Origin of the sequence: Allobosea sp. TWI1241 (genome assembly GCF_039673065.1) — a bacterium.
GTDB lineage: Bacteria > Pseudomonadota > Alphaproteobacteria > Rhizobiales > Beijerinckiaceae > Allobosea.
The window spans coordinates 1-55292 of the sequence record NZ_JBDJKW010000010.1 but is presented as its reverse complement, the minus strand read 5'-3'; the positions used below and the strand labels follow the sequence as shown (position 1 = coordinate 55292).

The window sequence follows — 55292 nt, the reverse complement described above, 5'->3', positions numbered from 1 at the left end:
CGTAGCCCTCGCGCCCGGCGTCGCGCGGGCCGGCCGGCGCCAGCACACGGCCATAGGGCGCGAAGCTCTCGGGTTCGAGCGGCAGGACGGGCAGGCGGACGGCGCGGCTCATGCGGTCGCTCCTCGCAGGCTGTCGGACAAGACAATGCCGGCGGACCGCGAGGTCCGCCGGCACGGTGAGGCAGGCGGTCGAGCCGGCCTTACTTCTTCACGGCCTGCGACAGCACAGGGGTGAGCTTGTCGGCGTCGCGCTTGATCAGCGCGGCGAAGCCGGCCGGCGTGCGCTCCTCGGCGCTCGGGATCACGGCGCCCAGCCCGAGCAGGCGGGTCTTCACCGTCTCATCCTTCAGCGCCTTGTCGAGGGCGTCGACCAGCTTGTCGACGATCTCCTTCGGCGTGCCCTTCGGCGCAGCGAGCCCGTTCCAGGCCTCGATCTGGTACTCAGGCAGGCCGGCCTCCTTGGTCGTCGGCACGTCGGGCAGGGCCGGCGAGCGCTCGGCCGAGGCGACGGCATAGGCCTTGATCGTGCCGGCCTTGACCTGCTCGGAGACGCTGACGATCTGGTCGCACATGAAGTCGATCTGGCCGGAGACCAGGTCGTTCAGCGCCGGGCCGGTGCCGCGATAGGCGACCGAGTTCAGCTTCGGCACACCGAGCTGGCCCTTGAGCAGGGTGCAGGTCGTCCAGGAGACCGAGCCGACGCCGGCATGGGCTTCCGTCACCTTGTCGGTGTTGCCCTTCACATAGGCGACGAACTCCTTGAGGTCCTTCGGCGCGAAGTCCTTCTTGGCGACGATCAGGATCGGCGTGCCGCCGGCCAGGCCGATCGCCTGCATGCCGTCGATGGGATCGTATTTCAGGTTCGGATAGGTCGAGGGCGCGGCCGAGAAGGTGCCGAGATGGCCCATGGCGATGGTGTAGCCATCGGGCGCCGCGGTCAGCGCCCGAGTGATGCCGGTGGTGCCGCCGGCGCCGGCGACGTTCTCGACCACGACCTGCGTGCCCAGGGTCTTCGACATGCTCTCGCTGACGAGGCGGGCGATGACGTCGGTCGGGCCGCCGGCGGCGAAGGGCACGATCATCGTGATCGGCCGCTCGGGATATTTGGTCTGGGCCTGCGCGGGCAGCGCGAGCGCGAGCGCCGCGATGGCGCCGAGTGCGAGCTTCTTCATAGATGTCCTCCCTGGGAACGATGGCGACAGGATGGGGGCTGCGGCCGGGGCCGCAACCCCGTCATTCGGTGAAGACCTCGTCGCGTTTCTTCGACATGGACGGCAGCAGCGCGATCACCAGAACCGCCACCGCGACGACCAGCAGCAGCAGCGAGATCGGGCGCTCGACGAAGGTCATGAACGAACCGCGCGAGATGATCAGTGCCTGCCGCAGCTTCTCCTCCATCAGCTTGCCGAGCACGAAGCCGAGCAGCAGCGGCGCCGGCTCGAAGCCGAGCTTGATCAGCAGGTAGCCGAACAGGCCGAACAGCGCCGTGAAGGCGACGTCCATCGGCTGGTTGTTCACCGAGTAGATGCCGATCGAGCAGAAGATCAGGATCGCCGGGAACATCAGCCGGTAGGGCACCTGCAGCAGTTTCACCCACAGGCCGACCAGCGGCAGGTTGATGATCAGCAGCATCAGGTTGCCGATCCACATCGAGGCGATCATGCCCCAGAACAGGTCCGGGTTGCGGGTCATCACCTGCGGGCCGGGGATGATGCCGTGAATGGTCATCGCGCCGACCATCAGCGCCATCACCGCGTTCGGCGGGATGCCGAGGGTGAGCAGCGGGATGAAGGCGGTCTGCGCGCCGGCATTATTGGCCGATTCCGGCCCGGCGACGCCCTCGATCGCGCCCTTGCCGAAGCGCGACGGATCCTTGGCCATCTTCTTCTCGACCGAGTAGCTGGCGAAGGGCCCCAGCACCGCGCCGTTGCCGGGCAGGATGCCGAGCACGCCGCCGATCAGCGTGCCGCGCACCGCCGGCATCGCCGATTGCTTGAGGTCGTCGAGATTCGGCAGCAGACGCCCGATCTTGGCGCGGACGACGTCGCGCGCCTCCGGGGTCTCCAGATTGCGCAGCACCTCGGCGAAGCCGAAGATGCCCATGGCGAGCACGGCGAAGTCGATGCCGTCCGCCAGCGGCGGGAAGCCCAGCGTCATGCGCTCCTGGCCGGTCTCCAGGTCGGTGCCGACGGTGGAGAGCAGCAGGCCGAGCATGATCATGCAGAAGGCCTTGAGGATCGAGCCGCGCGCCAGCACGACGGCGAAGCACAGGCCCATCACCATCAGCGAGAAGTATTCGGCCGGGCCGAACAGCAGGGCGAGCTTGGTCAGCGGCGCGCCGAGCGCGGCGATGATGACGGTGGCGAAGCAGCCGGCAAAGAAGGAGCCGATCGCCGCGGTGCCGAGCGCGATGCCGGCGCGGCCCTGCTTGGCCATCTGGTGGCCGTCCAGCGTGGTGACGACGGCGGTCGCCTCACCGGGGATGTTGACCAGGATCGCGGTGGTCGAGCCGCCATACTGGGCACCGTAATAGATGCCGGCCAGCATGATCAGCGCGCCGACGGGGTCGAGCCCGAAGGTGATCGGCAGCAGCATCGCGATGGTCGCGACCGGGCCGACGCCGGGCAGCACGCCGACCAGCGTGCCGACCATGCAGCCGATGAAGCACAGGCCGATATTCTTGAGGGTGAGGGCGACGCCGAAGCCGAGCCCGAGATTGGCGAAGATATCCATGCCTCAGATCCCCAGCAGCCAGGGCGCCAGCGGAATCGGCAGGTTCAGCCCGTATTTGAACAGCGCGATGCAGGCCGCGCTCATGGCGATGGTGAAGAGCAGCAGCTCCTTCGGCCGGCGGTCGTCGGCGGCGATGCCGGCGATCAGCATCACCAGCGGGCCGGAGACCAGCAGGCCGAGCGCCGGCACGCTGATCGGGCCGATGCTGAAGCCGCGGATGGTCATCGCGAAGACGCAGACGCCACCGAGCACGAAGAAAATGCCCTTGAAGGAGAGCGGCGAGAGCTTCTCGCCATTATAGCGGAAGGCGTTGATCACCACGAGCGCGCCGAGCGCCGCGCAGATCCAGGCGAAGGCCCTGGGCAGCATGCCCGGGCCGAGCTGGCGCAGCGTGCCGCTCGGCAGGTCGTTCGACAGGAGCAGCGCCAGCGCCGCGAGGGCGATCATGAAGATCCCGGCCGCGAGATCCTGTGTGGATCGGACGCGCAGTCCCCGCGCCGATTCGATGCTGTTCAGACTCATCAGGCTCCTCCGGCCGGCGTGGAAGCACGCACCGTCTTTTTCGATCTTGTGCGTGGCAGGGTGAAAGGCAGGACATTGTCCTCGTCGACCAGCGTGACGCTCTCGCGCAGGATCGCGAGGAAGTCGTCGCGGGCGGCAAGCTTCTGGTGGGGCCGCCAGGCCACGCCGACCAGCGCGCCGTCCGGCGGCGGGTCTAGCAGGGCTCCGCGCAGCTTGCGCATCGTCACGCGCGGGAAGCTCAGGCGCGACACCCAGTCGGGCGCCAGCGCCATGCCGAGCCCGGCCGCCACCGCCGACATCATCGCCGGCTTCTCGGTCGCCTCGATCGTGACGTTGGGCACCGAGCCGACGCTCTCGAAATAGGTCATGACCAGGTCGTAGGCGAAGGGCCGTATGCGCTTGGACGGCACCACGAAGGGCTGGCCGATCAGGTCGTGCATGGTCAGGTGCTCGCGCGCCGCCAGCGGGTGCGCCTCGTTCAGCACCACGATCGGCCGCTCGACGCGCAGCACCTCGAAGGCGCAATCGGTCGGCTTGCGCGGCGGCCGCGTCAGGGCGATGTCGAGCCGTCCCGCCTCCAGCATCTGGATCAGCGGCGTGGTCATCGCCTCGACGAACTTGATCTCGACGCCGGGATGGCGGGCGCGGAAGGTCACCAGCGCCTCGGGCACGAAGCTCGACGAGGCGGCGTCGATCGCGCCGACGCGCAGCACCTTGCCGGAGGCGAGCGAGGCCTCGCGCACCGCCCGCGAGGCGCGCTCCATGCCGGCCAGGATGCCCTTGGCCTCCTCGAGCATGATCAGCCCGGCGCGCGTCAGCGCAACCTGCCGGGTGGTGCGGGTGAGCAGGGCGACGCCGAGCTCGTCCTCGAGCGTGCTGATCTGGCGCGAGAGGGCAGGCGGAGCCAGCCCGAGCCGTTCCGCGGCGCGGCCGAAATGAAGCTCCTCCGCTACCGCGATGAAGCATCGCAGCTGCCTCAGATCCATTGCTGTCGCGCCTCCCCTCGGGCCGAGCGCAGGGCGTGCCATGGGCCGGTTGTCCCGGCTCTACCGCCCGCGCCGATCGTTCATCGGCAGAGCGTAGAGCAATTCATAATTTTTTGGCAATGAAACCTCCGGCCTAGACGGAGGCTTTCGTCAGCCGCCTGACCAGCCGCCCGTCGATCAGGGCCAGCCCCGCGAAGATCGCCGCCATGCCGCCGATATGGCGCGGCAGCAGCGCCTCCCCGAGCACGAAGGTACCGAGCAGGATCGCGCTGACCGGAATCAGGAAGGTGACGAGCGCGACATTGGTCGGCCCCGCCGCCCGCATGATCCGGAAGAAGATCGCATAGGCCAGCGCGGTCGAGGCCAGGGCCAGCCCCGCCATGGCGCCGAGCGCGGTCGGCGAGGGCAGGGGCAGCGTCCAGGGCGGATGCACCACCAGCAGGATCGGGATCGCCATCGCCGTGGTGGCGCTGAGCTGGCCGGCGGCGCTGACGAGCGGCGGCAGCTGCCGGAAGCGGCGCGCCACCAGTCCGGAGAAGGCATAGGAGAGCGTGGCGCCGACGCAGGCGAGCTGCGCCGCGAGATGCCCGCCCAGCCCGCCGAGCGCGTCGGGCCCCATCAGGATCGCGACGCCGGCGAGCCCGGCGAACACGCCGGCCATCTTGCGGCCCGAGGCCGGCTCGCCGCCGAACAGGTGCATCACGACCACGGTGAAGATCGGCGTGGTGGCGTTGATGATCGAGGCCAGCCCGCTGGCGATCTGCGTCTGGCCCCAGAGGATCAGCGTGAAGGGCACCAGATTGTTGAGGATGCCCATCAGCAGGAAGGAGGGCCAGAGCGGCCAGGCCGCAGCCGTCGGCGCGCCGGTGAGGCGCACGATGGCGAGCAGCGCCATCGCGGCCAGCCCGACCCGGACCAGCACCACCGCGAAGGGCGGCCATTCCGCCACAGCCAGCGCGTTGAAGAAGAAGGAGCCGCCCCACAGGACGGAGAGCAGGCAGAGCAGCGCCCATTCGCGGGCGCCCATCTGCTGCGCGGGGGAAGATGGCATAGCCGCCTCGTCGATGCGGGTTGGGGCGTCGGGATACGCCCCTCCCGCGGCCGGATCGGTCAGGAGGCGAGGCTGCGCAGCGGCCTTCGTCCGCCGCGTCCGCCGGTCGCTCCCGGTGTCGGGCGAGGCTCTACCGCGCCGGGCACCGGGCCGACACCCGGAAACAGCGGCTCAGGCCGGCTCGGCGTCGCGCGCCGCCCACATGGCGACGAAGGCGGGCCGGGCGTGCAGCCGCTGCAGCCATTCGCGCACATGCGGCACGGGCTCGAACAGCTCCGGCGCGAGCATGGCGTAGCGGATCGCCTCGGCGACGTTGATGTCGGCCACGGTGAAGCGCTTGCCGATCAGGTAGCCGCCGCCGTCGGCCAGCGTGCGATCGAGCACGGCGAAGGGCTTGGGCAGGGCGGCGAGCGAGGCCGCGACCACGGCCGGGTCGCGCTTCTCCGGCGGGTTCACCGCGCGGTGGACCATCAGGTTGAGGGCGTACTGCTCGCACTCCGTCACGGCCCAGAGCGACCACATCGCGGCGAGGCCCTCCTCCTGCACCGTCTCCGGTGCGACCGGCCCGCCATGCTTGCGGGCGAGGTAGAGGTTGATTGCCAGCGATTCGTGCAGGACGAAGCCGTCATCGTCGATCGAGGGGATGTGCCCGTTCGGGTTGATCTTCAGGAAGGCGGGGCTGCGGGTGTTGAGCGGCGCGTCGGCCGCCAGCGGGTCGGCGAGGCGATAGGCCTGCACCACCGGCACATGGTCGAAGGGGATGCCGAGCTCGTTGGCGAGCCAGACGGTGCGGCTCGCGCGCGAGCGGTAGCAGCCATAGATGGTCAGGGTCATGCGGGTGTCCTGGCGGTTAGAGCGCGCGCTCAGCCGAGCTGGCGCAGGGTTTCGCGGGCGATGATCAGGCGCTGGATCTCCGAGGTGCCCTCGTAGATGCGCGTGATCCGGGCGTCGCGCGCATAGCGCTCGACGGGGTAGTCGCGGCAATAGCCGGCGCCGCCATGCATCTGCAGGGCGGTGTCGGTGCAGCGATGCGCGGCCTCCGAAGCGAAGAGCTTGGCCATCGAGGCTTCCCGGGCGAAGGGGTCGCCACGGTCCTTGCGCGCCGCCGCGTCGAGGATCAGCAGCCGCGCGGCGTGCAGATCGACCTCGCGGTCGGCGATCATCCATTGCAGGCCCTGGAAGCTGGCCAGCGGCTGCCCGAACTGCCGGCGCTCGCGGATATAGGCCTTGGCGGCGTCCATCGCCGCGCGCGCGATGCCGAGCGAGACCGCCGCCACGCCGATGCGCCCGCCGGCGAGTTCGCCGACCGCGACGCGGAATCCGTCGTTCTCCCGCCCCATCAGGGCTTCGGCCGGGATGCGGGCGCCGTCGAAGCGCACGATATTGGTGGCCGAGCCGGTCTGGCCCATCTTGCTCTCGGCCTTGCCGATGCTCACGCCGGGCGTGCCGGCCGGCACGAGGAAGACCGAAATGCCCTTGCCCTTCGGCGCGTCGGGGTCGGTCACCGCCCAGACCACGAAGATGCCGGCATATTCGCCGCTGGTGATGTAGAGCTTCTCGCCGTCGAGGACGTAGGAATCGCCGTCGCGCCGTGCCCGCAGCGCCATGCCGGCAGGGTCGGAGCCCGCGCCGGATTCCGTCAGGCAGAAGGCGCCGGCGGGATAGCTGCCGTCGGCGAGCTTCGGCAGATGCTCTTCCTTCTGCGCCGCGGTGCCGACCGCCTGGATCACCTCGCCGACCATGTTGGTCACCGAGGTGGTCACCGCCGTCGCGGCGCAGGCGGCTGCGAACTCCTCCAGCGCCAGCGCGAAGGCGACCGTGCCGGCTTCGCTGCCGCCATAGGCGGCCGCGACATTCAGCGCCATGAAGCCGTTCTCGGCCATGAGCTTGAGATTGGCGAGGAAGCCGTCCCGGCCCTCGCCGTGGTCGAGCGCCTCGGCCAATGGCGCGAGCCTGTCGGCGGCGAGCCGGCGCGCGCTCTCGCGGATCAGCTCTTCTTCCTCGGAGAATGCGAACTGCATGGGACCGTCCGGGCTGTTGCGTGCCCAACTCTAGGACGGCGCCGGCTCCGCGCCAACGCGCAAGCGTCGCGGCTCCGGCTTGGCGTGGATGCGCGACGGCACCTGTGCAGGGCGCTTGACGAAGGCGCGCAACAGGCGCATCTGGCGCCCGTCCGGTCGGCGCGCCAACGCCCGTCGCCCGGTCTCACCAAGGAACCCCGATCCCCATGCCAAGCGACAGTCCCAGTCGACCGTCCTTGCCGTCGCCGGCCGTCCGTCCGCGCGCCTGATCCCTCGTGACAGGCTCGCCTGCGTTCGGCCATCGACGGCCGAACCGGAAGGAAGCGAGCCATGAACGCCGCTGTCACCCCATTCGCGAGCCGCGCCCCGGGCGGGCTCGATCTCGCCGGCACCACGCTGCACGGCGTCCATGTCGCCGATATCGCCGAGCGGCTGAACGCGGTCGAGCCTGCCGAGGCCGCGGCCATCCTGCTCGCCATGCCGGCGGGACGGGCGGTCGACGTGCTCGACCAGCCCGAACTCGTCGCGCCTGGCGCGATCCTCAAGGCGCTGCCGCTCGAGCGCGCGGTCGCCTTCATCCAGGCGATGTCGTCCGACCGTGTCGCCGAGATCTTCCGCAACGACCTTTCCGAGCCGGACCGGCACCGCTTCGTCGCGCGGCTCGACGGCGAGACCCGCGCCGCGCTGGCGGCGCTGCTGGCGTGGCCGGAGCACAGCGCCGGCGCGATCATGACGACCGAGTTCGTCAGCGTGCCGGCCGACTGGACGATCGCCCGCACGCTCGACCATGTCCGCACCGTCGAGCGCAGCCGCGAGACCGTCTATGCGATCTACGTGGTCGAGCCGGAGGGCGGTCGCCTTGTCCAGGCGGTGGCGCTGCGCCGGCTGATCTCGGGCGATCCGGCCGCGCCGATCGTCAGCGCCGGCGGCGTGCGCCCGCCGGTCAGCGTCGCGCCGGGGACGGATCGCGAGGAGGTGGCGCGGCTGATCGCCAAGTACAACCTCCTCGCCGTGCCGGTGGTCGACGCCCGGGAGCGCATGCTCGGCATCGTCACCGTCGACGACGTCATCGACGCGATGATCGACGAGACCACCGAGGACGTGCAGAAGCTCGGCGGCATGGAGGCGCTGGGCGCGCCCTATCCGCGCATCGGCTTCCTCGAGATGATCCGCAAGCGTGCCGGCTGGCTCAGCGTACTGCTGATCGGCGAGATGCTGACGGCCTCGGTCATGCAGCATTACGAGGGCGAGCTGGAGAAGGCGCTGGTGCTGACGCTCTTCATCCCGCTGATCATGAGCTCCGGCGGCAATTCCGGCTCGCAGGCGACCTCGCTGATCATCCGGTCGCTGGCGCTGCGCGAACTCGGCCTCGGCGACTGGTGGCGGGTGGCGCTGCGCGAATTGCCGACCGGCATGACGCTCGGCGCCATCCTCGGCGCGATCGGCATGGTGCGCGTCGTCGTCTGGCAGAAGACCGGCCTCTACGATTACGGCGAGCACTGGGGCCTGGTTGCCGTCACCATCGGCGCGGCCCTGATCGGCATCGTCACCTTCGGCTCTCTGGCCGGCTCGATGCTGCCCTTTATCCTGACCCGGCTGGGCTTCGACCCGGCCAGCGCCTCGGCGCCCTTCGTGGCGACGCTGGTCGATGTCTCCGGGCTGGTGATCTATTTCAGCATCGCCGCCCTGATCCTGCGCGGCACCTTGCTCTAGCCGGGCGCGCCGCGGCCGGCACCGGCGACGAAGTCGCGGAGCGCCGGCGCCACCGCGTCCGGATCGTCCTGCAGCACGGTGTGCGTCGCGAAGGGCAGGTTGAGCAGCCGGGCTCCGGGCACGCGCTCGGCCAGCCCGGCCGCCTGGGCGCGGGAGACGAGTGCGTCCTCGTCCCCGTGTACCACCAGGAGAGGTGCGCGGATGGCGCGCACCGTCTCGCCCGGATAGGCGTCCGGCCCGTTGCCGAGCCACATGGCGCGGGTGGCTTCGAACAGCCGGGCGAAGTCAGGCGCGGGATTCTCCGCTTCGTAGCGGGCGACCCCGGCTGGAAACATTTCGCGCCACTGCGCCTCGCTGATCTTGCGATAGAGATCGCGCGTCGGATCGTCCTCCGCCAGCTGCCAGTGTGCCCCGACCGTGACGAGGAAACGCGGTTGCGTTTCTGCCGTCGCGAGCCGCAACGCGACGATGCCGCCATCGCTGTGGCCGATGATCCCGGCCTGCGTGAGGCCGAGCGCCGCCAGCACGGCCGCGACGTCCTGCGCCAGACGACGATAGCTCAGCCTTTCACCGCCCAGCGCGGAGCGGCCATGGCCGCGGCTGTCGATGGCGACGAGGCGATGGTCGCAGCCGAGCCGCGCGGCCAGCGCAGCGAAGTCGGTGCGGCTGCCGAGGCCGCCATGCAGCAGCACGATGGGCTCGCCTTCCGGCACGCCGGTCTCGGCGACGAACAGCGCCGCATCGCCGGCCGTGATCGTTCTGCCCGTATCGAACATTGGCTGTCGTCTCCGCATCGTGCCGCCGGCAGGGCGCTTGCGCGGACGATAGGGCCGGGGCGGCGCGGCGACATTGATCCGTCACAAGGACCGGCGCGCCTCGCGGGGCGCGTGTCGCAGCGGAGGGAATCCGTGGCGCCGCCGCTGCGTCAGCCGGCCAGCACGCGCTGCGGCGGGAAGGTCACCTCGACCAGCGTGCCTTCCTTCTTGACGCTGGTGATCGAGAGCGCGGCGCGGTTGGCCTCGACCAGCGCCTTGGTCAGCGGCAGGCCGAGCCCGGTGCCGCCGGCCTTGCGCGTCGTCGGCACGCGGCGGAACGGCTCCAGCGCCAGCGCGATCTCGCTGTCGTCCATGCCGACGCCGGTGTCGCGCACCCGCAGGATCGCCTCGCCCTGGTCGCCGAGCGCCGTCGAGACGATGACCTGGCCGCCGGCATCGGTAAATTTCACCGCGTTGGAGAGCAGGTTCAGCACGATCTGGCGCAGCGAGCGCTCGTCGGCGACCACCGGCGGCAGCTTGGGTGCCAGCCCCGAGCGCAGCACGACGCGGCCGCGCTGGGCCTCCGGCTGCAGCAGGTTCACCGCCGAGAGCGCGATGTCGTTAAGGCTGACGCTGACGAAGTCGAGCTCCAGCTTGCCGGCCTCGATCTTGGCGAGGTCGAGCAGGTCGTTGACCAGGCTGATGACATAACCGCCCGACTGGTGGATATCGTGCAGGTATTCCTTGTAGCGCTCGTTCTCGATCGGCCCGAAGCGCTCCTCCGACATCACCTCGGCGAAGCCGATGATGGCGTTGAGCGGCGTGCGGATCTCGTGGCTGATCTTCGCCAGCACGTCCGACTTCTGTGCGCTGGCCTTCTCGGCGATCTTGCGCGCCTCGATCAGCTCGCCCTCGGTCTTCTTCCAGGCGGTGATGTCGCGCAGCACCGCGCAGAACTTGCTGTCGGGCGCCTCGGCGATCCGGCCCATGGTCATGAACAGCGGGATGCGGCCGCCCTGGCGCACGCGACCGACGATCTCGCGCCCGTCGTTCATCAGCGAGGCGACGCCGCCGCCGATCAGACCGTCGAGATAGTCGAGCGCCGGCGAATGGCTTTCGGGCGCGAAGAGCAGGGTGAAGAGCTCGCCGGTGACCTCGCGCTGGTCGTAGCCGAACAGCGCCTCGGCGCTCTTGTTGAGAGAGAGGATGCGCCCGCGCCCGTCGACGGTGACGACGCCGTCGGTCGCGGTGTCGAGCATCGCGCTCATCTCGGCGATGCGGGCCTGGAAGCCCTCGCCCTCGAGCCGCAGCGAGCGCACCCGCTGCGCCGCCTCTTCCTCTTCCGCCGCGAACTCGGCCGCGAGTTCGCGCTCCTCGGCCTCCTCCGCCGTCAGCTCCTCGAGCTCGCCGCCCGGCAGCCGGTTGCGGAAGGCCATCAGCGTGGCCGGCTCGCCCTGCCACGAGACGGTCGAGAGCCGGCCCTCGACGGCGATGACGCCGCCCTTGCGGTCGACCAGCATCATCGTGCTCTCGTCCGCGCCGACCGGGCCGCGGAAGAGCTGGCCGACGCCGCCACAGGCGGCAAGGTCGTCGACATCCGCATAGTCGAGGAGATCGAGCAGGGTGCGGTTGGCGTAGAGCGGCACGTCGTCCCGGTTGACCAGCACCGCGACCGGCAGCCGGTCGAGGATCTCGGCATGGGCGTTCGGCATGCGGGCGCGCGGCTCGGCCGGCTCCATGGCCGGTTCCGCGACTTGCGCCGGGTCGGTGACTTGCGAGGCCGGGGCGGCGGGCTGCTCTGCGGCGGGCTGCGCCGTCTCGCGCTCGTCCTGCAGCGTCAGCGGCGTCGCGGGCGGCAGGCGCGGCGCGGCCTCGTCCTCGCCGGCAATGCGGGCGCCAAGCGCCTTGGCGATCTCGCGGAAGGCGTTGCGCTCGGCCTTGGACAGATTGGCCTTGGAGGGTTCCAGCACCGGCCGGATCGCCGCGAACTGGCCGTTGCGCAGCTGCACGACATTGGTATCGGGCAGCCCGGCTTCGGCGGCGTCGTCGCTCTGGGCCGTGTGGGCGCTCTGGGCCGTGGCGTCGTTCCTGGCCGCGCGGACCTGCTCGGCGGTGTCCTCGTCCGGCTGCGGTTCGCTCGTTGTCCCGGCGACAGGTGCCGGGGTGGCCCGCTGCTCCGCGACCGGCGCTTCGGCGACCGGCTCCTCGGCCTCGCGCGCCGGCATCGTCGCTGCGGCAATGGATTCGCCGTCAGCCTCGTCCGCGCCGTCCTCGGCGATATCGGTCGCTTCGTCCACGGCAGCCGCTTCGGGGGCGGTGACGGTCTCCGTCGCCGTTTCCGTCTCGGCCTCAGGTTCGTCGGCGACGGGCGCCTCCGGCTGCCCGGGGGCGGTCTCGACCGGTGCCGTGGCCAGATCCGGCGCAGTGGCGTCTGCGCTGTCGGCAAGTGCTGCGGCGTCGTCGGTCGCGACCGGGGCAGCCTCGTGCGACGGCGCGAGTGCCGCGATCACAGGCGCTGCCGGGACAGCTGCGACGGCAGCGGTTTGCGAGCCACGGGCAAGGTCGGCGATGGCGGCTGCGGCGAGCGCGGGCTGGGCGGCGTTCGCCGCCTCATCCAGATCCGCCGCGGCGGCGGGCGCTTCGGCTGCGGGCAGGGGCTCGTTCTCCGGGCGGCGGACCAGGCCGAAGCCGCGGAAGCCGTTCGGCGCGCGCTCTGCGTCGAAGAGCGGGAAGCCGGAGAGTTCGACGCGCGCGGCCTCCTGCGGGCCGACACGCCAGAGCACGGGGTAGCCGCTCCAGGTCGCGTCGCCGGCGAGCCGGGCCGAAAGCTGGCCGTCGCCGTCGATGACCTCCTGGCCGATCAGTTCGCTCCAGCTGCGGCCGGGCAGGGCCTGGGCCGGCTCGGTGCCGGCGAGGCGGGCGAAATCGGGCGAGACGCTGGTGAAGCGACCGCTGCGGTCGCTCTGCCAGAGGAAGCGCAGATTGGCCGGGCGCGCCTGCTGCGCCGGCGGCTCCTCCGCGACCGCAAGCGCGGGCAGCGGCAGCGCGGCCTGCTGCTCGGTCGCCGGGGCGGGAGCGTCCTGGACTGGCAGGCGCACGCCGGCGCGGCGCAGTTCGGCTGCGTTGATGGCGAGGGCGATCGCGCGGCCGGCCGGCCCTTCGACCAGCTTGCAGGCGCAGGTGGTCAGCCCCTGCAGGGCGGAGCCGAAGCGCAGGCGTTCGAGGCGCAGCGTGCCCGGCGTCGCGGCGCCGGCGGCGAGCACGCGAAGGCGCTGGGCGACCATGGCGGGCAGGGCCGGTTCGCTCTCGCCGCGCAGCAGCGCCTTGCCTGCCGCATCGGCATGGAGGAGGGTGCCGTCCTCGGCGCAGAGCAGCAGCGCGCCGCCCGCGACGAACGGAGCGAGCGCGGCGTCTTTCGCCGCGGCCTGCCACAATTCCGTCCAGTGCTGTTCGGATCCGCTCATCTCGTCCCGCTTCTCAGGCCTGTCCCAACCCGGGGCGATTATGCCTAACAAAGCTTTAATAGCCTCCAAACGACCGGGAATCCATGCGCGGAACTCGCGCCGTCCCCGGACGTTTCCAAACAGCGTTAATGGCGTCGCCTAGGGCACGCTCGCGCGGCGTTGTCATTGCGGCGCAATAATGATATTGCAGTGCACAATGACGGTGATCGCGTTGCGCGGCACCGCCGCGGCGGCGAATCAGGAGGACGAGACATGGACGGCAAGAACCCCTACGAAGTTCCGACCGAAATGCGCGAATTCGCGGAGAAGAGCGTCGAGCAGGCCCGCAAGGCCTTCGACGGCTTCATCGGCGCCGCCCACAAGGCCGTCGACACCGCGCACGGCTCGGCCGAGTCGGCCCGCGCCAACGCCCAGGATGCCGCCCGCAAGGCCATCGGCTATGCCGAGAACAACATCGCCGCGGCGTTCGAGCTGGCGCAGAAGCTGGTGCGCTCGCGCGATGTCAGCGAAGTCCTCCAGCATCAGTCCGAGTATCTGAAGACCCAGGTCTCCGCCTTCCAGGCGCAGATGAAGGATCTCGGCGTGGCGGTGCAGGAAGCGGCCGCCAAGACGGCCGAGACCGCCGCCAAGGCGACCAAGGCCAAGTGACGACCAAGGGCGAGTGAGGCGCTTCGCGTCCCATATCGCGGGGCGCGCCGCCTGACGACGGCCGGGCCGTCCGCCCGGCCTTTTCCGTGATGGCAGGCTTGGAGCCTGCCCCCGACGCGAAGGGCGTGAGATATGGCGAAACGGCCGAACCCCGGAAAACCCCCGATCAGCCTGGCGCCGGTGACGGCGCTGGGAAACACCCGGCCCGTGCCGAGCGCCGGCCCGCTGGCCAATCCCGCTCCGGCGGCGCCGGTCTTCGCGCCGAAGCCGGCACAGCCGCCCGTCGCTGTGGCCAAGCCCGCGGCTCCGTCACCGGGCAAGCCGACAGCGCCCGCGGCCCAGCCCGCGCCGAAGCAGGCGGCTGCCCCGGCCCCGGCCAAGGTCGAGGCATCGAAGGCCGATGCGCCCAAGGCCGACGTCTCCAAATCTGAGCCTCCCAAGGCCGAGCTTCCAAAGTCTGACGGCGTGAAGCCCGCGGTCGCCGAGGCCGCGCCGGTCAAGGCGCCAGCGAAGGCCGAGCCTGCCAAGGCCGAGGCGACGGCCAAGTCGCAGCCTGTGCCGGCGAGCGCGCCTGCGCCGGTCCGGACGAAGGCTCGGGCCGCGAAGGCTGCGGTGAAGGCGCCCGTTGCCAGCAAGTCCGCCGAGCAGTCCAAGCCAGCTGCGCAGACCAAGCCTGCTGCGAAACCGGTTGTCGCTCCTGTACAGCCTGGTGTCGCTGCCAAGCCGGTGGCCACGCCCGTGCCGGTGCAGCCCGCTCCGGCGAAGCCTGCGGTCGCTGCCGCCGCCGCGTCGCCGCCGATGGCTGCGGTGAAACCCGTCGCCCAGCCCGTGGCCGCGGCGAAGCAGGGGCCGGAAGCGGTCACCGCGCTCTGGCTGTCGCAGGGGCTCGCGCTGACGCGTGCCTTCGGGGCGATCCAGGCCAGGATCCTAGACCATGCCCGCGACGAGCTCGCCACCACGCTCGGCGAGATCGAGACGCTGGCGCGCACCCGCAGCGCCGCCGATGCGGTTGCGCTGCAGGCCAAGGCCTTCCGCCGCGGCTGCGAATCCATGTCGGAGCGCCTGCACGACATTGTCGCGACCGCGCGCAAGGAGCTTCCGCGCCTGTGAAAATCCGGCGGACGCGACTCTTCTGTGTCCGCTGCAATTTCGCCGTTGCAATCGCTGCGGCGCGGCACTAGGTTCCGCGCCGTTCCGCCCCCGCCAGCCGGGCGTCGCGGAGCGTGCGAAGCGTGCAGCCATAGCTCAGTTGGTTAGAGCACCAGATTGTGGATCTGGGGGTCCCCCGTTCGAGCCGGGGTGGCTGTACCACCGCTTCCTGTCCCTCTCCTGATGACAGCGCTGATGGATGCCGGCCGCGCGTCGCGTCGCCCTCCATGCCTTGAAGCCGGGAAACGCCGTCGCCATATTCGATCTGCGCGGACGGGTTCGCCTTTCGCGTGCGGGGTGCTGCGGCAGCGGGCCCCGGTGATTGCAGAGGCGCCTTTCGAGGGCTTCGGGAATGTCGCGTCCGCCTAGCCTGTCCCATCCGTTTCTCCTCGGCTTCGACGAGATCGAACGAGCGCTCGACCGGGTCGCCAAGGGCGCCGGCGAGGGCTATCCGCCCTATAATATCGAGCGCCTGCCGCGCACCGAGGACGAGCCCGACAAGCTCAGGATCACGCTTGCCGTCGCCGGCTTCTCGCGCGATCAGCTCGAAATCACGCTGGAGGAGAACCAGCTCACCATTCGCGGCCGCCAGGTCGACGACAAGACCCGTCACTTCCTGCATCGCGGCATCGCCGCGCGGCAGTTCCAGCGCTCCTATCTGCTCGCCGACGGCATGCAGGTGATGGGCGCGGACCTCTCCAACGGGCTGCTCGCCATCGATCTCGTGCGCCCGGAACCGGAGCGCCTCGTCAGGCGTATCGATATCGTGAGCCGGGATTGACGGTGCGCGTTTGAAGGACGGTCGCCGGGTCGGCGTCCCGTCAGGATCGGAACAAGGGGTCGGCGGTTTTGCCTCGCGTTCCCGATCGGGAGACCAGTTTTTTCCATGGACCGCCTCGCACTGCTCGGAAGGAGGGCGCGATGACCCAGACCAGGAACACCCCCCTGACCACGGCCGAATTCGCCTCGCTCGGCGCCGGCCAGGTGGCCTATCTCAAGCCGATGACCTCCGAGGAGCTGGCGCGGATCTTCCCGCAGGCGCCGGAGATCGAACCCGGCCTGCAGCTCTTCGCCCTTCTCGCCGCCGACGGCGCGCCGATCCTGGTGACCGATTCGCGCGAGGCGGCGACCGCCAACGCCTGGGAGCATGATCTCAAGATGGTGAGCCTGCACTGACGGGCGCGCCCGGCCCGGGCCACCGGGCCGGGCCTTCCCGCTCAGGCGGAGCCTTGCCGCTCAGGCGGAGGGGACGATCCCCTCCACCGCCGCGACCAGCCGGGCGATGTCGTCAGGCGTTGACAGGCGGTGGTCGCCATCCTTGACCAGCGTCAGCACCACCGGATCGTGGGGCAGGTGCTCGACCAGCCTCAAAGCCTGTGCATGGGGCACGTCCGGATCCTTCATGCCCTGCAGGATGTGCACGGGGCAGCCGGTCTCGATCGGCGCGCCGAACATCAGCAGGCGCCGGCCGTCCTCGATCAGGGCGCGGGTGATCGGTGTCGGCTCCGGCGCGTATTCGGAGGGGCGGTTCCAGACGCCGTCCTCGAGGATGGCGCGGCGGATCGCGTCGGGCATCTGCGCCCACATCAGCTCTTCGGTGAAGTCCACCGCCGGCGCGATCAGCACCAGCCCTGCCGGCGCCTTCTCCGGCATCTGCTCGCGCAGCCGGCGCGTCGCCAGCAGAGCGAGCCAGCCGCCCATGGAGGAGCCGACCAGAACGGCCGGGCCGTTGGCATGCGCGGCGATCGCCGCCAGCGCATCCTCCAGCCAGTGCGACAGCGTCCAGCGGGCGAAGTCGCCGCTCGATTCGCCATGGCCGGCATAGTCGAAGCGCACGAAGGCGCGTCCGCTGCGCGACGCCCAGTCGGCGATCGCCTCGGCCTTGGTGGCGCGCATGTCGGAGCGGAAGCCGCCGAGCCAGACCACTGCCGGGCCACGGCCCGGCTGGGTGAGGACCGCGATGTCGCGCTGTTCGGGACCGGTGCCCACGCTGAGGAATTGCGGCTCCGGCCGCGTCGCCTCTTGCCTCGTCACCTGAACTCTCCTGTGGTGAACCGTGGCGCGCCGGCGAAGCCTGCTGCATTCGCGCCCGATTTGGTGATCATCTCGTTTCCGATAGCATCGGCGAGTCGGTAGGCAGAAGGTTCTTTGAAGCGGTGATCAGAATGTTGCGCTCGGGCGGGACGATATCCCTGCCGTCCACGGACACTCATCCGCTCGCCGGACGCACGCTGCTGCAGATCATTCCGGAGCTGGAAGCCGGTGGCGCCGAGCGGACCGCCGTCGACATCGCAGCCGGCCTGACCGAGGTCGGCGCGCGGGCGCTGGTCGCGACCGAGGGCGGCCGGCTCGTCGCCGAGCTCCAGGCCAAGGGCGGCGTCTGGCTGCCCTTCCCGGCGGCGGCGAAGAACCCCATCGCCATGGCGTTGAACGTGCGCAAGCTCGTGGCGCTGTGCCGGCGCGAGGGCGTCGAGCTGGTGCATGCGCGCTCGCGGGCCCCCGCCTGGGTGGCGCTGGCGGCCTCGCGCGCGCTCAAGCTGCCTTTCGTCACCACCTATCACGGCTCATACAACGCCCGCTCCGTGGTGAAGAACCACTATAATTCGGTGATGGCGCGCGGCGACGTGGTGATCGCCAACTCGCACTACACCGCGGACCTGATCCGGGCGCGTCATCCTTTCGCCCGCGATCGCATCCGCGTCGTCAATCGCGGCACGGATTTCTCGGCCTTCGCGCCATCGGTGGTCGGGCCCGAGCGGGTGAGCACGCTGCGCCGCTCCTGGGGCGTCGAGCCGCATCAGCGCATCGTGCTGCTGCCCGGCCGGCTCACCGGCTGGAAGGGGCAGAAGGTGCTGATCGAGGCGGCGCGCCTGATGCGCGACGGCGGCGACGCCGATACCGCCTTCATCCTGGCCGGCGACGCCCAGGGCCGCGACGGCTATGTCCGCGAGCTCGACGAGGCGATCGCCCGCGCCGGGCTCGAGGGCCGCGTGAGACGCGTCGGGCACTGCACGGACATGCCGGCCGCGCTGCTCTCGGCGGCTGTGGTCGCTGTGCCGTCGACCGATCCGGAGGCTTTCGGCCGCGTTGCCGTCGAGGCGCAGGCCATGGGCGTGCCGGTGGTGGTGTCGGATCTCGGCGCCGTGCCGGAAACCGTGCTGGCGCCGCCGCAGGTCGCCCCGCAGGAGCGCACCGGCTGGCGCGTGCCGCCCGGCGATGCTCCGGCGCTGGCGAAGGCGCTCGGCGAGGCGCTCTCGCTGCGTCCGTCGGCGCGCGACATGCTGGCGAGTCGCGCCCGGCTGCATGTCGAGCGGCATTTTTCGCTGCCGGCGATGGTGAACGATACGCTCGATGTCTACTGCGCCCTGCTCGGGCGCTGACGGAACGGGCAGACCCGTGGCGCGTTTCGGGATCGGCGCGGATTTCTGCCGCTATTCGCGGCCGGTCGCGCGTTGATCCATTGACATCGCTTCGCGTTGTGCAATGTGTCTGCTCAGCGGCGCCAAGCGCCAATCACAGGAGAATACAGCCATTCGTCGTCCTTTCCGTGCTCCCCCGGCCCCCGTCAAGGACGGGCCTCGCGCCAACCGCGACATCCGTGGTGTCCGCGACGTCCAGCTCATCGATGATACGGGCGCCAACCGTGGCGTTGTCTCGTTCTTCGAGGCCCTGAAGATCGCCGAAGAGGCAGGTCTCGATCTGGTCGAGATCGCTCCGAACTCGCAGCCGCCTGTCTGCAAGATTCTCGATTACGGCCGCTTCCGCTTCCTGGAGCAGAAGAAGGCCTCGGAGGCGCGCAAGAAGCAGCGCACCATCGAGATCAAGGAGATCAAGCTGCGTCCCGGCATCGACAAGCACGATTACGACGTGAAGATGAAGGCGATGCAGGGCTTCTTCGAGGAAGGCGACAAGGTGAAGGTCACCCTGCGCTTCCGCGGACGCGAGATGGCCCATCAGGATCTCGGCGTGAAGGTGCTCGAGCGCGTCAAGGCCGATACGCTCGAGATCGCCAAGGTCGAGAGCGACTGGCAGCTCGAAGGTCGCCAGATGGTGATGGTGCTGGCTCCGCGCTGAGCCGCCCTCACGGCATTCCAGCCATTGAAAAGGCCCGGCCGTCGCGCCGGGCCTTTCTCGTTTTTCGGAGCGGGGCGGGGCTGGTTCTCGCCCGCCTCAGCCGACGATCTCGCCGCGGAAGGCCCAGCGGGTCATGCGCCGCTCGACCAGTGCGCAGGCGGCATACATGCCGACGCCCATGATCGCGATGGCGAAGAGGCCGGCGAAGGTCGTGGCCGAGTCGTTGCGCGCGCCCGCCGACAGCATCAGGAAGCCGATGCCGCGATTGCCGCCGACCGTCTCGGAGATCACCGAGCCGATGAAGGCCAGCGTCACCGCCACCTTCAGGCTGGCGAAGAGATAGGGCATGGCGCGCGGCACGCCGACCTTGGTCAGGATTTCCCACTGGCTGGCGCCGAGCGAGCGCATCACGTCGCGCATCTCCGGCTCGATCGTGGCGAGGCCGGTGGCGACGTTGACCACGATCGGGAAGAACGAGATCACGAAGGCGGTGATGATCGCCGGCAGGGCGCCGACGCCGAGCCAGATCATCAGGATCGGCACGATCGCGACCTTCGGCACCGCGTTGAAGGCGATCAGCAGCGGATAGAGCCCGGAATAGACGAAGGGCGAGGCGCCGATCGCCAGTCCGAGCAGCACGCCGAAGCCGATCGCCAGCACGAAGCCGATCGCGGTCGTCCACAGCGTCTCCAGGCAGAAGCGCAGCAGGATGTCCCAGCGCTGCACCATCACCTCGAAGATCCGCGTCGGTCGCGGGGCGAGGATCTCGGGCACGTCGAAGACGATGCAGGCGAGCTCCCAAAGCAGCAGCAGCCCGCCCATGGCGAGCCAGGGCATGGCGACGAGCAGGAGGCGGCGCTGGGTGTCGCTCATCGGGAACCCGTCGATCTGTACGAGATGCACGCCGTCTTTCCGGGGCGTGCCGACGGCACGAGCCCGGAGCCCATGACCACGGATTCGGCCGGAAAGAGCTCTGATCGTTGCCGCGCCCTTATCGGGAACGTCGTGGTCATGGGTTCCGGGCTCGCCGCTGGCGCGGCGCCCCGGAATGACGGCGCGGTTCCATGAGAGTGAAGCATGGCTAGGCATGCTCCATGTGGATGCGCTCGCGAAGCTCGTGCACGATGTCGACGAATTCGGGGGTGAAGGTTGTTTCCAGCGTGCGCGGCCGCGGCAGGTCGATGCTGCGGACCTTGACGATCCGCCCCGGCCGCCGGCTCATCACATAGACCGTGTCGGCGAGGTAGACTGCCTCGCGCAGATCGTGCGTCACCAGCACGGCGGTGAAGCGCCGCTCCAGCCAGAGCGCCTGCATCACGCCCCAGAGCTCTTCGCGCGTGAAGGCGTCGAGCGCACCGAAGGGCTCGTCGAGCATCAGGATTTCGGGCTCGTGGACCAGCGCCCGGCACAGGCTGGAGCGCTGCTGCATGCCGCCGGAGAGCTGCCAGGGATATTTGTCGCCGAAGCCGCCGAGACCGACCGAGGCGAGCAGCGCCTCGATGCGCGCGACATACTCCGCCTTGTTGGCGCGGAAGCGCCGCTTGTGCGGCTCCACCACCTCCAGCGGCAGCAGGATATTGTCGCGCGTGGTGCGCCAGGGCATCAGCGTCGGCGCCTGGAAGGCCATGCCGACGCCGCGGATCGGGCCCTTCACGGGCTGGCCGTGCACGCGGATCTCGCCGCCGCTCGGCGGCAGCAGCCCGGTGACCAGCTTCATCAGCGTGGACTTGCCGCAGCCGGACGGGCCGACCACGGCGATGAACTCGCCCTTGGCGATGTCGAGCGTCGCATCCTCGAGCGCCAGCATGCGCGCGGCCCCGCTGCCATAGGCGAGGCTGACCTGCTTCAGCGAGACGAGGGGGGAACCGGAATCCGGCAAGGGGGGCGTCATTCTCGGGCTCGCATGAAGGCTGTCGGAAGCGGCCCGTCGCGTCCTTCTCCCTTCGCAGGAAAAGGTCGCTCGACGGGCCGGCTCATGGGACGCGTGGGTCTATCCGTCATGCTCGCCCCTGCGGCGAGCATCCATGTCTTGACCGCACTGCATCGCTGCAGGCGCGTATGGCCGGGACGAGCCCGACCATACGCGGAAAAGGTCGCGAGATCCTTCGCCCTGTCCCTCTTCCGGAAAGGCGGGAGTGGGCAGGTCGCGGCCGCGTCTCACGGCGCGACCATGCGCTCGGCCTTGGGCGGCAGGTACTTGCTGGTGAAGACCTTGTCCGGGGCCGGCGCCGAGGGCAGGCCGAAGGCTTCCGCGACATCGACGACCGAGCGGGCGAAGCGCGCCGGATCGACGTCGCCCATGCCGTTCTCCTTCACATAGGGAGTCAGCACGTTCATCGACAGCGATAGCGACAGGCGTTCGGTCTCGAGCTTCTCGTCGATCAGCGGGTCGCGCTTCTTCACCGCCGCGATGCCGACCGCCGGGTTGGCCGCGACTTCCTTCCACGCCTTGGCCGTGGCGCGCAGGAAGGCGGTGACCACCTCGGGCTTCGCCGCCAGCGGCGGCGAGACGATTATGCCGTTGCCGTACACGTCCATCTTGTAGTCGCTGTAGTTGAAGGAGACGATGTCCTCCTGCTTCACGCCGCGCGCCTTCAGGTCGAGGATCGACGAGAAATAGTGCCCGGAGATCACGTCGACGGTGCCCTGCACCAGCGACTGCTCGCGCAGCTGCGGCGTCAGGTTGACGTGCTCGACGCTCTTGGCATCGACGCCGACCTTCTTGGCGAAGGCCGGGAACAGCCGGAAGGAGGCGTCGAAGACCGGGGCGCCGAGCTTCTTGCCGGCGAGGTCGGCCGGCTTGGCGATGCCGCTCTTCTTCAGCGCGTGCACACCGAAGGGCGGGAAGTCATAGGCCATGAAGACGCAGACGATCTCCTTGCCCGCATTCTTGACGTTGTATTCGATCAGCGAGTTCACGTCGGCGAAGCCGATGTCGTAGGCGCCGGTGGCGACGCGCTGGACCGCGCCGGCCGAGCCCTGGCCGGGATCCATGGTCACGTCGAGCCCCTCGGCCTTGTAGTAGCCCTTCTCGAGCGCCACGAGGAACGGCGAGGTCGGGCCCTGGAAGACCCAGTCGAGCGTGAACTTGATCGGCGTCTGCGCCATGGCGCCGAACGGTGCCGCCAGCGCCATCAGGCCGCCGAGGGCCCAGCCGGCGATCTGGCGGCGCGAACTGCGGATTCCGGACGCGGCGCGCCCCGTGCTGGCGGTCATCGTCGTCGTTCCCCTTATGATTATCCAAGGAACGCTAGCGGTGGCCTCCAGCAGGGTCAATCGAGCCCATGGCGCTGTCTGCCGCTTTTTCGGGCAGGGCGCGCCGTCCCGTGCGGCTACCGCTCAGGCGACCGCCTCCGGTGCCCGCGCAGCCAGCGCCGCGAACAGCGCGGCGTCCGCGCCGAGGCCGGCATTGGGCGTGGTCAGCAGCGTCTCGCCGTAGAACACCGAGTTCGCGCCGGCGAGCAGGCAGAGGATCTGCGCCTCGCGGCTGAAGTCGCTGCGCCCGGCCGAGAGGCGCACCGTCGCGCCCGGCATGGCGAGCCGCGCGGTCGCGACCATGCGCACCATCTCCAGCGGGGCGATCGGCGTTCGCCCGGCGAGCGGGGTGCCGGCCACGGGCACGAGCGCGTTGATCGGCACGCTTTCCGGATGCGGCGTCATCGTCGCCAGCACCTGCAGCATCGCGGCACGGTCGCGCATCGTCTCGCCCATGCCGATGATGCCGCCGCAGCACAGCGCGATCCCGAAGGCACGGACCGTCGCCAGCGTCTCGAGCCGGTCGCCATAGGTCCGTGTCGAGACGATCTGCTCGTAGAACTCCGGGCTGGTGTCGAGATTGTGGTTGTAGGCGGTGAGGCCGGCTTCGGCGAGGCGCTGCGCCTGGTGCGGCTTCAGCATGCCGAGCGTGACGCAGGCCTCCATGCCGAGCGCCCGCACGCCGGCCACCATTGCCAGAACCGCGTCGAATTCGCGCCCGTCGCGCACCTGCCGCCAGGCCGCGCCCATGCAGAAGCGCTCGGCCCCCGCCGCCTGGGCGCGGGCTGCCATGGCGACGACGCGGGCTGGATCCATCAGCCTGTCGCGGGTGAGGTCGACCTCGCGATGATGCGCCGATTGGGGGCAATAGGCGCAATCCTCCGGGCAGCCGCCGGTCTTGATCGAGAGCAGGCTCGCCTTCTGCACCCGGTCCGGGTCGTGGTGCCGCCGGTGCACCGCATTGGCGCGGCCGACGAGATCGAGCAGCGGCAGGTCGTGCAGCGCCAGGATTTCGTCCACCGACCAGTCGTGCCGCGGGGCGTCGCAGGGGCCGCTCACGAGCGCGCGCTCCGCAGTCGGGCGAGCGCGGCCGAACCGGCGGCGACGAGGGCGAGCTTGACGAGATCGCCGGCGATGAAGGGCAGGAGCCCGGTCGCGACCAGCGCACTGGCCGGGACGAAGGCGGCCAGCCAGGCGAGGCCGCAGGCGTAGATCGTCGCCAGCCCTGCGAGCATGGCGCCGACCCGGCCCGCCAGGCCGCGCCCGCGTGCCAGCATGCCGACCAGCCAGGAGGCTGCGAGATAGCCGAGCAGGTAGCCGCCGGTCGGCCCGGCCATGTAGGCGAGGCCGATCCCGCGCTGCGGCGTGCCGGAGAACACCGGCAGGCCGGCCGCGCCGGCGGCGAGATAGGCCAGGAAGGCGGCCGTCGCCAATCGCGGGCCGCCGAAGACGGCGAGCCCGAGCACGGCGAGCGTGTGCAGCGTCATCGGCACGGGCCAGAATGGGATCTGCACCTTCGCCGCGACGGTCAGCAGGGCCGCGCCGGCGAGGACGAGGCCGGCCCTTTGCAGAGCGGGATAGGGTGCCAGCGAGGGCAGGGGGCTTCGGGCTTGGCGCATGGCGATCTCCATTATTTATAGATAATTATGATTCTCTATCGCTAATTGACTCCACGGCTGGCGTGGGAGCGCAAGGGGAAAGCTGCGCTCCGCGAAATTTATGTCTCGCCCTCATGTCGACCCTGATCGCTTGAGCGTTATTATAGATAATTATGCGATTGCCAGAGGGGGCTGCCGATTTGCGCCGCCTGCCGCACGCGCGAGGCCGTGTTCGGAGCGCGTAGCCGAAGGGCGGTGGCCGCGATTGCGCCGCTGGCGCATATCTGCGACATCCTCGCCTCTTCCTGCCCGCAATCTCAGAGACAGCCTGCAAAATGCCCGTTTTCGACCCCGCGCTGATCGAAGCCGCCCGCGTCTCGGCCTCATGGCCGTTCGAGGAAGCCAAGAAGCTCGTGGCGCGTCTGGAGAAATCGGGGAAGAAGGAGGCGCTGTTCGAGACCGGCTACGGTCCCTCGGGCCTGCCGCATATCGGCACCTTCGGCGAGGTCGCTCGCACCTCGATGGTGCGCCACGCTTTTCGCGTGCTGACCGACGATGCGGTGCCGACGCGGCTGATCGCCTTTTCCGACGACATGGACGGGCTGCGCAAGGTGCCCGACAACGTGCCGAACCGCGCGCTGCTGGCGCAGCATCTCGGCAAGCCGCTGACCGAGGTGCCGGACCCGTTCGGCACGCACGACTCCTTCGGCCGGCACAACAATGCCCGGCTCTGCGCCTTCCTCGACCAGTTCGGCTTCGACTACGAGTTCAAGTCCTCGACCGACGCCTATCGCGCCGGCGAGTTCGACGCGACGCTGCTGAAGATGCTCGCCCGCTTCGACAAGGTGATGTCGATCATGCTGGCGACGCTGCGCGAGGAGCGCGCCGCCACCTATTCGCCCTTCCTGCCGATCCATCCGAGGACCCGGGTGGTGATGCAGGTGCCGATCGAGGCCCGCGACGTCGAGGCCGGCACCATCACCTGGACCGACCCCGCCAGCGGCGAGCGCTTCACCACGACGGTGACCGGCGGCCATGCCAAGCTGCAGTGGAAGCCGGACTGGGCGATGCGCTGGGTCGCGCTCGGCGTCGACTACGAGATGGCCGGCAAGGACCTGATCGACTCGGTCAAGGTCTCCTCGCAGATCGCCCGCGCCCTCGACGGCACGCCGCCGGAAGGCTTCAACTACGAGCTCTTCCTCGACGAGCAGGGCCAGAAGATCTCGAAGTCGAAGGGCAACGGCCTGACCATCGAGGACTGGCTGAGCTACGGTTCGCCCGAGAGCCTGGCGCTCTTCATGTATGCGCGCCCGCGCGAGGCGAAGAAGCTGCATTTCGACGTCATCCCGCGCGCGGTCGACGACTATCTGCAGTTCCTCGGCGGCTATGAGCGGCAGGACTGGAAGAACCGGCTCGGCAATCCGGCCTGGCACATCCATGCCGGCGAGCCGCCGCAGCCGGAGCTGGTCGCGGCGGGGCAGGGCGACAACGCCGCCCGAGCCCAGATCTCGTTCTCGCTGCTGATGAACCTGGTCTCGGTCGCCAATTCCGAGGACAAGGCGGTGCTCTGGGGCTTCCTGCAGCGCTATGCGCCCGGCATCTCGCCGCAGAGCCATCCGCGCCTCGATGCGCTGGTCGGCTATGCGCTCGCCTATTTCCGCGACTTCGTGAAGCCGGCCAAGAGCTATCGCCCGGCCGACGAGGTCGAGCACGCGGCCTTCGCCCGGCTTGCCGAGGTGCTTGCGGCGCTGCCGGCGGATGCCGACGCCGAGACGATCCAGGACGCCGCGCTCGACGTGGCCCGCGCGGTGCCGCGCTACCAGAATCTCACCGCCAAGGGCGCCACGCCCGAGCGGCCCGGCGTCTCCGGCGACTGGTGGAAGGCGATCTACCAGGTGATGTTCGGCGAGGATCGCGGCCCGCGCTTCGGCTCCTTCGCCGCGATCTACGGGCTCGACAACACCCGCGCGCTGATCGCCAAGGCGCTCGACGGCGGGCTGATCCGCGAGCACGAGGCCTTCCTGGCCTCCCGCGCCGCGGGCTGATCCGCGGCGTCCACAGCGCCTCAATGCGCCCGGCCTTGCCAGGTCTCGCGATTTCTGGCATAGGCCCCACCTTCGATCGCCCGGCTGATAAGGGCTGCCGTGGCGATCGTTTCTTTGCTTCCCGAAGCAAGATCGATAGCGGGCGCCGATCGTGCGCTCGCGACCTATGAGGAGCCGAAATGCCCAAGATGAAGACCAAATCGGCCGCCAAGAAGCGGTTCAAGATCACCGGAACCGGCAAGGTCGTTTACGCCCAGGCTGGCAAGCGTCACGGCATGATCAAGCGGACCACCAAGCAGATCCGCAATCTTCGCGGCACCACCACCCTCTTCGAGGGCGATGCTGCCAACGTGAAGAAGTACTTCCTGCCCAACGGCTGACGCTGACAACCTTTCCGGAGATCTGACATGGCTCGCGTGAAACGGGGCGTTACGTCCCACGCCAAGCACAAGAAGACGCTGAAGGCCGCCAAGGGCTTCTACGGCCGTCGCAAGAATACGATCCGCGCCGCCAAGGCGGCCGTCGATCGCTCGATGCAGTATGCCTACCGTGACCGCAAGAACCGGAAGCGCACCTTCCGCGCCCTCTGGATCCAGCGCCTCAACGCCGCTGTCCGCGAGCACGGCCTGACCTATTCGGTCTTCATCGGCGGTCTCGCCAAGGCGGGCCTCGAGCTCGACCGCAAGACCCTGTCGGCGCTGGCCATCGACGACGCCGCTGCCTTCGCCGCGGTGGTCGAGACGGTCAAGGGCGCCCTGGGCGCCGAGGCCGCCGCCGCCTGAGCGGACGCCTCACCGACGGAATACGGAAAAGGCCGGCGGTGACGCCGGCCTTTTTCATTGTCGTCTTGTCTGAAATCCAGTCGTTGCGCTGCCGGTGTCCCGGCCGCGCGGAGGCATGGTCAGGACTGCACAGGCTCGGCCTGCGGGTGCCAGCCATTGCCGGCGCGGGCCACCACGGTCTCGTAGGCCTCCTCCGGCGTGTCGGCATAGCTGAACAGCGAGAGGTCCTCGGGGTTGATGAAGCCGGCCTCCTGCATGCGCTCCAGGTTGATCAGGCCCTTCCAGTAGGCGCTGTCGTAGAGCACGATCGGCACCGGCGGCATCTTGCGGGTCTGCACCAGCGTCAGGATTTCGAAGAGCTCGTCGAGCGTGCCGAAGCCGCCGGGGAAGGCGACGAGAGCGGCGGCGCGCATCGCCAGATGCATCTTCCGCATCGCGAAATAGTGGAAGAGGAAGGTCAGGTCCGGCGTCGACCAGCCGTTCGGCTCCTGCTCGTGCGGCAGGGTGATGTTGAAGCCGATCGAGAGCGCACCGGCCTCCGTCGCCCCGCGATTGGCCGCTTCCATGATGCCCGGCCCGCCGCCGGTGGCGATGACGTGGTCGCGGCCTTCCTGGCCCGAGGCGAGGGCGCCGCCACGCTCCGAGGCGATGCGGCCGAAGCTGCGCGCCTCCTCGTAGAGCTTTTCGCCAGGCCGGACGCGGGCCGAGCCGAAGACGACGATGGTCGAGACAATGCCGCGGGCGCGCAGATGGTCCTCCGCCTTCTGGTATTCCAGCATGAAGCGGGCGCCGCGGGTGGTGTCGCCGAGGATGAAGTCCTGGTCGAGCGCAGCCAGCCGGTAGGAGGGCGAGGTCTTCTGGGCGCTGTTGTCGTGCATGTCGGCATCTCCTTGTCGCGCCCCTGCATAGCCTCCACCGGCGGGCCATGTCGCCCCCGGGCGCCGGCGTCTGCCACGGGACTGTCATGAAGCCGTCCCGCGACCGGCGAAAACCCGGCCAAAGCGGTGCTTTGCCAGCGCGATTCGGGCTGGCATCCCGGTGCCGGACCCCCTAGAAGATGGCTCGCGAGCGCCGCCCCGGCTCAGGGCCGAGGCGCGCGCCCCGGCACATTTGGCGGACCTGATCGGGCATGAACGAGATCGACACCCTTCGCGATTCGCTGGTCGGCGAGATCGAGGCGGCGCAGGACGAGGCGTCGCTGGAGCAGTTGCGCGTCGCCGCGCTCGGCAAGTCGGGCTCGGTCTCGGCGCTGCTGAAGACGCTCGGCGCCATGACGCCCGACGAGCGCAAGGAGAAGGGCCCGCGGATCAACGGCCTGCGCGACGCGGTCCAGCAGGCGATCGCCGCCCGCAAGGAGGCGCTGGGCGAGGCGGCTCTGGAAGCCCGTCTCGCGGCCGAGCGCGTCGACGTCTCGCTGCCGGTGCGCGAGGGGCCGGAGGCGCGCGGGCGCATCCATCCGATTAGCCAGGTCATCGACGAGATCACCGCGATCTTCGGCGATATGGGCTTCTCGATCGCCGAGGGGCCGGACGTCGAGACCGACGACCTGAACTTCACCAGGCTGAACTTCCCCGTCGGCCATCCGGCGCGGGAGATGCACGACACCTTCTTCTTCGCGCCCGACGAGACCGGAGAGCGCAAGCTGCTGCGGACCCACACCTCGCCCGTGCAGGTGCGCACCATGCTGAGCCAGGAGCCGCCGATCCGCGTGGTCTGCCCAGGCCGGACCTATCGCATGGATTCCGACCAGACCCACACGCCGATGTTCCATCAGGTCGAGGGCCTCGTCATCGACAAGAAGGCCCATTTCGGCCAGATGAAATGGGTGCTGGAGGAGTTCTGCAAGGCATTCTTCGAGGTCGAGAGCGTCAAGATGCGCTTCCGCCCCTCCTTCTTCCCCTTCACTGAGCCGTCGGCCGAGGTCGACATCCAGTGCTCGCGCAAGGGCGGCGAGATCCGCTTCGGCGAGGGCGAGGACTGGCTCGAGATCCTCGGCTGCGGGATGGTGCATCCCAACGTGCTGCGCAATTGCGGGCTCGATCCCGACGTCTACCAGGGCTTCGCCTGGGGCATGGGCATCGATCGCATCGCCATGCTGAAATATGGCATGCCCGACCTGCGGCCCTTCTTCGAGGCCGATGTGCGCTGGCTGTCGCATTACGGCTTCCGCCCGCTCGACATGCCGTCGCTGACCGGCGGCCTGTCCTCCTGACCGCCGCCTCCTGACGGGGAACGCAAGCATGAACGGCGCGCACTGGGCCGGGGCGATCGCGGGGCTGATGGTCGCGGCGAACCTGCTGTGCCTGGGGATCGCCTATCGGCGCCTGACGTGCCGGACGGCCGTCTCGCGCCTGCAGCGCGAGGCGCCGCCGGTGACGATCGTGCGCCCGGTGCGCGGGCTCGAGCCGTTCAGCCGCGAGACCCTGTCGTCGGGGCTGGTGCTCGACTATCCCGATTACGAGACGCTGTTCTGCGTCGCCGACGCCCACGATCCGATCGTGCCGCTGGTCGAGGAGCTGATCGCGGCGCATCCCGCCGCCAAGGCGCGCCTGATCGTCGGCGACGTTGCGGTCAGCGCCAATCCCAAGCTGAACAATTGCGTGCGCGGCTGGGACGAGGCGCGGCACGACTGGGTCGTCCTCGCCGATTCCAACGTGCTGATGCCGAAGGACTACGTCCAGCGGCTGATGGCGTCCTGGCGCGACGATACCGGGCTGGTCTGCTCGACGCCGGCCGGCTCGCGGCCCGCCGGCTTCGCCGCCGAGGTCGAGTGCGCCTTCCTCAATACCTTCCAGGCGCGCTGGCAATATGCCGGCGAGGCGCTGGGCTTCGGCTTCGCGCAGGGCAAGTCGATGCTCTGGCACAAGCCGTTCCTCGATGCGCAGGGCGGCATCGCGGCGCTGGGCGCCGAGATCGCCGAGGATGCGGCGGCGACCAAGCTGGTGCGCGCCGCGGGCCGGAACGTCCATCTCGTCGACCAGCCCTTCGAGCAGCCGCTCGGCCCGCGCTCCTTCGCCGAAATCGTGCAGCGCCAGTTCCGCTGGGCCCGCCTGCGCCGCGTCACCTTCCTGCCCTTCTTTGCGCCGGAAATCCTGGCCGGGCCGCTCGTGCCCGCCATCCTGGCCGCGATCGCCGCTCCCGCCTTCGGCCTGCCGGCCTGGCTCGGCGCCCTGGCGGTCGTCGCGCTCTCCTATGCGGGGGAGATCGCGCTGGCGCGCGGCACCGGCTGGTTCCTCAGCCTGCGCACCCCGCTTGCCCTGCTGGTCCGCGACCTCGTCTTTCCGGGGATATGGGCCTATGCCTTCGTCGCCGGCGAAGTAAGCTGGCGCGGCAATGCGATGACCATCAAGACCGACGGCGCGGACGAGCTGAACGCGGCGATTCCAGCCTTGTCCCCCGCCTCCCTGCGTAGTGACGGAAGATCATGAAGTTCACGCTTTCCTGGCTTAAAGAGCACCTCGACACCTCCGAACCGCTCGACAGCATCGTCGAGGCGCTGACCCGCGTCGGCCTCGAGGTCGAGGGCGTCGAGGACAAGGCCAAGGCGCTGGCGGCCTTCACCGTCGCCTATGTCATCGAGGCCAAGCAGCATCCCAATGCCGATCGGCTGCGCGTCTGCATGGTCGATACGGGCGCGGGCGAGCCGGTCCAGGTCGTCTGCGGTGCGCCCAATGCCCGCACCGGCATGAAGAGCGTGTTCTCGCCGCCCGGCACCTACATCCCCGGCAAGGACATCACCCTCGGCAAGGGGGTCATCCGCGGCGTCGAGTCGAACGGCATGCTCTGCTCGGCCGCCGAGCTGCAGCTGTCGGAGGATCATGACGGCATCATCGACCTGCCGGCCGACGCCCCGGTCGGCGAATCCTACGCGACCTATGCCGGGCTCGGCGACGCGGTGATCGAGGTGGCGGTGACGCCGAACCGCGCCGACGCGCTCGGCGTCGCCGGCATCGCCCGTGACCTCGCCGCCGCCGGCCTCGGCACGCTGAAGACGCCGCCGATCGCGCCGGTGAAGGGCGCCTTCCCGTGCCCGGTCGCCGTGCGGCTGGAGCTGGCGGAGGCGGATCGCGCACTCTGCCCGGCCTTCGCGCTGCGGCTGGTGCGCGGCGTCCGCAACGGTCCTTCGCCGGACTGGCTGCAGGCCCGCCTGCGCGCCATCGGCCTCAGGCCGATCAACGCGCTGGTCGACATCACCAACCTGATGACCTTCGACCGCAACCGCCCGCTGCACGTCTTCGACGCGGCCAAGGTCAAGGGCGACCTCGTGGTGCGCCGGGCCAAGCCGGGCGAGGAGATCCTGGCGCTCGACGGCAAGACCTACGCGCTGAGCGACGAGCAGGTGGTGATCGCCGACGAGAGCGGCGTCGAGTCGCTCGCCGGCATCATGGGCGGCGAGGCTTCGGGCTGCGACGAGGGCACGGTCGACGTGCTGGTCGAGAGCGCGCTGTGGAGCCCGCTCAACATCGCCCGCTCCGGCCGTGCGCTCGGCATCGTCTCGGATGCGCGCTACCGCTTCGAGCGCGGCGTCGATCCCGACTTCACCGGGCCCGGCCTCGATCTCGCGACCAGCCTGATCCTCGAGCTGTGCGGTGGCGAGGCCTCCGAGATGGTCTTCGCCGGCGCGCTGCCGCAGGGCGGCGAGCCGATCGACTTCCCCTGGTCCGAGGTCAAGCGCCTGACCGGGCTCGAACTCCCGCAGGACGAGATGCGGCGGGCGCTGACCGCGCTCGGCTTCGAGGTCTCGGGCGAAGGCGAGCGGGCCACAGTCGTCGCGCCGTCCTGGCGTGCCGATGTCGAGGGCAAGGCCGATCTCGTCGAGGAGATCCTGCGCATCGCCGGGCTCGACCGCGTCGCCTCGGCGCCGCTGCCGCGCATCGCCGCCGAAGTCGCCAAGCCGGTGCTGACCGTCCTGCAGAAGCGCACGCGCCTGGCCAAGCGCCTGCTCGCCAGCCGCGGCCTCGTCGAGGCCGTCACCTGGTCGTTCATCTCGCAGTCGGCGGCGACGCTGTTCGGCGGCGGCTCGCCCAGGCTCGCGCTCGCCAACCCGATCGCGGCCGATCTCTCCGACATGCGGCCCTCGCTGCTGCCCGGCCTGATCCGCTCCGCCCAGGCCAATGCCGATCGCGGCTTCGGCGACGTCGCCCTGTTCGAGGTCGGCCAGGTCTTCCTGAGCGACGAGCCGGAGGGTCAGCTCATCGCCGCCGCGGGTCTGCGCCGTGGCACCGCCGGGCTGACGGGCGCCGGTCGCAACTGGGACGGCGCCGCGCCCCCGGTCGACGCCTTCGACGCCAAGGCCGACGTGATGGCGCTGCTTACCGGGCTCGGCGTGCCGGTCGGTGGCTTGCAGGTCGTTGCCGGCGGGCCGGACTGGGCCCATCCCGGCCGCTCGGCCACGCTGCGCTTCGGCCCGAAGAGCGTGATCGGCGCCTTCGGCGAGGTGCACCCGCGCATCCTCAAGGCGCTCGACGTCAAGGGGCCGCTGGTCGCCTTCGAGATCCATCTCGATGCGCTGCCGCTGCCGAAGGCCAAGCCGACCAAGGTCAAGCCGCGCCTCGCCCTTTCCGACTTCCAGCCGGTGACGCGCGATTTCGCCTTCATCGTCGACAAGGCGGTGGCCGCCGGCGAGATGGCGCGCTCCGCCCAGAATGCCGACAAGGCGCTGATCGCTGACGTCTCGGTGTTCGATCTCTACGAGGGGCCCGGCGTCGAGGAAGGCCGCAAGTCGGTGGCGCTCGCGGTCACGCTGCAGCCCACGGCCAAGACGCTGACGGAAGCCGAGATCGAGGCGGTCTCCGGCAAGGTCGTCGCCGAGATGGCCAAGCGCTACGGCGCCAGCCTGCGCGGCTGACGCGCCCGCCTGCGGGCGGGCGCCGGTCGCGCGAGAGGCCGGGTGAGACGGTGCGGGGTCGGCGCGCAGCCGGTGCTGGCGCGCCGGCTGCGCGTGGCCATTGGCGCGGCGGGCGTTATTGATCAGGATTATGAAATAATCGACGCGAGAAGTCCGGCGGGGTTCGCGCTATCGGCTCCCGACCGTTGCGATACGCGAGGCCCGATGTCCGTCACCGAGATTCCTGCCAGCGATGAGCTTTTCCCCGGTTTCCGGCAATTCGATGTCGAGACCGCGGGCGCGCGCATCCGGCTGCGGACGGGAGGGGAGGGGCCGCCGCTCCTGCTGCTGCACGGCTATCCCCAGAGCCATGTGCTCTGGCACGCCGTCGCCGCGCGGCTGAAGGACCGCTTCACCCTGGTCTGCCCCGACCTGCGCGGCTATGGCGACAGCAGCTGCCCGCCGAGCGATCCCGAGCACCTGGCCTATTCCAAGCGCGCCATGGCCGCCGACATGGCGCAGGTGATGACGCTGCTCGGCCATGAGCGCTTCTGCCTAGCCGGCCATGATCGCGGCGCCCGCGTCGCGCACCGGCTCGGCCTGGATCACGAGGCCCGCGTCCTGCGCATCGCGACGCTCGACATCGCGCCCACCCGCGAGATGTACGCCCAGACCGGCGATGCCTTCGCCCGCGCCTACTGGCACTGGTTCTTCCTGATCCAGCCTGCCCCGTTCCCGGAGCGGATGATCGCCGCCGATCCCAAGGCCTACTGGCTGAAGAAATGCGGCTCCGGTTCGGCGGGGCTGTCAATCTTCGCGCCCGCCGCGCTCGAGGCCTATCTGCGCTGCTTTTCCGACCCTGCGGTGATCCACGCCAGCTGCGAGGACTATCGCGCCGCCGCGACCATCGATATCCGGCATGACGACGAGGACGGCGACCGCAAGCTATCGCAGCCCTTGCTCGCACTCTGGGGAGAGAACGGCATCATCGGCCGCTGCTTCGATCCGCTGGCGCTGTGGCGCCTGCGGGCGAGCGACGTCCGGGGCCGGGCCCTTCCAGGTGGTCACTATCTGGCGGAGGAGGTGCCCGATCTCGTGGCAGCCGAATTCGCCGCATTCTTCGGAGAGACAGCATGACCCGCACAAATCGCGTCTATCGCATCGCCGTGATCGCCGGCGACGGCATCGGCAAGGAGGTCATGCCGGAAGGCCTGCGCGTGCTCGAGGCCGCCGCGAAGAAATACGGGTTCGAGCTGCGCCTCGACCAGTTCGACTTCTCCTCCTGCGACTACTACGCCAAGCACGGCAAGATGCTGCCGGAGGACTGGAAGGACCAGATCGGCGGCCATGACGCGATCTATTTCGGCGCGGTCGGCATGCCCGACCAGGTGCCGGACCACATCTCGCTCTGGGGCTCGCTGCTGCTGTTCCGCCGCGAGTTCGACCAGTACGTCAACCTGCGCCCGGTGCGGCTGATGCCCGGCGTGCCCGGCCCGCTCGCCAACCGCAAGCCCGGCGACATCGACTTCTTCGTGGTGCGCGAGAACACCGAGGGCGAGTATTCCTCGGTCGGCGGGCGCATGTTCGCCGGCACCGAGCGCGAGATCGTCATGCAGGAGACGGTGATGAGCCGCGTCGGCGTCGACCGTGTGCTGAAATACGCCTTCGAGCTCGCCAGCCGGCGTCCGCGCCGCAAGGTCACCTCGGCGACCAAGTCCAACGGCATCTCGATCACGATGCCCTACTGGGACGAGCGCGTGAAGGCGATGGCCAAGAACTATCCCGACATCACGGTCGATCAGTACCATATCGACATCCTGACCGCGCATTTCGTGCTGAATCCCGACAAGTTCGACGTGGTCGTCGCCTCCAACCTGTTCGGCGACATCCTCTCCGATCTCGGCCCGGCCTGCACCGGCACCATCGGCATCGCGCCGTCGGGGAACATCAACCCGACCGGCGAATTTCCGTCGCTGTTCGAGCCCGTGCACGGCTCGGCGCCGGATATCGCGGGCAAGGGCATCGCCAACCCGGTCGGCCAGATCTGGTCGGGCGCGATGATGCTGGATCATCTCGGCGAGCACGAGGCCGCCAAGGGGATCGAGGCCGCGATCGAGCGGGCGCTGGGCGATGCGCGGACGCGGACGCGCGATCTCGGCGGCAGCCTGAACACGCAGGACGCGGGCAAGGCGATCGAGCAGGCGCTCGGCTGACCGTTCGCACAGGGATGCCGACCGGCGAGGCGGGCCTGCGGCCCGGCTCGTCGGGACTTCCACGAAGCCGGTCGAAACCGGTGTGACCCAAGGGAACTGAAGCCATCATGGACTTCGCATCATCGACCTTCTGGACATCCCTGCTCCAGATCATCTGGATCGACCTGCTGCTCTCGGGCGATAATGCCGTGGTCATCGCGCTGGCGGTGCGCTCGCTGCCGGAGAAGCAGCGCAAGCTCGGCATCCTGCTCGGCGCCGGCGCCGCCGTGGCGCTGCGCATCTTCTTCGCGGTCATCGTCACCTATCTGCTCAACATCCCCTTCCTGAAGGTGGTGGGCGCGCTGCTGCTATTCTGGATCGCGATCAAGCTCGCCACCGGCGAGGAGGAAGAGCACGGCGACATCCAGGCCAGCGACAATCTCTGGAAGGCGGTGCGCACCATCGCCATCGCCGACGCGGTGATGAGCCTCGACAACGTGCTGGCGATCGCCGCGGCGGCGCGCGGCCATTTCGAGCTGTTCATCTTCGGCCTGCTGCTGACCATCCCGCTGATCGTCTTCGGCGCGCGCCTGCTCTCCTCGGTGCTCGAACGCTTCCCGATCCTGATCTGGTTCGGCGCGGCGCTGCTCGGCTGGATCGCCGGCGAGATGCTGCTGAGCGACATGGCGGTGATGCAGTGGCTCCAGGTCCACATGCCGACCTGGATCAACACCGTGCCGGTCAGCGACGTGAACCCCGCCGGCCTGGCCCCGGCCAAGGTGCCGTTCTACACGGCGGCCGTGATCGGCGCGGCCTTCGTCTGCTCGGTCGGCTACCTGCTGAAGAAGCGCCGGGCGGCCTGACCGACGCGAGCGCCGGCCGCCGGCCGGCGTCTCACCGCAGGATCACCAGGGCGGCGGCCATGACCTCGTGGCCGCCGTTTCGCGTCAGGACATGGCCGAAGCCCGGCAGCGTCGTGCCGCGCTCCGGATCGGCGAGGACGAAGCCGTTCGCTTCGGCGAGCGTTACCGCGAAACTCTCGGGCGGCCGCAGGAAGCCGGTGCCGAGCGCCTTCACATAGGCCTCCTTGGCGCTCCACAGGCGGGCGAAGGCGAGCGGCCGCGCGTCAGGGGCGAGGCGCTGGAGGGCGCGGCGCTCGTCCGGGTGCAGCAGCGCCAGCGGCGGTTCGGTCCCGGGCGCGACGGCCTCGACATCGACGCCGAGCGGCCACGTCCCGAGTGCGACCGCGACCACGCCGCCGCGCGTCGCCAACGACAGATGCAGGCCGGTCCCGGCCGGGCCGGCGAGAACGGGCCGGCCGGCGGGCTCGTGCGCGAGGGCGATGGCGGCCGTGTCCAGGCCGAGCTGCCGCGCCAGCGCGGCACGCGCCACGCTGCGGCGCAGGGCCGAGCGCTCGGCGAGGTTGGCGGGGCGCTGCGGCGTCTCCAGCAGCCAGGCGGCCGGAAGGGAGGGGGCGTGCGCATCGGCGGAACTCAGCCAGATCATGAAGCGACCCTACCCGCGCCCCGCCTGCCGGGAAACCGACCTGCGCCGGGCTCATGCGGCGGCTGCGACGGCCGGCGTTGACGAAGCGGCGGCGACAGGATCGAAAAAGCCATGTCCTCCAAACACGATGACGACCTTTCGACAGGGCCGGCTCCCCTGACCCTGGCCGGCATGCTGCTCGGCGCGCGGCTCGTCTCCGTGCTGCTGCCGGGCGTGATCGTCTTCGCCGTCGCCTTCGGCGCGGCGGCGGCCGGCAAGGGGCTGCCGCTCTCGGAAGCGATGGTGATGAGCGCGCTGGTCTATGCCGGCGTCTCGCAGCTCGTCGCGATGGAGCTCTGGCGGCCGGAATGGACCTGGGGCGCGATCGCTGGCCTCGCCGCCGTCACCGCGACGGTGAATGCCCGAGCGGTGCTGCAGGGGGCCGCGCTGCAGCCTTGGTTCGGCCGCTATCCCAAGGCGGTCAACGCGGTGCAGCTCTTCTTCTTCACCGACGCGAACTGGCTGATCGGCACGCGCTACCGGGCCGAGGGCGGGCGCGATCTCGGCGTGGTCTTCGGCGCCGGCCTGCTGCTCTGGGCGGTCTGGCTGGCGGCGACGCTGCCCGGCTATCTGCTCGGCTCGCTGGTCGCCGATCCGCGCCGCTACGGCATCGACATGGTGATGCCGATCTTCTTCGCCGCGATGATCGTGCCGGTCTGGCGTGGCAGGCGGGCGGCGATGCCCTGGCTGGTCGCCGGTGTCGTCGCGCTGGTCACGGCGCGCCTCGTCGACGGCTACGCCTTCATCATCGTCGGAGCCCTGTCCGGGGCCGTCACCGGAGCGCTGCTCGATGACGATGCCTGATCCCGGCCCCTGGGGCGCCTATATCGCCATCCTCGCCATGGCGGTGGCGACCTATCTCTGCCGCATCTCGGGCGTGGTGCTGATGGGCTTCATCCCGCTGACGCCGCGTGTCCGGCGCGGGCTGGCGGCGCTGCCGGGCTCGATCATCTTCGCCACCGTGCTGCCGCTGGTCGACCGGCTCGGGCTCGCGGCCGGCTTGGCGCTGGCCGCGGCTGTCCTGAGCATGGTCCTACGTCGCAGCGAGCTGCTCGCTCTGCTGGTCGGCATGGCCACCGTCTCGCTGGCGCGCGCACTCGGGCTCTGACGCTTCGCCGGCGCTTGCCAAGGCGATTGGGCGCGATTGCCCCTGACGCGCATCGGGCGGCAGGGCTATGATCGCGGCATCCACCGCTTTCGCAGGGCCGCGACGCCGGCGATCGTTGACGGTGCAAGGCGGGCGGCCGAGGTTTCGGCCCTGACCGCGTGAGCGAATGGAGCGTAGCATGGCCTGGTATTCCCAAACCTGGAGCTGGTTCGAGGGCGAATGGCTCGAGGGCAATCCCGGCATCATGGGGCCGCGCACCCATGCGACCTGGCTCGCCTCCAGCGTCTTCGACGGGGCGCGCTGCTTCGACGGGGTGATGCCCGATCTCGACCTGCATCTCGGCCGGGTGAACCGTTCGGCCGAGGGGCTCGGGCTCAAGGCGACGATGACGGTCGAGGCGATGACCGCGCTGGCCGGCGAGGGCGTGCGCAAGTTCGCTCCCGGCACGGCGCTCTACATCAAGCCGATGTACTGGGCGGAAGCCGACGGCCTCTCCACCATCATGGGCGATCCCGAGACCACCAAGTTCTGCCTGTGCCTGTTCGCCGCGCCGATGGGCGACCCCGGCAAGGGCTTCTCGCTGACCAAGGGCGCCTATCGCCGCCCGACGCTGGAGACCATGCCGACCGATTCCAAGGCCGGCTGCCTCTATCCGAACAATGCCCGCATCCTCGCCGAGGCGAAGGGAAGGGGTTTCGACAACGCGCTGGTGCTCGACATGCTCGGCAATGTCGCGGAGACCGGTACCTCCAACATCTTCCTCGCCAAGGACGGCGTGGTGCGCACGCCCGTGCCGAACGGCACCTTCCTGAACGGCATCACCCGCCAGCGCACCATCGGGCTGCTGCGCCAGGATGGCGTCACCGTCGAGGAGACCTCGCTGACCTATGAGGATTTCCTCCGGGCCGACGAGATCTTCTCGACCGGCAACTATTCGAAGGTGATGCCGATCTGGAAGATCGACGACCGCGAGCTGCCGCAGGGCCCGCTCTTCCGCCGGGCGCGCGCGCTCTACATGGACTTCGCCCACGCCAGGAAGGGCTGAGCCCATGGCCCGCCTGTCGACACGGCTGACCGAGCGGCTGGGCATCGCCCATCCCATCCTCTCGGCGCCGATGGCGCTGGCAGGCGGCGGCGCGCTCGCGGCCGCCGTGACCCAGGCCGGCGGGCTCGGCCTCGTCGGCGGCGGCTACGGCGATTCGCGCTGGCTCGCCGCCCAGGCGCAGGCGGCGGGCAATGCCCGCACCGGCTGCGGCTTCATCACCTGGTCGCTGGCCAGGCAGCCGCATCTGCTCGGCGAGGCGCTCGCGCGGCGGCCGGCGGCGCTGATGCTGTCCTTCGGCGATCCGCGCCCCTTCGCGGCCGAGATCGCCGCGGCCGAGGTGCCGCTGATCTGCCAGTGCCAGAGCCTCGCCGATGTCCGCGTGGCGCTGGAGGCCGGTGCCGCGATCATCGTGGCGCAGGGCGGCGAGGCCGGCGGCCACGGTCATCGCCGCGCCACCTTCCCCTTCGTGCCCGAGGTCGCCGACCTGCTGGCGCGGGAGAGCCCCGAGACGCTGCTGCTGGCCGCCGGCGGCGTCGGCGACGGGCGCGGGCTCGCCGCGGCGCTGGCGCTGGGCGCCGACGGCGTGCTGGTCGGCACGCGCTTCTGGGCGAGCCGCGAGGCGCTGGTCCATGCCCGCCACCATCAGGCGGCGCTGGACGCGACGGGCGACCAGACGGTGCGCAGTTCCGTGCCGGACATCGCGCGCCGGCTCGCCTGGCCGGCGCCGTTCGACATCCGTACCGCCGACAACGCCTTCATCGCGCGCTGGCGCGGGCGGGAAGACGATCTGCGCGCCGTGATCGCAGTCGAGTCGGCCGCCTATGCCGCAGCCTTCGCCGCGGGCGATCCCGAGGAGGCGGCGGTGATCTTCGGCGAGGCGGCGGGGCTGGTGCACGACATTCCGCCCGCCGGAGAGCTGGTCGAGCGCATGGTCGCGGAGGCCGTCGCCTGCCTGCAGTCGGCGGCGGCGCGCATCGTCGACTGAGGCCGCCTCAGCGCAGGAGGCGCCAGAGCCGGGCGGCCCGCAGCGCGCCGAGCGCGATCACCGCATAGACCGTCGCCGCGAGCAGGCAGATCACGCCGACAGCGATCAGCCGCGGCTCGTAGGGGAAGCCGGCGAGCGCGCGGCCGACCGGCCCGGCGACGAGGCGTGCGACGGTCGCCGCGATGCCGGCCGACAGCCCGACGATCAGGATCAGCAGCGGCATGGCCCGGTCCGGGCTGGTCCAGCCCCGGCGCAGCGCCAGCACGTGCAGCGCGCCGAGATTGATCCAGGCGCCGGCGGCCGTCGCCAGCGCCAGTCCCGGTGCGCCATGGTCGCGCCAGAGCAGCAGCTTCAACCCGACATTCACCGCGATGGCGCCGAGCGAGACCAGCATCGGCGTCATCGTGTCGCCGCGGGAGAGGAAGCTCGCGACCTGGGAGCGGATCAGCACGATCGCCGGCAGGCCGACCGCATAGGCGAAGAGCACGCTGCCGGCCGCCGCGCTGGCGCTCGCATCGAAGCGCCCGCGCTCGAACAGCGCCGCGACGATCATCTCCGGCAGGACGAGGAAGGCGGCTGCGAAGGGCGCGGCCGCGACCAGCGTCAGCGCGATCGCGCGGTTCTGCGCCCGCTCGGCGCGGGGCTCGTCGCCGGCCGCCACCGCGCGGCTCATCGTCGGCAGCAGCACGGTGCCGACGCCGATCGCGATCACGCCGATTGGCAGCTGGTAGAGGCGCTCGGCGTAATACAGTGCCGAATAGCCGCCCGCCGGCAGCAGCGAGGCGATGATCGTGTCGGCGAAGAGCGCGATCTGCACGCCGGCGGAGCCGATCACCGCCGGGCCGAAGGCCTTGAGGAAGCCGCGCACATCGCCGTCGATCCGCGGGCGGGTCAGAGCCGCGGACACGCCGGCGCGCCGTGCCGCGCCCCAGAGCAGCAGCCATTCCAGCACGCCCGCCACGGCCACGCCCCAGGCCGCGGCATGCGCCGCGCTCGGGAACAGGAAGGCGACGCCGAGCGCGGCGATCAGGCAGATGTTGAGCAGGATCGGCGCCGCCGCCGCCGCCGCGAAGCGATCGACCGCGTTGAGGTTCGACGAGAGCAGCGTGACGAGCGTGATGAACAGCAGATAGGGGAAAGTTATCCGCGTCAGCGTCACCGCCAGCGCGAAGCGCTCGGGATCGCCGGAGAAGCCAGGCGCCAGCAGGCGCACCAGTTCGGGCATGAAGGGCAGCGCCAGCCCGAGCAGCGCCAACTGCACGATCAGGTTGAGCGTGAAGACCCGGTCGGAGAACTGCATCGAGGCGGCGTTGCCCGAGCGCTCGCGCACCTTGGTGAAGGCGGGGATATAGGCCTGGTTGACCGCGCCCTCGCCGAAGATCGTGCGGAAATGATTGGGCAGGCGCAGCGCGACCGAGAACGCGTCCATCAGCGCGCCGGCGCCGAGCACGGCGGCCAGCACGATGTCGCGGGCGAAGCCCGTCAGGCGCGACAGCAGCGTGAAGCCGCTGACCGAGAGGATTTTCTTCAGCATCCGGCCTCTCCGGGCCGCCGGGAGGGGCGGGCCGCGAGCGTCGGCATAGCCGCGCCGCCGCGCCGGGTCCAGTGCGGGCAGGGCGGCGGGGCCGGCGACGGCGGCTAGCGGATCAGCGGCGGCAGCGCGTCGCCGCGCGGATGCACGCTCTCGTCCTTGCGGTAGCCGATGCGCTCGCCGACCAGATAGAGCGGCCGCCGCTTCACCTCGGCGAAGATACGCCCGACATATTCGCCGATCAGCCCGAGCGAGATCAGCTGGATGCCCGAGAAGAACATGATCGAGACGATCAGCGAGGGGAAGCCGGGCAGGTCGGTGCCGAACAGCAGGGTGCGGACCAGGAAGAACAGGCCGGTCAGCGCCGCCGCGAAGGCGATCAGCATGCCGAGCCAGGTTGCGATCTTGAGCGGCACCGTCGAGAAGGAGGACAGCCCGTCGAAGGCGAAGCCGAACAGCTTGCGATAGCGGAACTTGGTCTGCCCGTGCATGCGCTCGGCGACAGCGAAGGGCACGCCGGTGCCGGGGAAGCCGACCCAGGCATAGAGCCCCTTGGAGAAGCGGGCCCGTTCCGGCAGAGCGCGCAGCGCCTCGACCACGCGCCGGTCGAGCAGGCGGAAATCGCCGGCGCCCTCGGGCAGCTCGGTCTCGCCGAAGCGCGCGAACAGCCGGTAGAAGGCCTTGGCGAAATTGCGCTTGAGCTGGCTTTCGCCGTCGCGGTCGGTGCGCTGGCCGTAGACGTTGAGGTAGCCCTCGCGCCATTTCTGCAGGAAGAGCGGGATCACCTCGGGCGGATGCTGCAGGTCGGCGTCCATGATCACCACCGCATCGCCGCGGGCATGGTCGAGCCCGGCCGCGATGGCGATCTCCTTGCCGAAATTGCGGCTGAACGAGATCGCGTTGACGCGAGGATCCTGCGCGTGCAGGCGGCGCAGCACGGCCAGCGTCGCGTCGCGGCTGCCGTCGTCGATGCAGACGATCTCCCAGGAGGCGACGGCCGCGTCGAGGATCGGCTTGAGCCGCTCGACCAGAAGCGGCAGGTTGTCGGCCTCGTCATGGACCGGGACGACGACCGAGAGCTCCGGACGCGACAGGGACGGCGCGGCGTCGGGGTAGGCGGTGGCGGACACGGATTTCGAGGCCCCGTTTGCTGATGAGACACGCCGCGTTCATGCCTGTGCCGCGCGCGCCGGAATGCTATCTAAGCCATGGGCGATGAACGGGAGACAACAGCGCGATGAGCCGTGGCTTCGTGCTCTGTGCCGATGATTTCGCCATGACCGAGGGCGTCAGCCGCTCGATCCTGGAGCTGCTCGACCATGGTCGCCTCTCGGCGACCGGCGCCATGACCAACCGCCCGCACTGGCTGGGTCTGGCGGGCGCGCTCGGCGCCTTCGCCGGGCGGGCCGATCTCGGCGTGCACCTCAACCTCACCTGCGGCGCGCCGCTCGCGCCGATGCCGCTGGTCGCGCCCGGCGGCGAACTGCCGGCGCTGCGCGATCTGGCCCGGCTGGCGCTGCGCTCGGCGGCGGCGCGCCGCGAGATCGCCGCCGAGATCGCCCGGCAGGTCGACGCCTTCGCGCAGCGGCTCGGCCGTGCCCCCGACTTCCTCGACGGTCACCAGCATGTCCATGTACTGCCGGGGGTGCGCCGCGCCGTGCTCGATCTCGTCGCGGCGCGCTATCCTGGTGGCGAAACCTATCTGCGCGACCCGTCGGATTCGGTCGCTGCGATCCGCTCACGCGGCGTCGCGGTGGGTAAGGCATTGGTGATCGCCGGCCTCGCCACCGGCCTGCGCCGGGCGGCATCCCGCCGCGGGATCGTGCTCAATCGCGGCTTTTCCGGCGTGTCGCCCTTCGACCCGGCCCGCGACTTCGGTGCGGACCTCGCGCGCTTCCTGCACCGGCCCGGCCCGCGCCATCTCGTGATGTGCCATCCCGGCTTCGTCGACGACGAGTTGCGCAGGCTCGACCCGGTGGTGGCGACGCGGCCGGTCGAGCATGCGGCTTTGATGGCGTTTCGCCCGCCGGAGGGGCTGGCGCTGTCCCGCTTCCGCGATCTCGGCTGACGTTTCGCCGGCTGACGCAGCGCAATCGAAAATTTACCCCGCGGCGCGATCCTCGCCCGAAGACGATCTTGTCGCGATGGCGCTGTCCTCGCATCGTCGGGGAACTTGATTGCGATGAGCGTATCCAGTCAGTCGGCGATGCGAGCGGGAGACCGGGCGGCGACGCTGCCCGGCGTCGAGACCACGGGCTCCCTCGGCCGGCAGATCGCCGCGGCCGCCGTCGCCATCGTTGCGGTTGCCGTCGTCTTCCTGATGATCGCGCTCACCCGCTACAACGAGACCAAGACCCGCGACGATCTTGAGCAGAAGGTCGTCGCCCTCGGCAGCATGGTGGTCAACGCGGCGCCTCGGCTGGTGCTCTCGCGCGACAACACCACGCTCGGCTACATCCTCGAATCGCTGAAGCGCGACCCGGATTTCGACGCTGGCATTCTCGCCGACGACCTCGCCTCGCTGGCCAGCGCCGGCCGCACCGAGGAGGCCCGGCTGACGCTGACGCCGCGCTATCTCGCCGCCAAGCTCGGTGCCGAGCCATGGGCCGCGCTCGCCGATCGTGACATGATCCGCCTGGAGGACGAGACCTATCTCACCCAGCTGCAGGCGGTCAGGGTCAGCGCCACCGGCAAGATGATCGGCTATGCCGCGATCCGCTTCGACAAGACGCGCCTCAACGCACGCGCCGAGCGCGAGCAGGTCGTGACGATCCTGCTGAGCCTGATCGGGCTGATGATCCTCGGCCCGCTGCTCTGGATCTCGCTGTCGCGGGCGATGCGACCGCTGAAGAGCATGACGCAGGCCATCGTCGCCATCTCGGACGGCGATCTCGACACGCCGCTCGACGGCGAGAAGCGCTCGGACGAGATCGGCGCGATCGCGCGTGCGCTCGGCGTCCTCAAGCTGCGCCTCGCCGAACGCGCCACGCTGCAGCAGAAGCAGTTCTCCGACGAGGCAGAGCGCCAGCAGAGCCAGCAGCGTGTAGAACAGGCCATCGCGCTGTTCCGCAGCGACGTCGGAACTGCGCTCGAAGCCTTCAAGAGCAATGCCGAGCGCATGGGGGAGGCCTCCGACGGCCTCGCCCGCGTCGCGGCCGAATCCGCGGAGCGCGCTGCGCGCGCCGCGCACAACGCGCATGGCGCGTCCGGCAATGTCGAAAACGCCGCCCAGGCGGCCGAGGAGATGGGGGCAGCCATTCGCGAGGTCGAATTCCAGGTGCGCCGCGTGCGCACCGAAATCGTCGAGGCAGCCACCGCCTCGCGTGCAACCGCCGGCTCGGTCGAGGCGCTCGACGACACCGCCCGCGACATCAGCGAGGTGGTGAACCTGATACGGGACATCGCCGCGCAGACCAATCTGCTGGCGCTCAACGCCACCATCGAGGCGGCGCGCGCCGGCGAGGCCGGTCGCGGTTTCGCGGTCGTGGCTTCCGAGGTGAAGAGCCTCGCCGCCCAGACGGCAAGCGCCACAGACCGCATCGTCGCCCAGGTCGGCGCCATCCAGGGTGCCACCGCGGGCGTGGTCGGCGCCATCCAGAACATCGCCAGCCGCATGGGGGCGATCGAGAACTTCGCCAACGCGGTCGCGACCTCGATCGAGCAGCAGGCGATAGCCACCGGCGAGATCGCCTCGGGCGTCGCGATGGCGAGCACCTCGGCGCTGTCCGTCTCGAGCGACCTCTCCGTGCTTGCCGACAGTGTCGAGGAGACCGGGCGCTCGGCAGAGCAGGTGCGCGACGCCGCCGGCGAGGTCTCGGCCCAGGCGCTACGGCTCGACGACACGGTCGACCGCTTCCTGCGCCGCGTCGCCTCCTGAATTTAAGGCATCGCGCCAAAGAAAAACGGGGCCGTCAGGCCCCGTTCGTCGTTCCAGGCCTTGCGCCGGGCTTTAGCCCTTGGCGGAGGCATAGAGCTCAGCGACGTAGTCCCAGTTCACCAGGCTGTCGAGGAAGGCCTTGAGGTAGTCGGGACGACGGTTGCGGTAGTCGATGTAGTAGGAGTGCTCCCAGACGTCGACGCCGAGGATCGGGGTCGCGCCGTGCACCAGCGGGTTCTCGCCGTTCGGGGTCTTGCTGACGGCGAGCTTGCCGCCCTTGACCTCGAGCCAGGCCCAGCCCGAGCCGAACTGGCCGGTGCCGGCGGCGATGAAGTCCTCGCGGAACTTGTCGACCGAACCGAACGAGTCGACGATCGCCTTCTCCAGCTCGCCCGGCAGCTTGCCGCCGCCGTTCGGCTTCATCCACTTCCAGAAGTGCAGATGGTTGTAGTGCTGGCCGGCATTGTTGAACACCGCGGCGTTCTTGCCATAGGAGCCCTTGACGATCTCCTCGAGGGACTTGCCCTCGAATTCCGTGCCCTTGATGGCGTTGTTGCCGTTGTTCACGTAAGCGAGGTGGTGCTTGTCGTGATGGTACTCGAGCGTCTCCTTCGACATGAAGGGCTGCAGGGCGTCGTGGGCGTAGGGAAGGTCGGGAAGGGTGAAGGTCATGTGGCCTCTCCTTGGGCTGTCGAGAAACGCGGCGGTCGAGAATGGCTGCCATGATGAAACGCGGGGCCGGCAGGCCCGACGGAACGTCCACCATTCACGGGATAGTTAAGGTGCGATCGCCGCAGCGGCAACAGGCGCGGAGCCCGGCGGTGATGCGTCCGGGGCTGATGCGCATGCGCCCACCGGGCTCGGTTGGCATCGCATCGCAGTATCGATAGTTTAACGACGAGGCGGCAGACTGTCGCAGCATGTCGTCGCCGCCGAGGAGCGAGCTTTGATCAAGGTTTTCGTCGGTGTCGGGCTGGTTCTGCTGGCGGGTGGCGCCTACGCCGTCGTCGACGGCTGGCCCTATGTGGTTCTCGAGCGCGGCTTCACGCAGGTCATCCTCGGCGGTCTGTCGATCACGGCCGGCGTGGTGCTGCTGGCGCTCGCCGCGACCATCGCCGAGCTGCGGAAGCTGAAGGGCTCGCTGCCGGTGCAGGTTCCGGCCGCGGTGCCGGTTCAGGCGCCCGTGCTGCCGCGCCGCGAGGTCGAGGCGCCGCCCGCGCCGCTGCCGGAGAACGGCCCCGCCGCGATCGAGCCCGTCGGTCCGGCTGCCGATCCCGTCGCCGTCCCTGCCGCCGGCCTGCCACGCGCAGCCGGTCTGGCCGCCGGTGCGGCTGCGGCCGGGCTGGGCGGCCTCGCCGTCGGCGAGGCGCTGCGCGCGGGCCGTGACGAGACCGACGCGAAGCGCGAAGAGCCGGAGGCGGACGAATCCGACGCCGACGCGCCGCTGCAGGCCGCGACCGAGCCGGACGAGCCCGCCGAGCTGGCGGCGGAGCCGATCGATGCCGATGCGGACGACGAGCCCGCCGTGACGAAGCTTGCCGACGAGTCCGGGGCCGATGCGCCTGCGGTCGATCCGGCCGACCCGTTCGAGGCGCTGCTGCGCGACATCGAGGCCGAGCGCGACGAGGAGCCCTCGGGCCGCGAGACGGTGCTGACGCTTCAGGAAGAAAAGACGTTCACCCTGACCGTGCGCGAGAGTGGCGCGGACGACCTGATCGACGCCGATGCCGAGACCATCGACGCCGAGACCATCGAGGCTGAACCGGTCGAAGCGGCGACGACGGAGCCCGTCGACGACGCGGTGGACATTGCACCGGCTGCGCCCGTCGAGACGCTTCGCCCGGCCGAGCCCGTGCTGCCGCATGTCGAGGCCGCGCATGTCGATGCGCCGCGGGCCGAGACGCGCGACGAGCCCGGCCGTGTCTGGTGGCCGCGGCTCGACCGGGACGACGCGCCGGCCCGCGACGAGGCGCCCGAGCCGCAGGACGAGTTCAGCGCGCTGCGCGACCATCTCGCCGGTGCGCTGGCCGAGCCGTCGCCGGAGTCGCGCCGGACGGCGCTCGACCAGGCCGAATCCTGGATGACGCCACGGGCCTGGCCGCCCTCGACTCAGCCGGTAGAGCCCGCGGCGCTCGATGTCCCCGAGGTTGCGTCCGCGGATCTCGGCAGGATCGAGATCGCCGAGGACCGCCGCGAGGCGGAGCCGGAGGTGGGCGCCCTGGATGCGCCGGAACGCTTCGCACCTGCCGAACATGCCGATCTGTCGGCTGACGAGGGCGAGGGCGCTGCCCCCGCCGAAGCCGAGCCGTTCGAAGAGCCCGCGCAGCCGACCGGGCCTGCGGCCTCGGAGGAAGGGATCGTCGGCGCCTATCAGGTCGGCGAGACCCAGTTCACCATCTATGCCGACGGCTCGATCCAGGCCCGCACGCCCGATGGCGACTACACCTTCGGCTCGATGGACGAGCTCAAGGCCTATCTCGCCGACGAGAAGAGCCGCCTCGACAGCTGAGCGTCGACCGGCCGGCGCCACGCGGCGCCGGCGATGAAGGTCAGGCGTCCGGCCAGCCTGCGCCGGTCGCTGTGATGGCGAAGGCGTAGGCGAGGGCGGTTTCCTTCAGCGAATCGAAGCGCCCGGCCGAGCCGGCATGGCCGGCATCCATATTGGTGTGCAGCAGGATCGGCCCGCCGCCGGTCATGGTGGCGCGCAGCCGGGCCACCCATTTCGCCGGCTCCCAATAGGTCACGCGCGGATCGGTCAGCCCGCCCATGGCCAGGATCGGCGGATAGGCTTGCGCCCTGACGTTGTCATAGGGCGAATAGGCCAGGATGGTGCGGAAGGCCTGCGCGTCGCGGATCGGATCGCCCCATTCCGGCCACTCCATCGGGGTCAGCGGCAGGGTCTCGTCGAGGATCGTGTTGGTCACATCGACGAAGGGCACCTCGGCGACGATGCCGGCGAACAGAGCGGGTGCCATGTTGGCGATCGCGCCCATCAGCATGCCGCCGGCGCTGCCGCCCTGCGCCACGATGCGTCCGCGCGCCGTATAGCCCTCGGCCGCCAGCATCTCGGCGACGGCGATGAAGTCGGTGAAGGTGTTGCTCTTCTTCTCGCGCTTGCCGTCGCGATACCAGCGCCAGCCCTTCTCGGTGCCGCCGCGGATATGGGCGATGGCGTAGACGAAGCCGCGATCGACTAGGCTGAGCGGCCGGGTGCGGAAGGCCGCCGACATCGCCGAGCCATAGGCGCCGTAGCCGTAGAGCAGGCAGGGCGCCGAGCCGTCGAGCGGCGTGTCGCGGCGGTGGAGCAGCGAGACCGGCACGGTTTCGCCGTCGGGAGCCGTCGCGAAGATGCGGCGCACCGTGTAAGCCTCGGGATCATGGCCCGACGGCACCTCCTGCCGCTTCACCAGCGTCCGTTCGCCCGTCGCCATGTCGTAGTCGAACACTTCGGTCGGGCGCGCCATCGAGGCGTAGATCACCCTGAGCCGGTCGGTGTCGAACTCGAAGCCCGGATCGAGGCCGAGCGCATAGGACTCCTCGTCGAAGGCGATGCGGCTCTCGCTGCCGTCGGCGAGCGCCCGGATGACGATGCGCGGCAGCCCGTCCTCGCGCTCCATGCGGATCAGCCGGCCGCGCAGGCACAGATGCGAGATGATCAGCCGCCCGGGCACATGCGGGACCAGTTCGCGCCAGTTGGCCGGGTCTGGCGCGTCGATCGGCGCGGTGACGATCTTGAAGTCCTCGGCACCATCGGCGTTGGTGAGGATCAGCAAGTCGTCGCCATGATGCTCGATCTCGTATTGCCGCCCGGTCTTGCGGGCGGCGACGAGACGGGGCTGGCCGGCCGGGTCGGCGAGATCGACGACGCGGACCTCCGAGGTCTCGTGATCGCCGGCCGCGATCAGCAGGAAGCGCTGCGACTGCGTCTCGTCGATGTCGACGAAGACGCCGGGATCGCTTTCCTCGTAGAGCAGTTCGTCGGCCGCCTGCGGCGTGCCGAGCCGGTGGCGCAGCACGCGGGAGGGGCGATGCTCGCCGTCGAGCGCGACATAGACGAAGGCCGAGGCGTCCTGCGTCCAGATCGCCTCGCCGCTGGTGTTCTCGATCCTGTCGGGCAGGTCCTCGCCGCTCGCCAGGTCGCGTACCCGCAGGGTGAACAGCTCAGAGCCCGCACCGTCCGCGCTCCAGGCGAGCAGGCGGTGGTCGGGGCTGTGCACCGCATCGCCGAGGTCGAAGAATTCGCTGTCGGCGGCGAGCGCGTCGACGTCGAGCATGATCTGCTCGCGCCCCGGCCGGCCCTTGCGCGAGCCCTCGCGCGGGCGGCGGCAGATCAGCGGGTGCTCGCCGCCGCGCCGGTAGCGCTGATAATAAAGGAACGGCCCGTCCGGCTGCGGCGGTTCGCTGTCGTCCTCTTTGATGCGCCCGCGCATCTCGACGATCAGCGCGCGCTGCAACGCGCGCGTCGGCTTCATCATCCGGTCGCACCAGGCGTTCTCGGCCTCGAGATGGGCGCGGATGTCGGGGGCGAGCAGATCCGGCTCGCGCAGCACGTCGCGCCAGTTCTCGGCCCGCAGCCAGGCGTAATCGTCGGTGAGCGCGACGCCGTGCACGGTCCGCGGCTGCGGGCGGACATCAGCGATGGGCGGGCCGGACCGGCGACCGGAGGCTTTTGGGGCGGAGGCTTGGGGGGTGGCGCGTCGCGACATGGGACTTCTCCGTCCAGGTCCGGTCCGGGGCGGCTGGCCGCATCCCGTCGACCTCGCCCGGCCGGCGAGAGGTAGCCATGGGACGCGGCGCTGGCAAGACAGCCGAGACACGCCGATGAACTACAGATTCAGAATGTCGTTACCGTGTTTGCCGATCGCGGCCAAGATTTTTCAGTGTCTTTCAGGTATTCGTCTCCTCACAATACCACTTGCGGCAGGGGCGGGGGTGCTTTAGACGAATGTATGACTGATCCGCCTCGCGCGGGTTTCCGTTGCGTCAGGCTTCCGCGCTTCTCCCCGGCCGGAGTCTGGGGCGGGTTTTCCTCTCGCGCGACGCCGCGGGCGGTTCATCGGGTCGCCTCGTCAAGAGATCTTATGGAGCACCTTCAAATGGCCGAACAAGACGGCTCGGAATTCATCGAGCTCACCGCCGACATCGTGTCTGCCTATGTTTCGAACAACTCCGTGCCTGCTTCGGAGCTGCCGGCGCTGATCAGCGATGTTCATCAGGCCCTGAGCCGGGTCGTCGATGGTGCCGTGCCGGCCGCCCCGGTCGAGGCGCCGAAGCCGGCCATCCCGGTCAAGAAGTCGATCACGGCTGATTATCTGATCTGCCTGGAAGACGGCAAGAAGTTCAAGTCGCTGAAGCGCCATCTGCGCACGCAGTACAACATGTCGCCCGAGCAGTATCGCGAGAAGTGGGGTCTGCCGCCCGACTATCCGATGGTCGCCCCGAACTATGCCGAGGCGCGCTCGCAGCTCGCGAAGAAGATGGGCCTGGGCCAGCAGCGCCGCAAGCGCCGCTGATCGCAGCCTCCCGCCGCCCTGCCGGGTCGGTCCGCTGGGACCGCTGTCGGCAGCGCAGGCGAGCCCAGGATGATGACGCCGTCGGCAGCAGCCGGCGGCGTTTTTTTGTGCAGCTATACTTGGCGAACCTCACGCGATGAACGTTACGCCATCTGGCCGCGCCGCCGCTGCGCCCGCGGCTAGACGCCGGCTCAATGCCGGCACGCGGCGGGCGAGAGCTCCCGCCGGCCCCCGTCTCGTTCCTGCCATGTCCTGACAGGACTTGTCCCCGCCCAAGCGTCACCGGCCTTGCAGCATCGAAACTAGGAATATAGTCCTTAACACATTAGGCCGCGCTCGCCGTGCCGCCGATCCGCGGGAGGGAACATATCATGAACTCACTATCTGCCCACCCCGGCGAATCGCTGCGGCGCAGCGCCGGTGCCCGTCTCGCGGAGGTCAGCGTCTGCGCCGCCCATGCCATGCCGGTCCCGGCGCTGCGCCAGAGCCTGCGTGGCGTCCGGCGCGTCGCCTTCGCCCGTCAGGTCGCCATGTACCTCGCCCATGTCGGCTGCGGGCTGAATCTCTCGCAGGTCGGCCAGGCCTTCGGCCGCGACCGCACCACGGTGCGCCATGCCTGCGCGCTGGTCGAGGACCGGCGCGACCAGCCCGGCTTCGATCTCGGGCTCTCGGCGCTGGAGGCCGGGCTGATGCGCCTCAACCGCCGTCTGCAGGACGGCCGGCTCCACCATGGCGACCATCCGGAGGATCGGTGATGAGCGAGCTGCATACCGGTACGTCCGGCCGGCTGCTGCGCCACCTGCAGCAACCCGGCGCCTTCGCCGTCCATTCGCCCTTCGGCTGCGGCCGCCTCGCGCTCTACCGTGTCTCCGGTGGGGGCGCGACGCTCGGTGCCGGCTATGTACCGCCGGAGGAAGCTGTCGAGCTGGTCGGCGCCGGCCTCGCCGAATGGTCCGGCAGCGGCAAGGCGAGGCGGCTCGCTCTGCGCGCAGCCGGGCCGGGCCGGACGGTCGCGCAGGACCGGCTCGTCGTCGATGGAGCGCCGCAGCCGGTGCTGCTCGACGAGCGCGAGAGCCCGCTGCTCTGGCTGTTCCGCCGTCGCGGCAAGGACGGCGCACCGCAGATCACGCAGGAGGAGTTCGCCGCCGGCGAGCGCTTCCGCGCCGATCTGACCTTGGCGCAGATGCTGCCGCGCCTGACCGTCAACTGGGATGCCGCGCTTGCAGCCGGGACGCATTCGGCCCGGCATGGCCCGGCCGACGCCTCCGATTCCAGCCTCGCCGCCCGCCAGCGCGCCCGCCGCGCCTGCGACCGGCTCGGGCCGGAGCTGTCCGGGCTGGCGATCGACGTCTGCGGCTTCCTGAAAGGGCTGGACCAGGTCGAGCGGGAGCGGCGCTGGCCGGCGCGCTCGGCCAAGGTGGTGCTGCGGCTGGCTCTCCAGGCGCTGGCCGAGCATTACGGCCTGGCGCAGCCGCCCCGCCCGCCGCGGCCCGGCGGGCATGTCTGGCGCGAGGAGGGCAGCCGGCCGACGTTGGGCTGACCGCAGGCGGGTCGGCTCAGGCGAGCGCCTTGCCCGCGTCCGCCCTGATCCGGTCGAGCATCGAGCGGACGCCATTGGAGCGCTGCGGGGTGAGATGGGCGGCGAGGCCGAGCCGCTCATAGATCGCGAAGGCGTCGGTGGCGAGGATCTCTTCGGCCGTCTTGCCCGAATGGATCGCGATCGCCAGCGCCACCAGCCCGCGCACGATATGCGCGTCGCTGTCGCCGCGGAAGATGAGGCGTGTCGCGGGCCCCGGCCCGCCCTCATAGCCGGTGTCGAGCCAGACCTGGCTGGCGCAGCCGCGGACCTTGTTGGCCTCGCTATGCGCCTCCTCCGGCAGGGGCGCGAGCGCGCGGCCGAGCTCGATCAGATAGCGATACCGGTCGTCCCAGTCGTCGAGCAGCTCGAAATTGGCGATGATCTCGTCGAGGGTTTCGCTCATGGACCTGTCCGGCTGGCCGCCCGCCGGAAGCGCGGGGGCGGACGGGCTGTCTTCCTAGGCCCGCGCGGCGAGGTCAAGGGTGAAGCGTCAGTGGCGCGGCGCCTGGGCCGCTTCCTTGCCGGCGATCGCGGTCGCGGCGAGTTCGAGCATGCGCGCGCGGGTTTCGGGCTCCAGCCCGGCCAGCACCTCGGCGGCCTCGCGCAGGCTGACGGCGCCCTGCATCGCCGCCTTCGGATCGATCTTCGCAAGGATCGCGATCGCCTGCGCCGAATCGATCGGTGCCGGCTCGCCGGTGGCCGACTGCCAGACCGGCGAGTTCAGCGCGATCACCGCGATGATCACCAGGCTGCGAAACAGAAAGCGCATGCTCGTCCCCGTGCAATCCGGAAGCATCCCGACTTCCGATGGGCCCATCATAATCGCGGCCTCGAAACGGCGGGTGTGCGGCAAAGGTTCAATTTGAATCGAATGCGGCCTCGCCTCTTCAGCTTCCGTTCACCCTGAAGCCAACAAGCCTCCACAGGGAACCGATCGGGAGAATTTGAATTAAATATATGACTTTGCAGGTGAAAACCGTTTCCGACGACGCTGTTTCCCTAAGCCGGTGTGCGGTCGTTTTAAGCCCCGCTTAAACGCCCGTGGCGAGGATCGGCTTCAACGAGGCCACGGCGTGTTCGTCGAAGGTCGACAGAGGTTGTGCGTTTGTTGCGTGTCTCCAGCATGATGATGGCGGTCAGGGCGCAGGTCGCGGCGATGGTGCATCCGTCGGCGCAGGCCGAGGCGCGGCTGCGCCAGCGGCATGAGCGCTTCATGCTGACCCGGCTCGGGGCAGGCGCCGCCGCCTTCGCCCTGCTGCCAGCCTATCTCGCCTGGCGCGGCCGGCTCGAGACGCTGGAGCTTCTCGGCCTCGTCGCCATCAGCCTGCCGCTGCTCGCGGCGGTGCTGCTGTCGCGCACCGGCCGGCTCGGTCTCGCCCATGCCATCTCCGCCGCGGCGCTGACCCTGCTCGTCGCCTGCATCGCCGCCGCCACCGGCGGGCTGGCCTCGCCGGCCTTGCTGCTGCTGGCGCTCGTTCCCGCCGAATCGCTTCTGGCCGGTGCCCGCCGCGACGGGCTGCGCGACGGCGCGATCGCGCTCTGCGCCCTGCCGCTGCTCGCCATGCTCGCCGGGCCCGGCCCGGTCGCTGCGCTGCCGCTCTGGCTGGTCGCCGCCGTGCCGGCGCTGGCGCTCGGCCTCGTCGCGGGCGCCGGATTCGGCCGTTTCGGGCGGCGCGAAGCTGCCGCCATCGCGGCCCCTTCGTCGCGACCCGACGGCCGGACCCTGCTGACGCTCGACCATGTCGGCGATCTGGTCACCTGGCACGATGCCGCCGGCGGCGTGCTCTTCGCCAGCGAGGCGGCGCGCGATCTCGCCGGCGCCGCGCCGGCGGAGCTGCTTGGCCGCGGCCTGTTCGAGCGCGTCCACATCGCCGATCGTCCGCTCTTCCTGAAGGCGCTGAGCGACGCCGCCCATGGCGAAGGCCGCGCCGGCGCTTGCATCCGCGTGCTGTTCCTGGCGCCGGCGCCTGAAGACGGCATCCCGGCTCCGGTGGTGCGCTGGCTCGACCTGCAGGCCAGCCGCGTGACCGGCGGCGAGGACGGCGCCGCGGTGGTCTGCGTCTCCCGCGACGTCACCGAGCGCTGCGAGCGCGAGCAGCTGCGCGAGCGCGATCAGGCGCCGCGGGTGCGTGAGCTCAAGTCGTCGCAGTTCCTCGCCACCGTCAGCCATGAGCTGCGCACGCCGCTCAACGCGATCATCGGCTTCTCCGAGATGCTGGGCGGCGAACTCGCCGATACGCTCGACGATCGCCGCCGCAAGGAATACGCCTGCCTCGTCCGCGACGCCGGCCACCATCTGCTCGAAGTGGTCAATGCCCTGCTCGACGTCTCCAAGATGGAGAGCGGGGCGATGACGATCGAGCGCGACACGCTCGACGTTGCGAAGCTGGCTGATGAATGCTGCGCCGTGCTGGCGCTCAAGGCGGAGTCCGGTGCGGTGACGCTGGAGCGCGTGGTCGGTCCCGGCCTGCCGGCGCTGGTCGGCGACAAGCGCGCGCTGAAGCAGATCATGTTCAACCTGCTCTCCAACGCCATCAAGTTCACCCCGCCCGGCGGGCGCGTGACGCTGGCCCTGGTTCGCGACGGCGGCATGCTCGACCTCTCGGTCTCCGACACCGGCATCGGCATCGCCGCCAACGACCTGCCGAAGCTCGGCGACCCCTTCTTCCAGGTCTGCTCCGCTTATGACCGGCCGCATGACGGCACCGGCCTCGGGCTTTCGGTGGTTCGCGGCCTCGTCGGCCTGCACGGCGGCACCGTCGGCATCGAGAGCGCGCCGGGCGTCGGCACCCGCGTCGCCGTGCGCCTGCCGCTGTCGGGCGCCGCCGAGACCGCCGAGCCCGTGCGCATCGCCACCCATGCCCGCGCTCCCCGCCGGGGCCTGGAGACCAAGCAGCCCTTCCGCCTGACCGCCTGACGACCGAGAGCAGAGACGATGTCCGCTACCCTTGCCGCCCGTGCCCGTACGACTGCGACGCTGGCCGTGCCGCCGCGGCGCGCGTCAGCCACGAAGCGCGGCAAGCGCTCGCTCGCGGCGCGCATCCTGTCCTGGCTCGGCCGCCGGCCCGGCCGCGGCCTCGTCGTCGTGCTCTTCCTGGCCACCGCGGTCGCGATCGTGATGAACGCGCTGCTGTTCCAGACGGCGCGCCATCCCGCGCCGCTGCTGAGCGCCGCGCCCGCACCCGCAGCGCCCGTGACGCGCGAGGTCGAGCGCCGCCATGAGCCGGCGGCCGTCGAGCCGCAGGCGTCCGAACCCGCGCCGCTGCAGCCGCTGGAGCCGGCCGTGCTGCCGCC

At 70.1% G+C, this 55292-nt stretch carries 51 protein-coding genes, 1 tRNA gene and 1 pseudogene (1 of these 53 running past the window's edge); 29 read left to right on the top strand and 24 right to left on the bottom strand.

Annotated features, from left to right (window positions below):
* The 8 genes from ABE438_RS13980 to ABE438_RS13945 form a co-directional block, all read right to left on the bottom strand.
* Positions 1-112, bottom strand: the 5' end (the start) of a protein-coding gene (locus tag ABE438_RS13980) for an ureidoglycolate lyase (protein ID WP_346503248.1). The gene continues 410 nt to the left of window position 1, outside the view; only the first 112 of its 522 coding nucleotides appear in the window; its start codon is at positions 110-112; the stop codon falls past the left edge of the window.
* A gap of 88 nt (positions 113-200) precedes the next feature.
* Positions 201-1172, bottom strand: coding sequence for a tripartite tricarboxylate transporter substrate-binding protein (locus tag ABE438_RS13975; RefSeq protein WP_346503247.1), 972 nt, complete (start codon positions 1170-1172; stop codon positions 201-203).
* Between the two features lie 61 nt (positions 1173-1233).
* Positions 1234-2733 (bottom strand): tripartite tricarboxylate transporter permease, encoded by a 1500-nt coding sequence (locus ABE438_RS13970; RefSeq protein ID WP_346503246.1) that lies wholly within the window; start codon positions 2731-2733, stop codon positions 1234-1236.
* A gap of 3 nt (positions 2734-2736) precedes the next feature.
* Positions 2737-3255 carry a tripartite tricarboxylate transporter TctB family protein gene (locus ABE438_RS13965; protein WP_346503245.1) on the bottom strand — a complete coding sequence of 173 codons (519 nt, stop codon included), beginning with the start codon at positions 3253-3255 and terminating at the stop codon, positions 2737-2739.
* Entirely contained in the window at positions 3255-4241 is a 987-nt protein-coding gene (locus ABE438_RS13960) for a LysR family transcriptional regulator (RefSeq protein ID WP_346503244.1), read from the bottom strand. Before ABE438_RS13960 ends, ABE438_RS13965 begins: the two co-directional genes overlap by 1 nt.
* Positions 4242-4374: 133 nt before the next feature.
* Positions 4375-5292 carry a DMT family transporter gene (locus tag ABE438_RS13955; protein ID WP_346503243.1) on the bottom strand — a complete coding sequence of 306 codons (918 nt, stop codon included), beginning with the start codon at positions 5290-5292 and terminating at the stop codon, positions 4375-4377.
* Between the two features lie 171 nt (positions 5293-5463).
* Entirely contained in the window at positions 5464-6126 is a 663-nt protein-coding gene (locus ABE438_RS13950) for a glutathione S-transferase family protein (protein ID WP_346503242.1), read from the bottom strand.
* 29 nt (positions 6127-6155) lie between these two features.
* Positions 6156-7313, bottom strand: a complete 1158-nt coding sequence (locus ABE438_RS13945) for an acyl-CoA dehydrogenase family protein (RefSeq protein ID WP_346503241.1) — start codon at positions 7311-7313, stop codon at positions 6156-6158.
* A 330-nt stretch (positions 7314-7643) separates the two neighbouring features.
* On the opposite strand from ABE438_RS13945, the gene mgtE reads away from it, so the two are divergent.
* Positions 7644-9026: a magnesium transporter gene (mgtE, locus tag ABE438_RS13940; RefSeq protein ID WP_346503240.1), complete on the top strand. Its 1383-nt coding sequence runs from the start codon at positions 7644-7646 to the stop codon at positions 9024-9026.
* Here the strand turns inward: mgtE and ABE438_RS13935 are convergent.
* Positions 9023-9802: an alpha/beta fold hydrolase gene (locus ABE438_RS13935; RefSeq protein ID WP_346503239.1), complete on the bottom strand. Its 780-nt coding sequence runs from the start codon at positions 9800-9802 to the stop codon at positions 9023-9025. The two genes, mgtE and ABE438_RS13935, sit on opposite strands and share 4 nt — an antisense overlap.
* A 149-nt stretch (positions 9803-9951) precedes the next feature.
* Positions 9952-13245, bottom strand: coding sequence for an ATP-binding protein (locus ABE438_RS13930; protein ID WP_346503238.1), 3294 nt, complete (start codon positions 13243-13245; stop codon positions 9952-9954).
* Positions 13246-13497: 252 nt separating this feature from the next.
* On the opposite strand from ABE438_RS13930, the gene ABE438_RS13925 reads away from it, so the two are divergent.
* The 5 genes from ABE438_RS13925 (at position 13498) to ABE438_RS13905 (ending at position 16218) form a co-directional block, all read left to right on the top strand.
* The gene (locus tag ABE438_RS13925; protein ID WP_346503237.1) at positions 13498-13893 is read left to right on the top strand and encodes a phasin; all 396 of its coding nucleotides are present in this window, start codon (positions 13498-13500) and stop codon (positions 13891-13893) included.
* Between the two features lie 132 nt (positions 13894-14025).
* On the top strand, positions 14026-15003 hold the full coding sequence (locus ABE438_RS13920; protein WP_346503236.1) for a hypothetical protein: 978 nt from the start codon (positions 14026-14028) through the stop codon (positions 15001-15003).
* A gap of 124 nt (positions 15004-15127) precedes the next feature.
* Positions 15128-15204 (top strand) — tRNA-His (locus ABE438_RS13915).
* Positions 15205-15394: 190 nt separating this feature from the next.
* Positions 15395-15823, top strand: a complete 429-nt coding sequence (locus ABE438_RS13910) for an Hsp20 family protein (RefSeq protein ID WP_346503235.1) — start codon at positions 15395-15397, stop codon at positions 15821-15823.
* A gap of 140 nt (positions 15824-15963) precedes the next feature.
* Entirely contained in the window at positions 15964-16218 is a 255-nt protein-coding gene (locus tag ABE438_RS13905) for a BQ00720 family protein (RefSeq protein ID WP_346503234.1), read from the top strand.
* Between the two features lie 60 nt (positions 16219-16278).
* On the opposite strand, the gene ABE438_RS13900 is transcribed toward ABE438_RS13905, so the two are convergent.
* Complete coding sequence (locus tag ABE438_RS13900) at positions 16279-17076, bottom strand: alpha/beta hydrolase (RefSeq protein WP_346503233.1); 798 nt, start codon at positions 17074-17076, stop codon at positions 16279-16281.
* Between the two features lie 131 nt (positions 17077-17207).
* On the opposite strand from ABE438_RS13900, the gene ABE438_RS13895 reads away from it, so the two are divergent.
* Entirely contained in the window at positions 17208-18422 is a 1215-nt protein-coding gene (locus ABE438_RS13895; RefSeq protein ID WP_346503331.1) for a glycosyltransferase family 4 protein, read from the top strand.
* Between the two features lie 151 nt (positions 18423-18573).
* Positions 18574-19116 (top strand): translation initiation factor IF-3, encoded by a 543-nt coding sequence (infC, locus tag ABE438_RS13890; protein ID WP_346503330.1) that lies wholly within the window; start codon positions 18574-18576, stop codon positions 19114-19116.
* Positions 19117-19212: 96 nt separating this feature from the next.
* Here infC and ABE438_RS13885 read toward each other — a convergent pair whose 3' ends face one another.
* The 5 genes from ABE438_RS13885 to ABE438_RS13865 form a co-directional block, all read right to left on the bottom strand.
* Positions 19213-20019: an ABC transporter permease gene (locus ABE438_RS13885; protein ID WP_346503232.1), complete on the bottom strand. Its 807-nt coding sequence runs from the start codon at positions 20017-20019 to the stop codon at positions 19213-19215.
* 178 nt (positions 20020-20197) lie between these two features.
* The gene (locus ABE438_RS13880; protein WP_346503231.1) at positions 20198-21007 is read right to left on the bottom strand and encodes an ABC transporter ATP-binding protein; all 810 of its coding nucleotides are present in this window, start codon (positions 21005-21007) and stop codon (positions 20198-20200) included.
* Positions 21008-21273: 266 nt separating this feature from the next.
* On the bottom strand, positions 21274-22332 hold the full coding sequence (locus ABE438_RS13875; RefSeq protein ID WP_346503230.1) for an ABC transporter substrate-binding protein: 1059 nt from the start codon (positions 22330-22332) through the stop codon (positions 21274-21276).
* 123 nt (positions 22333-22455) lie between these two features.
* On the bottom strand, positions 22456-23430 hold the full coding sequence (gene bioB / locus ABE438_RS13870; protein ID WP_346503229.1) for a biotin synthase BioB: 975 nt from the start codon (positions 23428-23430) through the stop codon (positions 22456-22458).
* Positions 23427-23990 (bottom strand): biotin transporter BioY, encoded by a 564-nt coding sequence (locus tag ABE438_RS13865; RefSeq protein ID WP_346503228.1) that lies wholly within the window; start codon positions 23988-23990, stop codon positions 23427-23429. The genes bioB and ABE438_RS13865 overlap by 4 nt, the downstream gene beginning before the upstream one ends.
* A 314-nt stretch (positions 23991-24304) precedes the next feature.
* Here ABE438_RS13865 and ABE438_RS13860 point away from each other — a divergent pair, with 314 nt between their 5' ends.
* The 3 genes from ABE438_RS13860 (at position 24305) to rplT (ending at position 26796) form a co-directional block, all read left to right on the top strand.
* On the top strand, positions 24305-26014 hold the full coding sequence (locus ABE438_RS13860) for a lysine--tRNA ligase (RefSeq protein ID WP_346503227.1): 1710 nt from the start codon (positions 24305-24307) through the stop codon (positions 26012-26014).
* Between the two features lie 179 nt (positions 26015-26193).
* Positions 26194-26394, top strand: a complete 201-nt coding sequence (gene rpmI, locus ABE438_RS13855) for a 50S ribosomal protein L35 (RefSeq protein ID WP_346503226.1) — start codon at positions 26194-26196, stop codon at positions 26392-26394.
* A 27-nt stretch (positions 26395-26421) separates the two neighbouring features.
* On the top strand, positions 26422-26796 hold the full coding sequence (gene rplT / locus ABE438_RS13850; RefSeq protein ID WP_346503225.1) for a 50S ribosomal protein L20: 375 nt from the start codon (positions 26422-26424) through the stop codon (positions 26794-26796).
* Positions 26797-26915: 119 nt separating this feature from the next.
* On the opposite strand, the gene ABE438_RS13845 is transcribed toward rplT, so the two are convergent.
* Positions 26916-27674, bottom strand: coding sequence for an LOG family protein (locus ABE438_RS13845; protein ID WP_346503224.1), 759 nt, complete (start codon positions 27672-27674; stop codon positions 26916-26918).
* 251 nt (positions 27675-27925) lie between these two features.
* On the opposite strand from ABE438_RS13845, the gene pheS reads away from it, so the two are divergent.
* The 6 genes from pheS to ABE438_RS13815 all read left to right on the top strand — a co-directional run bounded on the left by pheS (position 27926) and on the right by ABE438_RS13815 (position 35678).
* On the top strand, positions 27926-29008 hold the full coding sequence (gene pheS / locus ABE438_RS13840) for a phenylalanine--tRNA ligase subunit alpha (protein ID WP_346503223.1): 1083 nt from the start codon (positions 27926-27928) through the stop codon (positions 29006-29008).
* A 28-nt stretch (positions 29009-29036) separates the two neighbouring features.
* On the top strand, positions 29037-30224 hold the full coding sequence (locus ABE438_RS13835) for a ceramide glucosyltransferase (RefSeq protein ID WP_346503222.1): 1188 nt from the start codon (positions 29037-29039) through the stop codon (positions 30222-30224).
* Entirely contained in the window at positions 30221-32644 is a 2424-nt protein-coding gene (pheT, locus tag ABE438_RS13830; RefSeq protein WP_346503221.1) for a phenylalanine--tRNA ligase subunit beta, read from the top strand. The genes ABE438_RS13835 and pheT overlap by 4 nt, the downstream gene beginning before the upstream one ends.
* A gap of 72 nt (positions 32645-32716) precedes the next feature.
* Positions 32717-33760, top strand: a complete 1044-nt coding sequence (locus ABE438_RS13825; protein WP_346503220.1) for an alpha/beta fold hydrolase — start codon at positions 32717-32719, stop codon at positions 33758-33760.
* Positions 33757-34836 (top strand): tartrate dehydrogenase, encoded by a 1080-nt coding sequence (locus ABE438_RS13820; protein ID WP_346503219.1) that lies wholly within the window; start codon positions 33757-33759, stop codon positions 34834-34836. Before ABE438_RS13825 ends, ABE438_RS13820 begins: the two co-directional genes overlap by 4 nt.
* Positions 34837-34943: 107 nt before the next feature.
* On the top strand, positions 34944-35678 hold the full coding sequence (locus ABE438_RS13815) for a TerC family protein (RefSeq protein ID WP_346503218.1): 735 nt from the start codon (positions 34944-34946) through the stop codon (positions 35676-35678).
* 31 nt (positions 35679-35709) lie between these two features.
* Here ABE438_RS13815 and ABE438_RS13810 read toward each other — a convergent pair whose 3' ends face one another.
* A complete protein-coding gene (locus ABE438_RS13810) occupies positions 35710-36321 on the bottom strand; it encodes a 4'-phosphopantetheinyl transferase family protein (RefSeq protein WP_346503217.1) in 612 nt (203 codons plus the stop codon).
* Positions 36322-36432: 111 nt separating this feature from the next.
* On the opposite strand from ABE438_RS13810, the gene ABE438_RS13805 reads away from it, so the two are divergent.
* From ABE438_RS13805 to ABE438_RS13790, 4 genes are all read left to right on the top strand, one after another.
* A complete protein-coding gene (locus ABE438_RS13805) occupies positions 36433-37164 on the top strand; it encodes an AzlC family ABC transporter permease (protein ID WP_346503216.1) in 732 nt (243 codons plus the stop codon).
* Complete coding sequence (locus tag ABE438_RS13800) at positions 37151-37468, top strand: AzlD family protein (protein ID WP_346503215.1); 318 nt, start codon at positions 37151-37153, stop codon at positions 37466-37468. The genes ABE438_RS13805 and ABE438_RS13800 overlap by 14 nt, the downstream gene beginning before the upstream one ends.
* Before the next feature lie 178 nt (positions 37469-37646).
* On the top strand, positions 37647-38513 hold the full coding sequence (locus ABE438_RS13795; RefSeq protein WP_346503214.1) for a branched-chain amino acid aminotransferase: 867 nt from the start codon (positions 37647-37649) through the stop codon (positions 38511-38513).
* A gap of 4 nt (positions 38514-38517) precedes the next feature.
* On the top strand, positions 38518-39498 hold the full coding sequence (locus ABE438_RS13790) for an NAD(P)H-dependent flavin oxidoreductase (RefSeq protein ID WP_346503213.1): 981 nt from the start codon (positions 38518-38520) through the stop codon (positions 39496-39498).
* 7 nt (positions 39499-39505) lie between these two features.
* On the opposite strand, the gene murJ is transcribed toward ABE438_RS13790, so the two are convergent.
* Entirely contained in the window at positions 39506-41032 is a 1527-nt protein-coding gene (gene murJ / locus ABE438_RS13785) for a murein biosynthesis integral membrane protein MurJ (RefSeq protein WP_346503212.1), read from the bottom strand.
* Positions 41033-41136: 104 nt separating this feature from the next.
* Positions 41137-42159, bottom strand: coding sequence for a glycosyltransferase family 2 protein (locus ABE438_RS13780; protein ID WP_346503211.1), 1023 nt, complete (start codon positions 42157-42159; stop codon positions 41137-41139).
* A gap of 107 nt (positions 42160-42266) precedes the next feature.
* On the opposite strand from ABE438_RS13780, the gene ABE438_RS13775 reads away from it, so the two are divergent.
* Both ABE438_RS13775 and ABE438_RS13770 read left to right on the top strand, forming a co-directional pair.
* A complete protein-coding gene (locus tag ABE438_RS13775; RefSeq protein WP_346503210.1) occupies positions 42267-43097 on the top strand; it encodes a ChbG/HpnK family deacetylase in 831 nt (276 codons plus the stop codon).
* A 114-nt stretch (positions 43098-43211) separates the two neighbouring features.
* Positions 43212-44906 (top strand): methyl-accepting chemotaxis protein, encoded by a 1695-nt coding sequence (locus tag ABE438_RS13770; RefSeq protein WP_346503209.1) that lies wholly within the window; start codon positions 43212-43214, stop codon positions 44904-44906.
* A 72-nt stretch (positions 44907-44978) separates the two neighbouring features.
* On the opposite strand, the gene ABE438_RS13765 is transcribed toward ABE438_RS13770, so the two are convergent.
* Positions 44979-45578, bottom strand: a complete 600-nt coding sequence (locus ABE438_RS13765) for a superoxide dismutase (protein WP_346503208.1) — start codon at positions 45576-45578, stop codon at positions 44979-44981.
* Between the two features lie 274 nt (positions 45579-45852).
* On the opposite strand from ABE438_RS13765, the gene ABE438_RS13760 reads away from it, so the two are divergent.
* Complete coding sequence (locus tag ABE438_RS13760) at positions 45853-47415, top strand: hypothetical protein (RefSeq protein WP_346503207.1); 1563 nt, start codon at positions 45853-45855, stop codon at positions 47413-47415.
* Between the two features lie 40 nt (positions 47416-47455).
* Here ABE438_RS13760 and ABE438_RS13755 read toward each other — a convergent pair whose 3' ends face one another.
* Complete coding sequence (locus ABE438_RS13755; RefSeq protein ID WP_346503206.1) at positions 47456-49612, bottom strand: S9 family peptidase; 2157 nt, start codon at positions 49610-49612, stop codon at positions 47456-47458.
* A gap of 390 nt (positions 49613-50002) precedes the next feature.
* Between ABE438_RS13755 and ABE438_RS13750 the strand changes: the two genes are divergently transcribed.
* The 3 genes from ABE438_RS13750 (at position 50003) to ABE438_RS13740 (ending at position 51959) form a co-directional block, all read left to right on the top strand.
* A complete protein-coding gene (locus ABE438_RS13750) occupies positions 50003-50419 on the top strand; it encodes a Ros/MucR family transcriptional regulator (RefSeq protein WP_346503205.1) in 417 nt (138 codons plus the stop codon).
* A gap of 371 nt (positions 50420-50790) precedes the next feature.
* A complete protein-coding gene (locus tag ABE438_RS13745; protein WP_346503204.1) occupies positions 50791-51174 on the top strand; it encodes a helix-turn-helix domain-containing protein in 384 nt (127 codons plus the stop codon).
* Complete coding sequence (locus tag ABE438_RS13740) at positions 51174-51959, top strand: DUF6456 domain-containing protein (RefSeq protein WP_346503203.1); 786 nt, start codon at positions 51174-51176, stop codon at positions 51957-51959. The genes ABE438_RS13745 and ABE438_RS13740 overlap by 1 nt, the downstream gene beginning before the upstream one ends.
* 16 nt (positions 51960-51975) lie before the next feature.
* Here the strand turns inward: ABE438_RS13740 and ABE438_RS13735 are convergent, their stop codons facing one another.
* Positions 51976-52401, bottom strand: coding sequence for a SufE family protein (locus ABE438_RS13735; protein WP_346503202.1), 426 nt, complete (start codon positions 52399-52401; stop codon positions 51976-51978).
* An 87-nt stretch (positions 52402-52488) separates the two neighbouring features.
* Positions 52489-52767: a hypothetical protein gene (locus tag ABE438_RS13730; protein WP_346503201.1), complete on the bottom strand. Its 279-nt coding sequence runs from the start codon at positions 52765-52767 to the stop codon at positions 52489-52491.
* A gap of 339 nt (positions 52768-53106) precedes the next feature.
* On the opposite strand from ABE438_RS13730, the gene ABE438_RS13725 reads away from it, so the two are divergent.
* Positions 53107-54915: a sensor histidine kinase gene (locus ABE438_RS13725; protein WP_346503200.1), complete on the top strand. Its 1809-nt coding sequence runs from the start codon at positions 53107-53109 to the stop codon at positions 54913-54915.
* An 18-nt stretch (positions 54916-54933) separates the two neighbouring features.
* Positions 54934-55292, top strand: a pseudogene (locus tag ABE438_RS13720) (hypothetical protein); the annotation flags it as partial.

Coding starts and splice junctions, on each gene's coding strand:
- ABE438_RS13975 (WP_346503247.1), bottom strand. CDS start 1,172: ATGAAGAAGCTCGCACTCGGCGCCATCGCGGCGCTCGCGCTCGCGCTG.
- ABE438_RS13970 (WP_346503246.1), bottom strand. CDS start 2,733: ATGGATATCTTCGCCAATCTCGGGCTCGGCTTCGGCGTCGCCCTCACC.
- ABE438_RS13965 (WP_346503245.1), bottom strand. CDS start 3,255: ATGAGTCTGAACAGCATCGAATCGGCGCGGGGACTGCGCGTCCGATCC.
- ABE438_RS13960 (WP_346503244.1), bottom strand. CDS start 4,241: ATGGATCTGAGGCAGCTGCGATGCTTCATCGCGGTAGCGGAGGAGCTT.
- ABE438_RS13955 (WP_346503243.1), bottom strand. CDS start 5,292: ATGCCATCTTCCCCCGCGCAGCAGATGGGCGCCCGCGAATGGGCGCTG.
- ABE438_RS13950 (WP_346503242.1), bottom strand. CDS start 6,126: ATGACCCTGACCATCTATGGCTGCTACCGCTCGCGCGCGAGCCGCACC.
- ABE438_RS13945 (WP_346503241.1), bottom strand. CDS start 7,313: ATGCAGTTCGCATTCTCCGAGGAAGAAGAGCTGATCCGCGAGAGCGCG.
- mgtE (WP_346503240.1), top strand. CDS start 7,644: ATGAACGCCGCTGTCACCCCATTCGCGAGCCGCGCCCCGGGCGGGCTC.
- ABE438_RS13935 (WP_346503239.1), bottom strand. CDS start 9,802: ATGTTCGATACGGGCAGAACGATCACGGCCGGCGATGCGGCGCTGTTC.
- ABE438_RS13930 (WP_346503238.1), bottom strand. CDS start 13,245: ATGAGCGGATCCGAACAGCACTGGACGGAATTGTGGCAGGCCGCGGCG.
- ABE438_RS13925 (WP_346503237.1), top strand. CDS start 13,498: ATGGACGGCAAGAACCCCTACGAAGTTCCGACCGAAATGCGCGAATTC.
- ABE438_RS13920 (WP_346503236.1), top strand. CDS start 14,026: ATGGCGAAACGGCCGAACCCCGGAAAACCCCCGATCAGCCTGGCGCCG.
- ABE438_RS13910 (WP_346503235.1), top strand. CDS start 15,395: ATGTCGCGTCCGCCTAGCCTGTCCCATCCGTTTCTCCTCGGCTTCGAC.
- ABE438_RS13905 (WP_346503234.1), top strand. CDS start 15,964: ATGACCCAGACCAGGAACACCCCCCTGACCACGGCCGAATTCGCCTCG.
- ABE438_RS13895 (WP_346503331.1), top strand. CDS start 17,208: ATGTTGCGCTCGGGCGGGACGATATCCCTGCCGTCCACGGACACTCAT.
- ABE438_RS13880 (WP_346503231.1), bottom strand. CDS start 21,007: ATGACGCCCCCCTTGCCGGATTCCGGTTCCCCCCTCGTCTCGCTGAAG.
- ABE438_RS13875 (WP_346503230.1), bottom strand. CDS start 22,332: ATGACCGCCAGCACGGGGCGCGCCGCGTCCGGAATCCGCAGTTCGCGC.
- ABE438_RS13865 (WP_346503228.1), bottom strand. CDS start 23,990: ATGCGCCAAGCCCGAAGCCCCCTGCCCTCGCTGGCACCCTATCCCGCT.
- ABE438_RS13860 (WP_346503227.1), top strand. CDS start 24,305: ATGCCCGTTTTCGACCCCGCGCTGATCGAAGCCGCCCGCGTCTCGGCC.
- rpmI (WP_346503226.1), top strand. CDS start 26,194: ATGCCCAAGATGAAGACCAAATCGGCCGCCAAGAAGCGGTTCAAGATC.
- rplT (WP_346503225.1), top strand. CDS start 26,422: ATGGCTCGCGTGAAACGGGGCGTTACGTCCCACGCCAAGCACAAGAAG.
- ABE438_RS13845 (WP_346503224.1), bottom strand. CDS start 27,674: ATGCACGACAACAGCGCCCAGAAGACCTCGCCCTCCTACCGGCTGGCT.
- pheS (WP_346503223.1), top strand. CDS start 27,926: ATGAACGAGATCGACACCCTTCGCGATTCGCTGGTCGGCGAGATCGAG.
- ABE438_RS13835 (WP_346503222.1), top strand. CDS start 29,037: ATGAACGGCGCGCACTGGGCCGGGGCGATCGCGGGGCTGATGGTCGCG.
- pheT (WP_346503221.1), top strand. CDS start 30,221: ATGAAGTTCACGCTTTCCTGGCTTAAAGAGCACCTCGACACCTCCGAA.
- ABE438_RS13820 (WP_346503219.1), top strand. CDS start 33,757: ATGACCCGCACAAATCGCGTCTATCGCATCGCCGTGATCGCCGGCGAC.
- ABE438_RS13815 (WP_346503218.1), top strand. CDS start 34,944: ATGGACTTCGCATCATCGACCTTCTGGACATCCCTGCTCCAGATCATC.
- ABE438_RS13810 (WP_346503217.1), bottom strand. CDS start 36,321: ATGATCTGGCTGAGTTCCGCCGATGCGCACGCCCCCTCCCTTCCGGCC.
- ABE438_RS13805 (WP_346503216.1), top strand. CDS start 36,433: ATGTCCTCCAAACACGATGACGACCTTTCGACAGGGCCGGCTCCCCTG.
- ABE438_RS13800 (WP_346503215.1), top strand. CDS start 37,151: ATGACGATGCCTGATCCCGGCCCCTGGGGCGCCTATATCGCCATCCTC.
- ABE438_RS13795 (WP_346503214.1), top strand. CDS start 37,647: ATGGCCTGGTATTCCCAAACCTGGAGCTGGTTCGAGGGCGAATGGCTC.
- ABE438_RS13790 (WP_346503213.1), top strand. CDS start 38,518: ATGGCCCGCCTGTCGACACGGCTGACCGAGCGGCTGGGCATCGCCCAT.
- murJ (WP_346503212.1), bottom strand. CDS start 41,032: ATGCTGAAGAAAATCCTCTCGGTCAGCGGCTTCACGCTGCTGTCGCGC.
- ABE438_RS13775 (WP_346503210.1), top strand. CDS start 42,267: ATGAGCCGTGGCTTCGTGCTCTGTGCCGATGATTTCGCCATGACCGAG.
- ABE438_RS13770 (WP_346503209.1), top strand. CDS start 43,212: ATGAGCGTATCCAGTCAGTCGGCGATGCGAGCGGGAGACCGGGCGGCG.
- ABE438_RS13765 (WP_346503208.1), bottom strand. CDS start 45,578: ATGACCTTCACCCTTCCCGACCTTCCCTACGCCCACGACGCCCTGCAG.
- ABE438_RS13755 (WP_346503206.1), bottom strand. CDS start 49,612: ATGTCGCGACGCGCCACCCCCCAAGCCTCCGCCCCAAAAGCCTCCGGT.
- ABE438_RS13750 (WP_346503205.1), top strand. CDS start 50,003: ATGGCCGAACAAGACGGCTCGGAATTCATCGAGCTCACCGCCGACATC.
- ABE438_RS13745 (WP_346503204.1), top strand. CDS start 50,791: ATGAACTCACTATCTGCCCACCCCGGCGAATCGCTGCGGCGCAGCGCC.
- ABE438_RS13740 (WP_346503203.1), top strand. CDS start 51,174: ATGAGCGAGCTGCATACCGGTACGTCCGGCCGGCTGCTGCGCCACCTG.
- ABE438_RS13735 (WP_346503202.1), bottom strand. CDS start 52,401: ATGAGCGAAACCCTCGACGAGATCATCGCCAATTTCGAGCTGCTCGAC.
- ABE438_RS13730 (WP_346503201.1), bottom strand. CDS start 52,767: ATGCGCTTTCTGTTTCGCAGCCTGGTGATCATCGCGGTGATCGCGCTG.